The sequence below is a fragment of the Mesorhizobium sp. B2-4-3 genome (assembly GCF_006442815.1).
In the GTDB taxonomy this organism is placed as follows: domain Bacteria; phylum Pseudomonadota; class Alphaproteobacteria; order Rhizobiales; family Rhizobiaceae; genus Mesorhizobium.
This window is the reverse complement of record NZ_VFVL01000016.1, coordinates 1-56,310: the sequence shown is the minus strand read 5'-3', so window position 1 is coordinate 56,310 and position 56,310 is coordinate 1. Positions and strand designations below refer to the sequence as shown.

Annotated in this window: 51 protein-coding genes and 2 tRNA genes (1 of these 53 only partly in view); 22 read left to right on the top strand and 31 right to left on the bottom strand. The window is 64.1% G+C overall.

The genetic code is table 11. The features are described from left to right. Positions 1-553: the 5' portion of a DUF1638 domain-containing protein gene (locus tag FJ956_RS16725; protein WP_140678770.1), read on the bottom strand. The gene continues 77 nt to the left of window position 1, outside the view; only the first 553 of its 630 coding nucleotides appear in the window; it begins with the start codon at positions 551-553; its stop codon lies beyond the left edge, outside the window. A 53-nt stretch (positions 554-606) separates the two neighbouring features. On the opposite strand from FJ956_RS16725, the gene FJ956_RS16720 reads away from it, so the two are divergent. Beyond that, a complete protein-coding gene (locus FJ956_RS16720) occupies positions 607-741 on the top strand; it encodes an entericidin A/B family lipoprotein (protein WP_041003961.1) in 135 nt (44 codons plus the stop codon). Positions 742-820: 79 nt separating this feature from the next. Here FJ956_RS16720 and FJ956_RS16715 read toward each other — a convergent pair whose 3' ends face one another. Continuing rightward, positions 821-1,519: a B12-binding domain-containing protein gene (locus tag FJ956_RS16715; RefSeq protein WP_140678772.1), complete on the bottom strand. Its 699-nt coding sequence runs from the start codon at positions 1,517-1,519 to the stop codon at positions 821-823. Positions 1,520-1,790: 271 nt separating this feature from the next. Between FJ956_RS16715 and FJ956_RS16710 the strand changes: the two genes are divergently transcribed. The 6 genes from FJ956_RS16710 to FJ956_RS16685 all read left to right on the top strand — a co-directional run bounded on the left by FJ956_RS16710 (position 1,791) and on the right by FJ956_RS16685 (position 8,343). After that, a complete protein-coding gene (locus FJ956_RS16710) occupies positions 1,791-3,365 on the top strand; it encodes a trimethylamine methyltransferase family protein (RefSeq protein ID WP_140678774.1) in 1,575 nt (524 codons plus the stop codon). A gap of 89 nt (positions 3,366-3,454) precedes the next feature. Further along, positions 3,455-4,144 carry a 4Fe-4S dicluster domain-containing protein gene (locus FJ956_RS16705; protein ID WP_140678776.1) on the top strand — a complete coding sequence of 230 codons (690 nt, stop codon included), beginning with the start codon at positions 3,455-3,457 and terminating at the stop codon, positions 4,142-4,144. 103 nt (positions 4,145-4,247) lie between these two features. Further along, positions 4,248-4,979 carry a dienelactone hydrolase family protein gene (locus tag FJ956_RS16700; RefSeq protein ID WP_140678778.1) on the top strand — a complete coding sequence of 244 codons (732 nt, stop codon included), beginning with the start codon at positions 4,248-4,250 and terminating at the stop codon, positions 4,977-4,979. Positions 4,980-5,154: 175 nt separating this feature from the next. Continuing rightward, complete coding sequence (locus FJ956_RS16695) at positions 5,155-5,715, top strand: RNA polymerase sigma factor (protein WP_140678822.1); 561 nt, start codon at positions 5,155-5,157, stop codon at positions 5,713-5,715. A 2-nt stretch (positions 5,716-5,717) separates the two neighbouring features. Beyond that, entirely contained in the window at positions 5,718-7,916 is a 2,199-nt protein-coding gene (locus FJ956_RS16690) for a VWA domain-containing protein (RefSeq protein ID WP_140678780.1), read from the top strand. A 142-nt stretch (positions 7,917-8,058) separates the two neighbouring features. Continuing rightward, positions 8,059-8,343 (top strand): hypothetical protein, encoded by a 285-nt coding sequence (locus FJ956_RS16685; RefSeq protein ID WP_181170238.1) that lies wholly within the window; start codon positions 8,059-8,061, stop codon positions 8,341-8,343. Between the two features lie 8 nt (positions 8,344-8,351). Here FJ956_RS16685 and bmt read toward each other — a convergent pair whose 3' ends face one another. The 3 genes from bmt to FJ956_RS16670 all read right to left on the bottom strand — a co-directional run bounded on the left by bmt (position 8,352) and on the right by FJ956_RS16670 (position 11,087). Beyond that, positions 8,352-9,374 (bottom strand): betaine--homocysteine S-methyltransferase, encoded by a 1,023-nt coding sequence (bmt, locus tag FJ956_RS16680; RefSeq protein ID WP_140678782.1) that lies wholly within the window; start codon positions 9,372-9,374, stop codon positions 8,352-8,354. A gap of 82 nt (positions 9,375-9,456) precedes the next feature. Beyond that, a complete protein-coding gene (locus FJ956_RS16675; protein ID WP_140678784.1) occupies positions 9,457-10,059 on the bottom strand; it encodes an urea carboxylase-associated family protein in 603 nt (200 codons plus the stop codon). Between the two features lie 170 nt (positions 10,060-10,229). Then, complete coding sequence (locus FJ956_RS16670) at positions 10,230-11,087, bottom strand: helix-turn-helix transcriptional regulator (protein ID WP_140678786.1); 858 nt, start codon at positions 11,085-11,087, stop codon at positions 10,230-10,232. A gap of 237 nt (positions 11,088-11,324) precedes the next feature. Between FJ956_RS16670 and FJ956_RS16665 the strand changes: the two genes are divergently transcribed. Together FJ956_RS16665 and FJ956_RS16660 are read left to right on the top strand one after the other, a co-directional pair. Further along, complete coding sequence (locus FJ956_RS16665; RefSeq protein WP_140678788.1) at positions 11,325-12,338, top strand: fatty acid desaturase; 1,014 nt, start codon at positions 11,325-11,327, stop codon at positions 12,336-12,338. Positions 12,339-12,415: 77 nt separating this feature from the next. Then, positions 12,416-13,243 (top strand): PhnD/SsuA/transferrin family substrate-binding protein, encoded by an 828-nt coding sequence (locus tag FJ956_RS16660; protein ID WP_140678790.1) that lies wholly within the window; start codon positions 12,416-12,418, stop codon positions 13,241-13,243. Here FJ956_RS16660 and FJ956_RS16655 read toward each other — a convergent pair. The 4 genes from FJ956_RS16655 to FJ956_RS16640 all read right to left on the bottom strand — a co-directional run bounded on the left by FJ956_RS16655 (position 13,211) and on the right by FJ956_RS16640 (position 20,388). Then, on the bottom strand, positions 13,211-14,551 hold the full coding sequence (locus FJ956_RS16655; protein ID WP_140678792.1) for a Xaa-Pro peptidase family protein: 1,341 nt from the start codon (positions 14,549-14,551) through the stop codon (positions 13,211-13,213). The two genes, FJ956_RS16660 and FJ956_RS16655, sit on opposite strands and share 33 nt — an antisense overlap. A gap of 15 nt (positions 14,552-14,566) precedes the next feature. Continuing rightward, entirely contained in the window at positions 14,567-15,970 is a 1,404-nt protein-coding gene (locus FJ956_RS16650; RefSeq protein WP_181170239.1) for a glycosyltransferase family 39 protein, read from the bottom strand. A 193-nt stretch (positions 15,971-16,163) separates the two neighbouring features. After that, a complete protein-coding gene (locus tag FJ956_RS16645; protein WP_140678796.1) occupies positions 16,164-18,734 on the bottom strand; it encodes an FAD-dependent oxidoreductase in 2,571 nt (856 codons plus the stop codon). 76 nt (positions 18,735-18,810) lie between these two features. Further along, positions 18,811-20,388, bottom strand: coding sequence for a trimethylamine methyltransferase family protein (locus FJ956_RS16640; protein WP_140678798.1), 1,578 nt, complete (start codon positions 20,386-20,388; stop codon positions 18,811-18,813). Positions 20,389-20,700: 312 nt separating this feature from the next. Here FJ956_RS16640 and FJ956_RS16635 point away from each other — a divergent pair, with 312 nt between their 5' ends. The 3 genes from FJ956_RS16635 to FJ956_RS16620 all read left to right on the top strand — a co-directional run bounded on the left by FJ956_RS16635 (position 20,701) and on the right by FJ956_RS16620 (position 25,603). Beyond that, complete coding sequence (locus tag FJ956_RS16635; RefSeq protein ID WP_140678800.1) at positions 20,701-21,861, top strand: MFS transporter; 1,161 nt, start codon at positions 20,701-20,703, stop codon at positions 21,859-21,861. 72 nt (positions 21,862-21,933) lie between these two features. Next, positions 21,934-24,003, top strand: coding sequence for a prolyl oligopeptidase family protein (locus FJ956_RS16630; protein WP_140678802.1), 2,070 nt, complete (start codon positions 21,934-21,936; stop codon positions 24,001-24,003). A gap of 220 nt (positions 24,004-24,223) precedes the next feature. Next, positions 24,224-25,603 carry an aspartate aminotransferase family protein gene (locus FJ956_RS16620; protein WP_140678804.1) on the top strand — a complete coding sequence of 460 codons (1,380 nt, stop codon included), beginning with the start codon at positions 24,224-24,226 and terminating at the stop codon, positions 25,601-25,603. Positions 25,604-26,076: 473 nt separating this feature from the next. On the opposite strand, the gene mmsB is transcribed toward FJ956_RS16620, so the two are convergent. The 3 genes from mmsB to FJ956_RS16605 form a co-directional block, all read right to left on the bottom strand. After that, positions 26,077-26,961, bottom strand: a complete 885-nt coding sequence (mmsB, locus tag FJ956_RS16615) for a 3-hydroxyisobutyrate dehydrogenase (protein WP_140678806.1) — start codon at positions 26,959-26,961, stop codon at positions 26,077-26,079. Positions 26,962-27,068: 107 nt separating this feature from the next. Further along, positions 27,069-27,437: a four helix bundle protein gene (locus FJ956_RS16610; RefSeq protein WP_140678056.1), complete on the bottom strand. Its 369-nt coding sequence runs from the start codon at positions 27,435-27,437 to the stop codon at positions 27,069-27,071. Positions 27,438-27,478: 41 nt separating this feature from the next. Beyond that, positions 27,479-28,648 (bottom strand): isobutyryl-CoA dehydrogenase, encoded by a 1,170-nt coding sequence (locus tag FJ956_RS16605; protein WP_140678058.1) that lies wholly within the window; start codon positions 28,646-28,648, stop codon positions 27,479-27,481. A gap of 139 nt (positions 28,649-28,787) precedes the next feature. Here FJ956_RS16605 and FJ956_RS16600 point away from each other — a divergent pair, with 139 nt between their 5' ends. Next, a complete protein-coding gene (locus FJ956_RS16600; RefSeq protein WP_140678060.1) occupies positions 28,788-29,393 on the top strand; it encodes a dimethylsulfonioproprionate lyase family protein in 606 nt (201 codons plus the stop codon). Next, positions 29,393-30,868: a cobyric acid synthase gene (locus FJ956_RS16595; protein ID WP_140678063.1), complete on the top strand. Its 1,476-nt coding sequence runs from the start codon at positions 29,393-29,395 to the stop codon at positions 30,866-30,868. The genes FJ956_RS16600 and FJ956_RS16595 overlap by 1 nt, the downstream gene beginning before the upstream one ends. Before the next feature lie 267 nt (positions 30,869-31,135). On the opposite strand, the gene FJ956_RS16590 is transcribed toward FJ956_RS16595, so the two are convergent. The 4 genes from FJ956_RS16590 to FJ956_RS16575 form a co-directional block, all read right to left on the bottom strand. Continuing rightward, the gene (locus FJ956_RS16590; RefSeq protein ID WP_140678065.1) at positions 31,136-31,555 is read right to left on the bottom strand and encodes a VOC family protein; all 420 of its coding nucleotides are present in this window, start codon (positions 31,553-31,555) and stop codon (positions 31,136-31,138) included. An 82-nt stretch (positions 31,556-31,637) separates the two neighbouring features. Continuing rightward, positions 31,638-32,471: an AraC family transcriptional regulator gene (locus FJ956_RS16585; RefSeq protein ID WP_140678067.1), complete on the bottom strand. Its 834-nt coding sequence runs from the start codon at positions 32,469-32,471 to the stop codon at positions 31,638-31,640. 83 nt (positions 32,472-32,554) lie between these two features. Then, the gene (locus FJ956_RS16580) at positions 32,555-32,725 is read right to left on the bottom strand and encodes a hypothetical protein (RefSeq protein ID WP_140678069.1); all 171 of its coding nucleotides are present in this window, start codon (positions 32,723-32,725) and stop codon (positions 32,555-32,557) included. Between the two features lie 52 nt (positions 32,726-32,777). Then, a complete protein-coding gene (locus FJ956_RS16575; protein WP_140678071.1) occupies positions 32,778-33,563 on the bottom strand; it encodes a TSUP family transporter in 786 nt (261 codons plus the stop codon). A 108-nt stretch (positions 33,564-33,671) separates the two neighbouring features. Here FJ956_RS16575 and FJ956_RS16570 point away from each other — a divergent pair, with 108 nt between their 5' ends. Then, on the top strand, positions 33,672-34,097 hold the full coding sequence (locus FJ956_RS16570; protein ID WP_140678073.1) for a TerB family tellurite resistance protein: 426 nt from the start codon (positions 33,672-33,674) through the stop codon (positions 34,095-34,097). A 1-nt stretch (position 34,098) separates the two neighbouring features. On the opposite strand, the gene FJ956_RS16565 is transcribed toward FJ956_RS16570, so the two are convergent. The 5 genes from FJ956_RS16565 to FJ956_RS16545 form a co-directional block, all read right to left on the bottom strand. Further along, the gene (locus tag FJ956_RS16565; protein WP_140678075.1) at positions 34,099-35,721 is read right to left on the bottom strand and encodes a dipeptide ABC transporter ATP-binding protein; all 1,623 of its coding nucleotides are present in this window, start codon (positions 35,719-35,721) and stop codon (positions 34,099-34,101) included. Next, positions 35,718-36,587, bottom strand: a complete 870-nt coding sequence (locus FJ956_RS16560) for an ABC transporter permease (RefSeq protein WP_140678077.1) — start codon at positions 36,585-36,587, stop codon at positions 35,718-35,720. The genes FJ956_RS16565 and FJ956_RS16560 overlap by 4 nt, the downstream gene beginning before the upstream one ends. Next, the gene (locus tag FJ956_RS16555; RefSeq protein ID WP_246672079.1) at positions 36,584-37,633 is read right to left on the bottom strand and encodes an ABC transporter permease; all 1,050 of its coding nucleotides are present in this window, start codon (positions 37,631-37,633) and stop codon (positions 36,584-36,586) included. The genes FJ956_RS16560 and FJ956_RS16555 overlap by 4 nt, the downstream gene beginning before the upstream one ends. A 242-nt stretch (positions 37,634-37,875) precedes the next feature. Continuing rightward, the gene (locus FJ956_RS16550) at positions 37,876-39,357 is read right to left on the bottom strand and encodes an ABC transporter substrate-binding protein (protein WP_140678079.1); all 1,482 of its coding nucleotides are present in this window, start codon (positions 39,355-39,357) and stop codon (positions 37,876-37,878) included. 230 nt (positions 39,358-39,587) lie between these two features. Then, the gene (locus tag FJ956_RS16545; protein ID WP_140678081.1) at positions 39,588-40,865 is read right to left on the bottom strand and encodes an acetylornithine deacetylase/succinyl-diaminopimelate desuccinylase family protein; all 1,278 of its coding nucleotides are present in this window, start codon (positions 40,863-40,865) and stop codon (positions 39,588-39,590) included. A 262-nt stretch (positions 40,866-41,127) separates the two neighbouring features. On the opposite strand from FJ956_RS16545, the gene FJ956_RS16540 reads away from it, so the two are divergent. Next, complete coding sequence (locus FJ956_RS16540) at positions 41,128-41,559, top strand: L,D-transpeptidase (RefSeq protein WP_140678085.1); 432 nt, start codon at positions 41,128-41,130, stop codon at positions 41,557-41,559. Between the two features lie 51 nt (positions 41,560-41,610). Here FJ956_RS16540 and FJ956_RS16535 read toward each other — a convergent pair whose 3' ends face one another. From FJ956_RS16535 to FJ956_RS16495, 9 genes are all read right to left on the bottom strand, one after another. Next, positions 41,611-42,600, bottom strand: coding sequence for a lipid A biosynthesis lauroyl acyltransferase (locus FJ956_RS16535; protein ID WP_140678087.1), 990 nt, complete (start codon positions 42,598-42,600; stop codon positions 41,611-41,613). 6 nt (positions 42,601-42,606) lie between these two features. Next, a complete protein-coding gene (locus FJ956_RS16530; RefSeq protein WP_140678090.1) occupies positions 42,607-43,635 on the bottom strand; it encodes a zinc-binding dehydrogenase in 1,029 nt (342 codons plus the stop codon). Positions 43,636-43,672: 37 nt separating this feature from the next. Continuing rightward, complete coding sequence (locus tag FJ956_RS16525; protein WP_140678092.1) at positions 43,673-44,944, bottom strand: beta-ketoacyl-ACP synthase; 1,272 nt, start codon at positions 44,942-44,944, stop codon at positions 43,673-43,675. A 14-nt stretch (positions 44,945-44,958) separates the two neighbouring features. After that, positions 44,959-46,146: a beta-ketoacyl-ACP synthase gene (locus FJ956_RS16520; protein WP_140678094.1), complete on the bottom strand. Its 1,188-nt coding sequence runs from the start codon at positions 46,144-46,146 to the stop codon at positions 44,959-44,961. Between the two features lie 57 nt (positions 46,147-46,203). Next, positions 46,204-46,485, bottom strand: a complete 282-nt coding sequence (locus FJ956_RS16515) for an acyl carrier protein (protein ID WP_027167184.1) — start codon at positions 46,483-46,485, stop codon at positions 46,204-46,206. 237 nt (positions 46,486-46,722) lie between these two features. Then, the gene (locus FJ956_RS16510) at positions 46,723-47,865 is read right to left on the bottom strand and encodes a slipin family protein (RefSeq protein ID WP_140678097.1); all 1,143 of its coding nucleotides are present in this window, start codon (positions 47,863-47,865) and stop codon (positions 46,723-46,725) included. Between the two features lie 365 nt (positions 47,866-48,230). After that, positions 48,231-48,298: transfer RNA gene (locus tag FJ956_RS16505), tRNA-Ile, on the bottom strand. Continuing rightward, positions 48,299-48,373 (bottom strand) — tRNA-OTHER (locus FJ956_RS16500). It abuts the tRNA gene before it with no gap. Between the two features lie 221 nt (positions 48,374-48,594). Next, positions 48,595-49,143 (bottom strand): histidine phosphatase family protein, encoded by a 549-nt coding sequence (locus tag FJ956_RS16495; RefSeq protein WP_140678099.1) that lies wholly within the window; start codon positions 49,141-49,143, stop codon positions 48,595-48,597. A 164-nt stretch (positions 49,144-49,307) separates the two neighbouring features. On the opposite strand from FJ956_RS16495, the gene FJ956_RS16490 reads away from it, so the two are divergent. From FJ956_RS16490 to FJ956_RS16480, 3 genes are all read left to right on the top strand, one after another. Further along, positions 49,308-50,258, top strand: a complete 951-nt coding sequence (locus FJ956_RS16490) for an AEC family transporter (protein ID WP_140678101.1) — start codon at positions 49,308-49,310, stop codon at positions 50,256-50,258. 313 nt (positions 50,259-50,571) lie between these two features. Then, positions 50,572-52,029 (top strand): NAD-dependent succinate-semialdehyde dehydrogenase, encoded by a 1,458-nt coding sequence (locus tag FJ956_RS16485; protein WP_140678103.1) that lies wholly within the window; start codon positions 50,572-50,574, stop codon positions 52,027-52,029. Between the two features lie 95 nt (positions 52,030-52,124). Further along, the gene (locus FJ956_RS16480; RefSeq protein ID WP_140678106.1) at positions 52,125-53,150 is read left to right on the top strand and encodes an aldose epimerase family protein; all 1,026 of its coding nucleotides are present in this window, start codon (positions 52,125-52,127) and stop codon (positions 53,148-53,150) included. 45 nt (positions 53,151-53,195) lie between these two features. On the opposite strand, the gene FJ956_RS16475 is transcribed toward FJ956_RS16480, so the two are convergent. Further along, complete coding sequence (locus tag FJ956_RS16475) at positions 53,196-54,113, bottom strand: sugar kinase (protein ID WP_140678108.1); 918 nt, start codon at positions 54,111-54,113, stop codon at positions 53,196-53,198. Between the two features lie 157 nt (positions 54,114-54,270). Here FJ956_RS16475 and FJ956_RS16470 point away from each other — a divergent pair, with 157 nt between their 5' ends. The 3 genes from FJ956_RS16470 (at position 54,271) to FJ956_RS30515 (ending at position 56,234) form a co-directional block, all read left to right on the top strand. Next, entirely contained in the window at positions 54,271-54,714 is a 444-nt protein-coding gene (locus tag FJ956_RS16470) for a FixH family protein (protein WP_140678110.1), read from the top strand. A 160-nt stretch (positions 54,715-54,874) separates the two neighbouring features. Further along, positions 54,875-56,032, top strand: a complete 1,158-nt coding sequence (locus FJ956_RS16465) for a cytochrome c peroxidase (RefSeq protein WP_246672080.1) — start codon at positions 54,875-54,877, stop codon at positions 56,030-56,032. A 19-nt stretch (positions 56,033-56,051) separates the two neighbouring features. After that, complete coding sequence (locus FJ956_RS30515) at positions 56,052-56,234, top strand: hypothetical protein (protein WP_181170221.1); 183 nt, start codon at positions 56,052-56,054, stop codon at positions 56,232-56,234. Positions 56,235-56,310 lie beyond the last annotated feature (76 nt).

Genomic DNA, 56,310 nt, shown 5'->3' with positions numbered 1-56,310 from the left:
CAAGCATGGCGGCGGCTTTCTCAGCGACCTTGTCGAGCTCGGGATCGTCGGTCTGGGCGAGATAGATCAGCTTCTCGTAGTTGCCGAAATAATCCTTGATCAGCTCGGGATGCCGGTCGAGGCCGAGCGGCTTGATGAAGAAGGCCTCGAACTGGCGGCAGAGGAAGTCGGTCATATAAAACGACATCATGTCGTCGTCGGCGACCTTCGCGTAGGCGTCCATGCCCTGGTAGAAGGCAAAGCAATGCGGCCCGGCCATGCGCTCGACGCCATGCTTCTCGATGATGCGGTCGAGCAGGCCGCCGGTGCCGCAATCGGCATAGCCGACGAAAATGCGGCTGTAGCCTTCCGCCTTGGCTTTCTCGATCGCCTTGTCCATCGCCGGCGCGATGCGGTCCGGATAGAAATGGAACTCGGCCGGCAGGCAGGTCAGATCGAGATGGTCGAGCTTTAGCTGTTGCTTGACGGCCAAAACTTCGCGCGCAATCATCCCGCAGGCGATGACGAGCAGCCTGTCCGTTTGATTCGATTTCGTTTTTTGCGTCTTGACCAAGTCGGGCCGGCTTTCGCTGCGGGGCTTAATATCTGTCGAGGGAGACACCGTCCATGAAACTGCTACGCATCGCGCCGATCGCCATCCTGGCCTGCGCGCTTGCCCTCACGGCCTGCGCCAACACCATCCGGGGCGTCGGCAAGGACGTCAAATCGACGGCAAGGGCGGTCAAAGACACCGTCAACTGATCGGCAGCCTCTCTCATCTGGGAATAAAAAAGCCGCGCTGCAAGGCGCGGCTTTTTTCGATCCATCCTGATGCCTTGGGTCAGGCGGAGGCGCGAACGTTGTGCTTGCGCTTCATGTAATCCTTGGCGGTCTCGACCGCCACCGCGGCGTCGCGGCAATAGGCATCGGCGCCGACGGCCTTGCCGAATTCCTCGTTGAGCGGCGCGCCGCCGACCAGCACGACATAATCGTCGCGGATGCCCTTTTCCTTCATCGTGTCGATCACGACCTTCATGTAGGGCATGGTGGTGGTGAGCAGCGCCGACATGCCGATGATGTCGGGCTGGTGCTGCTCGATCGCGTCGAGATATTTCTCGACGGCGTTGTTGATGCCGAGATCGATGACATCGAAGCCGGCGCCTTCCATCATCATGCCGACGAGGTTCTTGCCGATGTCGTGGATGTCGCCCTTGACGGTGCCGATCACCATCTTGCCCTGCTTCGGCGCGCCGGTGGCGGCGAGCAGCGGACGCAGGATGAACATGCCGGCCTTCATAGCGTTGGCCGAGAGCAGCACTTCCGGCACGAACAGGATGCCGTCGCGGAAATCCTCGCCGACGATGCGCATGCCTTCGACCAGCGCCTCGGTCAGCACCTTGTAGGGCGCCCAACTGCGCTCGAGCAGGATTCGCGTGCCTTCCTCGATCTCTTCCTTCAGCCCATCATAAAGATCGTCGTGCATCTGCTGCACGAGCTCGTCGTCGGAAAGCTCGGAAAGGATGATCTCGTCGTCGGACATTTCTCTCGGGCTCCTTGCTGCTCGGAATGACTGCGGCAGCCTAAAAATCGATGCGCCAATACCTAACCCGCGAGGGCAGGGCATCCATAGCTGATTTGCGACTTCCCGCAAAAGGAAAGCGACTGAAAAATTGACGCTTTTCTTGTCGATTTTGCGACAGGCGTTGGCGCTGGCTGGCCGTTTCCAATAGGGTGCATGACTACGATCCGGCGAGAAGCGGCGGTTGCAGGCCGCGAGCCAATCCAGGCCAGGTTTTATAGGAAGCACGATCATGAGCGAGAACGCGGCAGTCGACCAGGAAGCGTCAAACGCACGGCGCGGGCGCGGTGCCAGCGGCGGCGCGGCGGCACGCCGGGCTGCCCGTTCGGGCGGCGGTCCGGGCACACAGCTCACCTACATCAAGCGCAAGATCAACGTCTACGAGGTCCTCAACGAGGAGGGCCTGGCGCTGATCGAGAAGAACACCGACACGGTGCTGGAAGAAATCGGCATCATCTTTCGCGACGACGCCGAGGCGCTGGCGCTGTGGAAAGAAGCTGGCGCCGACGTCAAGGGCGAGCGCGTGCATTTCCCGAAAGGTCTCTGCCGCTCGCTGTTGAAGACCGCGCCTTCGATCTACACCCAGCATGCGCGCAACCCGGAGCGCTCGGTGCAGATTGGCGGCAACGCGACCGTATTCGCACCGGTCTACGGCCCGCCCTTCGTGCGCGACCTCGACGGCAACCGCCGCTACGCGACGATCGAGGATTTCCAGAATTTCGTGAAGCTCGCCTATATGGCGCCGTCGATCCATCATTCGGGCGGCACGGTGTGCGAGCCGGTGGACGTGCCGGTCAACAAGCGCCACCTCGACATGATCTACTCGCACATCCGGTATTCGGACAAGCCGTTCATGGGCTCGGTGACGGCGCCGGAACGGGCCGAGGACACAGTGGCGATGGCCAAGCTCGTGTTCGGCGACGACTTCGTCGAGAACAACACGGTGCTGACCAGCCTGATCAACGCCAACTCGCCGATGGTGTTCGACGAGACCATGCTGGGCGCGCTGAAAGTCTATTCGCGCCACAACCAGGCCTGCATCGTCACGCCCTTCATCCTGGCCGGCGCGATGAGCCCGGTGACGGTTGCCGGCACACTGACGCAGGTGCTGGCCGAGGTGCTCGCCGGCGCTTCGTTCACCCAGCTGATCAGGCCCGGCGCGCCGGTGCTGTTCGGCACCTTCGCCTCGTCGATCTCGATGCAGTCCGGCGCGCCGACCTTCGGCACGCCGGAGCCGTCTCTGGTGTCCTATGGCGCCGCGCAGCTCGCGCGCCGGCTCGGGCTGCCGTTCCGCACCGGCGGCTCGCTTTGCGCTTCGAAGGTCCCGGACGCGCAGGCCGCTTATGAGAGCGCCAACACGCTCAACTCGACGATCCTTGCCGGCACCAATTTCGTGCTGCATTCGGCCGGCTGGCTCGAGGGCGGTCTCGCCTCCTGCTATGAAAAATTCATGATGGATATCGACCAGCTCGGCATGCAGCAGAAGTTTGCCGAGGGCGTCGACCTGTCGGAAAACGGCCAGGCGATGGACGCCATCCGCCAGGTCGGTCCGGGCAGCCATTATCTCGGCTGCGACCACACGCAGGCGAATTTCCAGACGGCCTTCTACCGCTCCAACATCGCCGACAACAATTCCTACGAGCAGTGGCTGGCCGAGGGCCAGAAGACCGCGCCGCAGCGCGCCAACGAGCTCGCGCGCCGCTGGCTGGAAAGCTATGAGGCGCCGCATCTCGATCCGGCCATCGACGAGGCGCTGAAGGATTTCATCGCCAAGAAGAAGGGCTCGATGGCCGACGCCTTCACGTGAAAGGAGCCCGAGTCAGGCCGGGCTAAAGTGGCCGACATCATTCACAAGGAAGTCTGGCGGAGCGCATTCTCCGACCCGGACCGGAAGGGATGACTTTTTCCCGCGGCACGGTCGAGGAGATTGCGGCCGTGCTCGCGGCCAGTGGCCTGATCCTTCGCGGCGGTTTCAGCTTTGGCGACGATGCGGTTGCACCGGCCGGACCTTCTGGCGCTCCGGCCAAATCGATGCTTTTGGTCGGGCAGGCGGGCGCGGCGCCATGGCCGCATTTCCAGCGCTGGCTGAGGCAGCGGACGAGGGGCGTCGCCAATCCACTCGACACCTGGTCGCGCGAGGTGATCGGCGCGGTCGCGCAAGGCTGCGGCGCCCGCGCGGTGTCGCCCTCCGACCGGCCCTATCTGCCGTTCCAGCAATGGGCGATGCGGGCCGAAGGGCTGAAACCGTCGCCGCTCGGCATCCTCATGCATCCGACCTACGGGCTTTGGCATGCCTATCGCGGCGCGTTGCTGTTCGAGGACGAGATTTCTCTTCCCGAAGCTCATGAGCCGATTCACCTTTGCGACATATGTGTCGAAAAACCTTGCCTGAAATCCTGTCCGGTTGACGCCTATTCCGGGCAGGGCTTTGCCCATGAAGCCTGTCTCGACCATGTTCGCGGCTCCCGCGGCGAGCCCTGCCGGGCGGGCGGCTGCCTCGACCGCAACGCCTGCCCCTATGGCACAAGCTATCGCTATCCGCCGGAGGTGCAGGCCTTTCATATGACGGCCTTCGCGCGGCTCTAGGAGGCAGGCCGGCCGCACGAAATCTTGAACGGCCTGATCCGGGAATGGCTTGCCCGAACGGCGCGTGCCGATATCTATCGCGCGGCAGGCAACGGAGAGCATCATGGCAGGAAAACAGATCGAGATCGAAACCAGGGACGGCAAGGCAAAGGCTGGCCTTTTTCGACCGTCCGCCAAGGCCGGCGCCGGCGTCATCCTCTATATGGACGCCTTCGGGCCGCGCCTGGCGCTTGACGAGATGGCCGAGCGGCTCGCCGGTCACGGCTATGCCGTGCTGGTGCCCGATCTTTTTTACCGCAACGCGCCCTATGGGCCGTTCGACGCCAAGACCGCCTTCACGGTGGAGGAAACCAAAACCAAATTGATGGCGCTGGTTACCGGCACGACGCAGGAAATGACCATCCGCGACAATGCCGCCTTCCTCGATGCGCTCGCCGCCGAAGGGATCGATGGGCCGGTCGGCGTCGTCGGCTATTGCATGGGCGGCGCGCGGGCGCTCAATGCGGCCGCGACCCACCCCGACCGCATCGCCGCGGCGGCGAGCTTCCACGGCGGCAATCTAGCCAGCGATGCGGCCGACAGCCCGCACCGCAAGGCGGCCTCGATCAAGGCGCGCGTCTATGTCGGCGTTGCCGGTGTCGACCGCAGCTTCCCGCCGGAGCAGTCGGCGCGGCTGGCCGAGGCGTTCAGGGTGGCAGAGGTCGACCATGTGATCGAGAACTATGTCGGCGTCGGCCATGGCTGGTGCATCAAGGACCACAGCGTCTACGACGAGGCCGGCGCCGAGAGGCATTGGAAGCGGCTGGGGACGTTCTTCAAAGAGACGCTGGGATAAGGTGTGCCGATATTCGGGTGAGGCCGGCCTACAAATGGTGGCTTCCTGTGCTTCCGGCCTTCGCCAGCCGAAGCCCTCATAAGTGCACCTCGTCCATCGCGCCTAATTGCCTTCTCAAAAAAATCTTTCCATCGCCCCAAGGATTGGTCATTAGCCTTCGTCCAACAGGCAAATGATGGCGATGATGCTGGACGACGGCGAAGCCTCCGATGCCGAACTGATCGGGCGGGCGAGGGGCGGAGACAGGGGGGCTTTCGGCAGATTGCTCGAAAGGCACTATGGCTTCGTCTATCGCGCCGCCTATCGCTGGTGCGGCAGGAAAGCCGATGCCGAGGACATCGCCCAGGACGTCTGCGTGCGGCTTGGCCGCGCGATCCGCGACTATCAGGGCAGCGGCGCCTTCACGACATGGCTCTATGCCATGACGCTGAACGCTGCGCGCGACATGATGCGCAAGCGCGCCCGCGACACCGCCAAGACCGATGCCTACGGCGCCTATGCGTCGATTGCCGGCGAAGCACCGGCCGAGGCCGACGATCCGGCCGAGGCGCTGTGGGCGGCGGTGCGGATGTTGCCAGACAAGCAGCGCGACGCGGTTCTGCTGGTCTATGGCGAAGGTCTCAACCACGCCGCCGCGGCGGAGGTGATGGCGATCTCGGAGGCGACGGTTTCCTGGCACATCCATGAAGCGAAGAAACGGCTGAAGCTGCTGATGCGCTCAGCCGGGGAAGTGTGACCATGGTCGACGACAACGAACTCGAAAGGCTGCGCGACATCGCGGCACCGGCGCCGGACGGCGAGGCGAAGGCGCGCGCGTTCGCTGCCGCGATGCAGGCCTTCGACCTCGACGAAAAAACTTCCGCGGTCCCCCAAGGAACGCCCGCAGGCCTTCGTCTCACGGAGCGAGCAAGAAAGCTCTGGAGAGACATCATGCAACGGAAACTCATTGCCACGCCGGCCATCACCGCGCTGGTCGCGCTGCCTATCGCCGGCTATGCCGCTTTCGAGATGCTGAAGGAACAGCCGCCCGTCATCGGCGACAACGGTACGGTCACCGAGACCCTGGCCGACAAGCCGGTGGCAGACAGGCCGGTGGCGCAGAAGCCGGAACAGCCCGCGATCAACGAGCCGCTGGCAGCGGCGCCCGCCAAGGAGAAGAAGACCGACGCGGACGCCGAGATCCGGGCCAATTCACAAATGGTGCCGGCAATGCCGCCCAAGCCGGCGGCCGAGGTCGACAGCCTGCTCAAGCAGGAGGCGGCGCCGGAGGCCAAGCGCGCCCTGCAGCCTGCGCCGGCGGAGAGTGGCCAGCTCGCGGCCGGCGGCAAAGACGGGTCGTCCAGCAGTGTATCCATGACACCGCCTAGCGTCGATGAGGCTGAGCGGGCCGACAAGGCGCCGGCGGGCGCCGCGACTACCGTGCCGCAGTCTCCCCCCGCGATGGCCGATTCCAAGCTGATGGTGCAGCCCGCGCCGATGCCCTCCGACCTGATGCAGCCGCAGGAGGAAAACCGCGACCGCGTCGAGACCTTCAAGACCAATCCGGTGCATGAGACCGCGCAGGATCCGGTCTCGACCTTCTCGATCGATGTCGACACGGCCTCCTATTCCTTCGTGCGGCGCTCGCTGAAGGAAGGCGCTCTGCCCGACCCGGACACGGTCCGCGTCGAGGAGATGATCAACTACTTCCCCTATGACTGGAAGGGTCCGGATTCGGCTTCAACGCCGTTCAACTCGACCGTCACCGTCATGCCGACGCCGTGGAACGAGCACACCAAGCTCATGCATGTCGCGATCAAGGGTTTCGACGTGAAGCCGGGCGAGCAGCCGAAGGCCAATCTGGTCTTCCTGATCGATGTCTCGGGCTCGATGGACGAGCCGGATAAGCTGCCGCTGCTCAAGTCCGCCTTCCGCTTGCTGGTGAGCAAGCTGAAGCCCGACGACACCGTTTCGATCGTCACCTATGCCGGCAATGCCGGCACTGTGCTGATGCCGACCAAGGCGGCGGAAAAGCAGAAGATCCTTGCGGCAATCGACAATCTGGCGCCCGGCGGCTCGACGGCCGGCGAGGAAGGCATCCGCGAGGCCTATAGGCTTGCGCAGCAATCCTTCGTCAAGGACGGCGTCAACCGGGTGATGCTGGCCACCGACGGCGATTTCAATGTCGGTCAGACCGATGACGACGACCTCAAGCAACTGATCGAGAAGGAGCGCAAGACCGGCGTGTTCCTGTCGGTGTTCGGCTTCGGACGCGGCAATCTCAACGACCAGATGATGCAGACCATCGCCCAGAACGGCAACGGCACGGCGGCCTATATCGACACGCTGGCCGAAGCTGAGAAGGTGCTGGTCGAGGATGCCTCCTCGACGCTGTTCACCATCGCCAAGGACGTCAAGATCCAGGTCGAGTTCAATCCCGCCAAGGTCTCGGAATACCGTCTGGTCGGCTACGAGACCCGGGCTTTGAAGCGCGAGGATTTCAACAATGACCGCGTCGATGCCGGCGATATCGGCTCGGGCCATTCCGTGACGGCGGTCTATGAGATCACGCCGAAAGGCAGCGGCGGCGAGCAGGTCGATCCGCTGCGCTACGGCCAGGCCAAGGTCGACAATGGCGGCGTCGCCAATGCGGGCGAATATGCCTTCGTCAAGATCCGCTACAAGCTGCCGGACGAGAACGTCTCGAAGCTCATCACCACGCCGGTGACCGCCGCCAACGAGGTCTCGTCCTTCGATGCGGCCGGCGCCGACCAGCGCTTTTCGGTTGCCGTCGCGGCTTTCGGGCAGAAGCTGCGCGACGAGGATCAGACCGCGAATTTCAGCTATGACCGCATCGCGGAGATCGCCAATGCCGCGCGCGGCGCCGATCCGTTCGGCTACAGGGCGGAGTTCCTGTCGCTGGTGCGGCTGGCCTCGTCGCTGGACGGCAACAAGTAGGCCATTGCGGATTGAAGGAAAGGCCGGCGGGACAGATCCTGCCGGCCTTTTTTTGCGATCGTTAAATTGTGCTGCTTTTCCGGAACTTCGCCGCAACGGAGCTTCTGTTAGTCGGTGCTGATAGGGGTTTGAGGGATCAGCAGTGCATATCACGACAATCGGGAACGCGAACTCGACTGCGGCCAATGCCACGGTGCGCGGACCGTCCGCTGCTTCAGCGGAATCCGCGCGCATCAGGAACGATGTCGACGCGGCGCGCAACACAGCGCTTTCGGCCCTCAACAACGACCGTTTCCGTTCGATGCTCGAGCAGATCAGCGACCCCGGCGCATCGGGCGCCCTGATGACGATGGGCACCGACAACCAAGGCAGTGCCGGCACCGATCTCAATACCGCGCTGTCGCGCTACGCCGAAAACAGCAAGTAGAAACCGTATCAGGCGCGGCTGCGCCGGCGCTCGCGCCGGGCTTCGCTGGTCTCGGCGGTGTTTGCCGTCGCCACCTTGTTGCGCATCGGGCCGATGCGCTCGACGATCGTCGCGACGGTCGGGCGGGTCGACTTGGTGTGCGCGTCCAGCGCCTTGCGCATGGCGGCAAGGTGGGCGAACGAGGTGCCGCAGCAGCCGCCGACAATTTTTGCGCCGGCATCGACCGCCAGCCGCACATAGTCGGACATCAGCTCCGGCGTGCCGGAATAATGGATCTCCGCGCCGCGGAATTCCGGAATGCCGCAATTGCCCTTGACGATCACGGTCGCTTCCGGCTTCGCCTCGGTCATGTCGAGCAGCGAGGCGAGGATGTCGGAAGCGCCGACGCCGCAATTGGCGCCGACACCCAGCGGGGCCTGCGACAGGCCGTCGGCGACGGCGTGGATGTCCTTCGGCAGCAGGCCCATCATGGTGCGGCCGGCCGTGTCGAAGGAGCCGGTATAGGTATAGGGCAGGCCGACGCGGATGGCGGCTTGCGCAGCGGCGCGGATCTCGTCGGGCGCCGACATGGTCTCGATCCAGGCGACTTCGGCGCCGCCGGCCTTGAGACCCTCGATCTGCTCGGCAAAGGCCTCGACGGCGTCGTCATAGGTCAGGGCGCCGAGCGGCACCAGCAGCTCGCCGGTCGGGCCGACGGAGCCGGCGACGATGACCTTGCGGCCAGCCTTGTCGGCGACGGAGCGGGCAATCTCGGCGGCGCGCCTGTTCAGCTCGTGGACGCGATCCTGCGCATGATGCAGCTTGAGCCGGTGGCGGGTGCCGCCGAAGGAATTGGTCAGGATGATGTCGGCGCCGGCATCGACGAAATTCCGATGCAGGCTGGCGATCGTCTCGGGCGAAGTCTCATTGAGCAGCTCGGGCGCCTCGCCGGCCTCGAGACCCATCGCGAACAGATTGGTGCCGGTGGCGCCGTCGGCCAGGAGCACGCCCTTTTCGGCAAGCAGGGCGTCAATCGGGTTGATCGCGGTCATGACTTTGACTTTCGTGTTCGAATTCAAATAACGATATAAAGAAGTCTTTATGTCCAGTCAACGAATTTGCGGCCGCGAGACCTTACGGAGCCGGAGTGATCTCGACCTCGATCTCGGTGCAGGCATCGCCATTGGTCGGGTGGTGATCGACCGAGCAGGCGGTGACGACAAGCAGGAGGTCCTGTTCGGCGCGCAGCGTCACGTAGCCGCCCGGCGGATTGATGGAGGCCTCGACGACCAAAGTCCCGTCAGGCTGCGGCATGGAGTTCTGGAAGAGATCGACCGGGTCGGGCGCGAATGGCAGTTCGATGCCTTCCGCGCCGAGCGCCTTCATCAGATTGTCGCGGCAGTTCGGGTGGTTGGGCAGGCCGGCCCGTTCGTAGAGCGCGCTGTCGCAGGCCGGGTAGAGCATGTCGTGCGGTCCGGGCGAGGCGTCCTCGATCAGTGTCAGCATGATCTTGCCCGCGGCGCTGTAGAAGTGGTCGCCGGGTTTCGGAAACAGCCGCTCGGTAATGTCGCGGGTCTGCGAGGTGCTCAGCCAGTCGAGCCTGCCTTCGGTCGAGAAGGCCCAGAGGTCCGAGACCTGCTGACCCTTGGGATCGACGATGCGGATCAGATCGCCGCGCCTGACGCGCATGGAACGGCCCGACTGAGGAGGAACAACGATGTGACGCGGTGCTTGCATGGATTTCCCGGAACGATAAGCGACGGCCGGCCTAGACCGTGATGGCGTTTCGTTGAATCGCCATCATAGTCTAACTCTTTGTTAGGGCATGATCTTCTCCGAAAATCGGTTCCCACTTTTCGGGATCATGCTCTAATGGCCGATCGCCAAGATGGCGCCGATGGAGCCGATTAGACAGAGCCTGACGGGAAGGACATTGCGGCCAGCTTCTGCGCAAAACTCGCGGCCTCGTGCGCGTTGATGTCAGCGGCCCGGATTAGGTTGTCGAAATGGCTGGTGAGCGTGCGGATCGGCTGGGTGGCGCTCAGCACGATATACATGTCGCCGACATAGATCGCGGCGCGATAGGGGCCGAAGATCGTATAGGGGATCGAATAGCGCATGCGGCCGTCATAGAGGAACAGGCGAAAGGTCGGATAAAGGTCATCGAGCAGCGTTGCCATGTGCAGCAGTTGCTTGCGCCGTTCGGCCTCCGGGAAACGGTCCCAGACGCCGAGGCCGCGCGCGAAGATCTCCAGCGTGTGGCGCGGCATGCAGACTTCCATGTCGGTCTCCGGCCGACGGTTGTAGTCGATGCGATATTGCGTTTCGCCGGCCTGCGCCTCACGGCTCTTGTTGGCAATGCCGGCCTCATATTCCACCAGTGCCTCGGTGCGCAGAAGGTCGGGAATGCCGGCGGGCACGTAGCGGATCTTCGTGCCGGCCGCCTCGGCATGCCATTTGGCCAAAAGCGTGCGGTCGAAGCCGTCGGGCGCCTCCTCGATCTCGAGGCTTTCTCTAATTTCGCCGGTGACGCCTTCGTCCTGGCTCAGGCCCAGCAGCCAGTCGAGCGACACCTTGAACTCGGCGGCGATGTTGAGGAGGGTCTCGGCGCGGGGCAGGCGGGTCGAGGCGCCGGAGAGCAGTTGCGACAGCGCCGAACGGTCGATGCCGACCGCCGTCGCGAAGGCCGACTGGTTCAGGTCGGACCGTGTCAAGAGCAATTTCAGGCGCTCCCGAAAGGTCGTCGACAGATCGCGCTTGTCCATCACGCTGCTCCCGCGGCGGAGAGGAAAAATTTGCGCCGGAGCCGTTCTGAACATGGCTCAGGCGGAAATGAATCCCCATGTTTGTTTACAATGTATAACATATGCAGCCAGAAATGCGCATTCGCAACAGTTTGTGCGCATTGTCGCGTTGATGTAACGGCAGGCTCCTGACACAATGTTGTCAGGAATCGAGTTGGTTCCGGCGACTGGGGGGCAGTGGTCGACAGCATGGCAAGCATGAATACCGGCACGAACAAGAGACGTAGCAGCGCACGGGCGGTCGAATGGCCGACAGTCTTCCTCACACTCTTCTGCTACGGCGCATGGCTCGCCACCGGTTTCCTTCTGTGGCGATCCCATCCGCTTTTGGCGCTTGCCGTCCTGCCCTTTATCCTGGCTCTGCAATCCTCGATCATGCACGAAGTGCTGCACGGTCACCCGACCCGTAACGCCAGGATCAACGAAGCCTTCGTCTTCCTGCCCATCGGCATGGTCTGGCCGTTCCGCCGCTTCAAGACTATCCACCTTCGCCATCATGCGGACGAGCGCCTGACCGACCCGCTCGACGATCCGGAGAGCTATTACCAGGCGCTTTGGATGCATGAGGATCTGCCGCCGACAATGAAGCTTCTGCTCAAGATCAACAACACCATGATCGGCCGCCTCGTCCTCGGTCCGTGGTTGTCCTCGGTCGGTTTCTTCATCGACGATGCCAAGCAGATCCTTGCCGGCGACAACGCGATCCGCAAGGCCTGGCTGCTGCATGCCATCGGTCTCGCGGTTGTGGCGCCGATCGTCACGTTCGGTTTCGGCATTCCGCTGTGGCTCTATGTCCTGGTGCCGGTGTGGCTTGGCCAGTCGCTGATCTCGATCCGCACCTATGCCGAGCACCAGTGGTCGGAGCATCCGGAGGGGCGAACGGTGATCGTCGAGCGTTCGCCGCTCTCTTTCCTGTTCCTGAACAACAATCTGCATTTCGTTCATCACAAGAGCCCGACCATTGCCTGGTACAGGTTGCCGAAGCTCTTTCGCGAGCGCCGCGAGGAATGGCTGCGGATGAACAACGGTTATGCCTATCCGAACTATTTTGCGATGCTGAAAGCCCACGCATTCAAGGCCAAGGAGCCGATCGTCCATCCGGTGCTGCGGCGCACGCCGGAACCGGGCCGCGCTTTCAAGCCGCGCGTCAGGGCGCGCAATGTCAGCGGACTTGGCACGGCGCCTGTTCCGGCCGAGCCGCCGAAGGAGTAATTTCGACTTTCCGCGACGCTTTTTTCAGCGGCGGAACGCAGGCGCCGAAGGTCGCTTGTCTTTGAAAGCTATTCGTCATGAGCAAGTTCGTTGCGGCCCTGCCGATGTATGACTGGCCCGAAGCGCGTGGCGAGGTCGACGCGCAGTGGGCGCGGCTCCGCGATGCTTTTCGGCAAAGGGGCATCGATGCGCCGGAGGCGGTCGTGCGCAGCAATCGCGAACTGCCGCCGGTGCCTGGCGGCATTCGCGATGACGCCGGCAAGCCGATCGCGCCCGACCCGGCGACGCTGCCGCCGGACGAGTTCGATTTTCACCAGTTCTGGCTGAGCCCGGCGCTGCTCTTCGGGCAAACATGCTGGGGGCCGATGGAGCTCGGCCTCGCCCCGCATGTGCAGGTGATCGCCCAGCCAAGCTACGATGCGTTCGAGGGCGGACAGGGCGAGCTTTATTCCAGCGCGTTGGTGATGGCTGCGGACGGCGGACCGTCAGTGGTCTCGCCGGCGGATGGCAAGGCTGTCATCCCGCTCGATCTCATTGGCGGCAAGCGCTTCACCTTCAACAATCCGGACTCGATGTCCGGGCTGATCGGCCTGACGCGCGACCTGGAAGCGATGGGTGAAAGCCTGGACATCTTCGCCTCGCGCAGCGAAAGCGGCGGCCACCGGTCGTCGATCGTGGCGGTCGCGGAAGGCAAGGCCGATATCGCGGCCATCGACTGCGAAAGCTGGGCGCTGGCGCAACGTTTCGAGCCGGCGGCGAAAGGCGTGAAGGTGGTCGGCTGGACGGCGCGACGCAAGGGCCTGCCCTATATCACCGCCAGAACGACGCCGGAAAGAATCATTGCCGCGATGCGCGAGGTCGTCGAAAGCGGATCAGAGCAGCCGCTCGTCCAGCGGGTAGGCTGAAAGCTTCTCGTTGCCGGTCTCGGTGATCAGGATCTGCTCTTCGATCTTGACGCCTTCGCGTCCGCCAAGCCTGCCGATATAGCTTTCGACGCACAGCACCATGCCGGATTCGAGCACGCCGTCCGGCGTGTCGGCGGTCCAGTCGCCGGCATGCGGCAGCGTCGGATATTCATCCGCCAGGCCGACCCCGTGATAGAGCACGCCGTAGCGCGTCGGATAGCAGTCGTCCGGCGGTACCGCCGAGCGCTCGACGAGATCGCGAAAGGAGATGCCCGGCCGCATCAGATCCGTGTTGTGGGCGATCTGATCGGCGGCGATGCGGAACAGATCGCGCTGCTCGTTCGACGGCTGCCTGTTTCCGCAAAGCCAGGTGCGCGAAAGATCGGCGCAGAAACCATAAGGGCCGATCAGGTCCGTGTCGAAGGCGACGAGGTCGCCATCTTCGATGACGCGCGAGGAGCATTCCTGGAACCAGGGATTGGTGCGCGGTCCCGAGGACAAAAGACGCGTCTCGATCCATTCGCCGCCGCGCGCGATGTTGCCGCGATGCAGTTCCGCCCACAATTCGTTCTCCGAGACGCCGGGCTTCAGCGCGGCTTCCATCTCGCCCATAGCCGCCTCGCAGGCGACTATCGAGCGGCGCATGGCGAGGATCTCGTCCGGCGATTTGATGAGGCGTGCATTCTCCATCACCGCCTCGCCGTTGCCTATCGCGATGCCGCGGCGGGCGAGTTCTTCCACGCCTTCGGGATTGATGTAGTCGACGGCGATGCGGCGGTTGCCGCCGCCATGCTCGGCAACGAGTTCGGCGATGCCCGCGCCCCAGCGCCGGACCTTCTGCTCGGTAAGCTCGCCGCTGTAGAGATACATCCACGACACGGCCGGGCGCACCTCGTCGACGACACCCGAATGGTCGGACAGGTGCTCGCAGGAGAAATAGTCGAACAGCACCACCGGCCCTTCGGTGGCGACGAAACAATGGCGTGTCGGGTTGTGCGCGACCCAGAGCTGCATGTTGGTCGAGTCCGTCGCGTAGCGGATGTTGACCGGGTCGTAGAGCAGGGCGCCGGCATAGTCGCGGCGCTTCAGCTCGGCGCGAATGCGGTCCAGCCGGTATCTGCGCATGGCGGGCAGATCGGGCGCTGCGATGCCTGCTGCGACCCATTCCGCCTCAGCTGTCGCGCCATAGCCCAGCAGATGCTGGTTGAGCGAGGCCGCCTTTTCGCGCGAGGCCTCGCGCAGCGCTTCGACCGAGCCTGGCTCGAAGCGCATGATCTTGCGGTGGCGGCCGAAGCGTTGCGTGTCCATTCGTTCCCCTGAACCTTACTGCGCGGCCTTCTTGTGCAGTTTGGTGACTATGACCTGGCGCGGCGGGAAGCCGAGTGCCTGCGGCACTTCAATAGTGCGGTGGACGGTGTCCATCGCGTAGCCGGCTCTCGCCAACTCTTCGAAGACATCCGAGGACGGTTCCCTGTCATCGGTCAGGACGAGCACCGCCGGTTCGCGGATCGATCTGGCGAAGTCCGGCGTCTCGTCATCGAGCGCGATGAGATCTGCATCGACCAGGCGCAGATTGCCGACCCAGAACCAGCTCGAGACCACGGTCTTGACCGGGCCGTCGGCATTGATCTGGTCGTAGAGCGACCGGTAATCCATGCGCACGATACCGCCGCGGCTGTCGCCGCCGTGCAGATGCATGTACCAGCTCATCGGCAGCACCAATATGGCAAGCACCGCGCCGACGAAGACGATGGTGGCCTGCGTCTTTCGGCCTTTCTGGCCCATGGCGTCGAAGCGCATGGCGAGCGCCGCGGGCAAGAGGATGAAGATCGGTAGCATCCAGCGGTCGCGAAACTGGGTGATGCCGGCCGCCAACACGACTGTGACCATGACCGCCAGGCCAAGGACGATCGCCCGCCACAATAGCTTTTCCGGCCACCTTACCGGCTGAGGCGGCTCTGTCCGTCTTCTTTTCGCCAGGACGTAGGCGCCGGCGAAAATCGCGACCGGCAATCCAGCGAAATTGACGATCGCGTTGACCAGTCTGCGGATGCCGAGAAATGCCGTGTTCGCGACGCTGCCGCCTTCGGCGACGCCCAGGCCCCCTTGATGCGAGAGCAGATCTTCCAGATGCGTCAGGCTCCAATAAAGCGTCGGCAGGCAGGCCAGGATCGCCACCGCCACGCTGATTGCGAAACGGCGATCGAAGATCGCCTCGCGCGTTTCGCGAACCGAAAGAGCCGCCAGGAACAAGGCGGCAAGGAAGATGACGATGTTGTATTTCGACAGCATCGCGGCCGCCGTCGCCAGGCCGAACAATGCATAGGCGATGGCCGATCGCCGCTTCTCGACCTCGGCCAGCGCCAGAAGCAGCAGCGAGGTGAAGCAGAATATGGCGACCGAGTGGGTGAGGGCGTGCTGCATCTCCCAGAAGATCTGGGGAAACAGAAGCAGCCCGAACATGCCGGCCGTGGCGGCGCGGTTCGAGTAGCCGAGGCGGCGTATGGCGGTGAAATAGGCGGCCAGTCCAGCGGCCAGCAGGCCGTATTTGACGATCTTGAGGGCAAGGACGCTGGTTCCGACCAGCGAGGCCGCAAGCATGGCGAGCCAAGTGTATAGCGGGGGCTGCGAGCTGCCGTAGCCGGCAGCCAGGAACCGCATTTCCATCAATTGCTCGGAATCGTCGACGCCGACGCCCGTGCCCGCGACATGGGACAACAGGGCCATCGCGACGATCTGGGTCAGGCAGTAGAGGAGGACCGAGGCGACCGCGGCGCTGAATGGACCGACCCGTTCATCGCACAGCCAATCGGTCCATTTCTCTAGCTGCCGCAATGGGATGGTCTTTTCGTGCTGATGCGCCGGTAGCGGGCTCGGACCATGCCACAGCAACCGACGCAATCCAACAATTCGTGGGGCTTCAGGTCCGCATCTTCTCGCCGCTCGGGTCGAAAGGCGGCTCGACATTGATGCGGGCCGGACGGCGGCGGCCGAGGATCTCGATCTCGAACAGGCCGGCGCTCTCGTCCTCGGCAAGGGCCGCGGGGACATAGCCCTGCGCCATCGACTTCTGGACATAATGCGCGTAGCCGCCCGAGGTCACCCAGCCGACGACGCGCCAGTCTCCATCGACGATGCCGCGCACGGCGGAAGCGCCTTCCGCGGCCTTCGAGCCACGCACTTCCTTGCCGGATGTGTCGAAGCGCGGCGCGCCATAGCCGTGCGGCTTGTCGACCGTGCCGTAGTCCTTGCCGACCTTGGCCCAGATCGGCTCGTCGCCCATCACGTCGGCATCGATGGCGTCGACGATGAAGGACACGCGGCGCAGCTTCGGACCCTCGGCATGCTCCTTGGCGGACGCCTCGCGGCCAATGAAGTCGTTCTTCTCCAGCTTGATGAAGCGGTCCATCGAGCCTTCGAACGGTCCGTAGATAGGCCGCAATTCGCGGAACCAGGTCGGGAAGTTCTTCTCCAGACGCATGGAGAGCAGCGCGCGCATGCCGAAATCGACGATGCCGAATTCCGCGCCGGCTTCCTTGATCGCCTTGTAGACGAGGCGCTGGTAGGCCGGCGCCATCCAGATCTCATAGCCGAGGTCGCCGGTATAGGTGATGCGGTTGACCATGCAGGGCGCGCCGCCGACCGCCATCTCGCGGAAGTCCATGAAGCGGAAGGCCTTGGTCGAAACGTCGACATCGACGAGCTTCTGCAAGAGGTCACGGGATTTCGGCCCGGCGATCGACAGGCCGACCAGCGTCTGGTCGAAGCGGTGGATACGCACCGAACCGTCCTTCGGCAGATGCTTCTCGAACCAGCGCATGTGGTATTTCTGCGCGGCCGACGAGCCCCAGATCATGAAGCGGTCCTCGCCCGACTTGGCGATGGTGAAGTCGCCGATCAGCTTGCCGAATTCATTGACCATCGGCGTCAGCACGATGCGGCCGACCTTCGGCATGCGGTTGGTCATCAGCCTATTGAGGAAATCCTCCGCGCCCGGACCTGAGACCTCGTATTTGGCGAAGTTGGCGATCTCGGTGACGCCGACCTTGTCGCGCGTGGCGCGCACTTCCTCTCCGATCGGGCCGAAATCGTTGGAGCGGTGGAAGGAGACGATGTCCTTGGGCTCCGTTCCCTTCGGCGCGAACCAGAGCGGGGTTTCCAGGCCCCAGGAGTCGCCCATCACGGCATTGTTGGCGAGCATCGTGTCATAGAGCGGCGTGGTCTGTGCCGGGCGGGCAGCGGGAAGCTCCTCGTTGGGGAAGCGGATCGAGAAGCGGCGCGAATAGTTCTCGCGCACCTTGGCGTTGGTGTAGCGCAGGCTCGCCCATTCGCCGAAGCGGGCGACGTCCATGCCCCAGACGTCGAAGCCAGGATCGCCATGCACCATCCAGTTGGAAAGCGCGAGGCCAACGCCGCCGCCCTGGCTGAAGCCGGCCATGACGGCGCAGGCGCACCAGAAATTGGTCAGGCCCTGCACCGGGCCGACCAACGGGTTGCCGTCCAGCGCGAAGGTGAAGGGGCCGTTGATGATCTGCTTGATGCCGGCCTTCTCGATGCCGGGGAAATGCTTGAAGCCGATTTCCAGCGACGGCGCGATGCGATCGATGTCGGGTTGCAAGAGCTCATGGCCGAAATCCCACGGGGTGTTGACCGGCGACCACGGCTTGCAGGCCTTCTCATAGGTGCCGAGCAGGACGCCGTTGCGCTCCTGGCGGGTGTAGATCTCGCCCTTGAAGTCGAGCACGCCGATCATCTCGCGGCCGGTCGACTTGTTGAACTCCTCGACCTCCGGCATCGGCTCGGTCAAGAGGTACATGTGCTCCATGGCCAAAACCGGCAGCTCGACGCCGACCATGCGGCCGATCTCGCGCGCCCACAGGCCGCCGCAATTGACGACATGCTCGGCATGGACCGTGCCTTGCTCGGTGACGACGTTCCAGGTGCCGTCCGGCTGCTGCGTCAGGTCGACGACGCGGTTGCGCAGCACGATCTCGGCGCCGAGTTTCTTCGCAGCCTTGGAATAGGCGATGGTCGTCCCTGACGGGTCGAGATGGCCTTCGACCGGGTCCCACATGGCGCCGACGAAATTGGTCTCGTCCATCAGCGGGAACATCGCCTTGGCTTCCGAAGGCGTGATCAGCTCGGTGTCCATGCCGAGATAGCGGCCCTTGGCATGGGCCAGCCGCAGGAAGTCCATGCGCTCCGGCGTATCGGCCATCATGACGCCGCCGGTCAGGTGCAGCGAGCAGGACTGGCCGGAAATCTCCTCGATCTCCTTGTAGAGCTGGACCGTGTAGGCCTGCAGCTTGGCGACGTTGGGATCGCCATTGAGCGTGTGGAAACCGCCCGCCGCATGCCAGGACGAGCCGGAGGTCAGCTCCGAGCGCTCGATCAGCATGATGTCGGTCCAGCCGGCCTTGGCGAGATGATAGAGCACCGAGCAGCCGACGACACCGCCGCCGATGACAACCGCTTTTACATGAGATTTCATACAGATAGGTCCGTCTTGTGCAATGTGGAGTCAGAAATGAAAATGGGCGGCGGGCAGTTGCCCAACCGACCGATGATCAGAAATCCGTCGGCGCGCCGCCTTCGGCGCGACGTTTTTCGACGAAGTCGTTGAGTTCCTCGCGGATGGCTGGGTCCATATAGGGCTCCTCGTAGGAAGCAAGGCGCTCCTTCCACACCTTGTTGGTGCGTTCCAGCGCCGTCGGCGAACCCGCCTCGGCCCATGTCTCGAAATTGCGCCAGTCGGACACGATCGGCGAATAGAAGGCGGTCTTGTAGCGCGCCTGCGTGTGCGGGGTGCCGAAGAAATGGCCGCCGGGACCGACCGACTGGATGGCGTCGAAGCCGAGCGCGTCCTCGGAAAGGTCGAGCGGGGTGAGGAACTCGGCCGCCATCTGCAAAAGATCGATGTCCAGGATGGTCTTTTCGTAGGAACAGCGCAGGCCGCCTTCAAGCCAGCCGGCGCCGTGCATCATCAGGTTGCCGCCGCCCTGGATGGCGCCCCACAGCGAGAACACGCTTTCATAGGCGGCCTGGGCGTCGACCGTGTTGGCGGCGCAGGTGTTGGAGGTGCGGTAGGGAATTTGATAGCGGCGAGCAAGCTGGCCGCCGACGAGCTGCGCCTTCATATACTCGGGCGTGCCGAAGGCCGGCGCGCCGGACTTCATGTCGACATTGGAGGTGAAGCCGCCATAGCCGACCGGCGCGCCCTTCTTCACCATCTGCGCGAAGGCAATGCCGGAGAGCGCCTCGGCGTTCTGCTGCACCAGCGCGCCGGCGACGGTGACGGGCGCCATGGCGCCCGACAGCGTGAACGGCGTGACGATCACGACCTGGCCCATGCTCGACATCTGGATGATGCCTTCCATCATCGGCACGTCGAGCTTGAGCGGCGAATTGGTGTTGATGATGGTGAAGACCGATGGCTCCTGCATCAGCTGCTCGCGGCTGATGCCGCGCGCGATGCGGGTGATCTCGATGCCGTCGACGTTGCGCTCCTTGCCGAGCGAATAGATGTGGAAGACCTTGTCGGTCAGCGTGGCGAGGTCGCGGATGCATTCCAGGTGCCGGACCGACGGATGGATGTCGATCGGCTCGACCGGATAGCCGCCTGTGCAGTGCAGGATGTTGTGCATCTGCGCCAGGCGCAGGAAGTTGCGGTAATCGGTCTGGTTGCCGGGCCTGCGGCCGCGGTCGAGATCGGAGCAGTTCGGCGCCGAAGCCATCATCGACAGGATGACGTTGTTGCCGCCGAAGCGCAGATTATGCGCCGGGTTGCGGGCATGCAGCGTGAATTCCGACGGGCAGTGCGAGACGAGCTCCAGGATCATGTCGCTGTCGAAGCGCACGCGCTCTGAGCCTTCGCGCACGTCCGCGCCATGCGCCTTCATGATGCGGCGGGCTTCGTCGTGCAGGACGTCGACGCCGATCTCCTTCAGCACGCGCAGCGAGGCGAGGTGGATCGATTCCAATTCGTCGTCGGACACGAGCCTGGTCGGGGTCAGCGGGTTCTTCAGCTGCCGGAAGGCGGGCTGCTCGAAGGCGGCCGAGCCGCCGGCGCGCTTTCCCGCGCGGCCGCCACGGCGGGCGCGATCTGTTGCCAATGCCGGTTCGGCGGGATGGAGGGCGGCAGTCATGAGAAGCCTCGTGAGGATGCGAAATTGGCGGCATAATGAACTGGCGGCAATGTCGCCGGTGAGGAGGCGGCGACCACTAGGGCGAGGGAAGCGACATGACGGAAGGGGAGCCGGCTGCGGGCGATCTGCCGCTCGGGCTGCCTGCCGTCATCGTCGGGCTCGATGCGTTACCGGTGTCGTTCGCCTTTGTACGTTCCCTGCAACGCAGGCGCTCCTGACAGGGACTGGCTGGACCATGCGCTTTCGCCGCCAGTTGGCTCTTACGGCAGCCGACAGTACCGGCTAAGCCTCCAGGTGATTGGAGCAAGACCGATGGCTCTGGCTGGTTCGGAGAGCGGCGAGACGGTGCAGTGGGCCGCGATCACGGGTGTGATCGCGACCGTGTCTGTCTTCGCCATCGCGCAAGGACTTTCCTATCCGCTGCTGAGCTTCATCCTGCAGCGCCAGGGCGTTTCGCCGGCGATGATCGGGCTGTCGGCGGCGATGACGCCGGTCGGCTTCATCCTGTCCTCGCCGCTGATCCCCGGATTGGCGCGCCGGTTCGGGGCAGGGCGCACCGCGCTCACTTGCGCCGCGCTCTCAGCGCTGGTGCTGGCGCTGATCGGCTGGACGCAAAATGTCTATCTGTGGTTCCCGCTGCGCTTCCTGATCGGCGTGGTGACCAATCCGCTTTATGTCTTGAGCGAAATCTGGGTCATTGCGCTGGCACCACCGGCACGACGCGGCCGTGTCATGGGCATCTATTCGACGATCATCTCGGCTGGCTTCGCTACCGGGCCGCTCTGCCTGCTCGGCGTCGGCACCGAAGGCTGGCCGCCCTTCCTTGTCGGCATTCTGGCCTTCCTCTTTTGCGGCGGCTGCCTGGCGGTGGTGGTGAAGCGGCTGCCGAAGGTCGACGAGGCCGATAACAAGGTTTCGGTGCTGGGCTTCATACCAAAGGCCTGGCTGCTTATGTCGGCGGTCGTCGTCGCGGCCGGGTTCGAGCAGGCTATACTGGCGCTGCTGCCGGTCTATGGGACGCATCACGGCATTGCCGAGGCGCGCATGTCGGCGCTGCTTTCCGTGATGATCGCCGGCAACATCGCCATGCAGGTGCCGCTCGGCCTGCTCGCCGAAAGGCTGACGGCGCGCCTGGTGCGGTTCGGCTGCGTGGCGGTGACCATCCTTGGATGCGTGGCTTTGCCGGCGCTGATCGAGACGCCGCTGATCTGGGGCTGCGTCTTTATCTGGGGCGCCGTTTCCTACGGCATCTACACGATGTCGATCATCGAGCTCGGCGAACGCTTCACCGGCTCGGCGCTGGTCGCCGGCAATGCCGCCTTCTCGCTCATGTGGGGTTTTGGCGGCATCATCGTGCCGCCGCTCACAGGCGGCGTTATGGATGTCATCGGCGCCGCCGGCCTGCCGGTCACGCTGGGTGCGATCTGCGCGGCGCTGGCGGCGGCGACGATCGCGCGCCGGCGGGTTTTGTAATCGGTCCAGAATGGCTCTTGAATATCAAGGCAGCGAACGCGATGTAGGCGGGGCCGCCAGATGGAGACCTGCATGACCAGCACGATGACCAAAACCCAGCCCGAATTGACCGCCAACGATCCCTACCTCTGGCTTGAGGATCGCAACGGCAAGGAAGCGCTGGATTGGGTTCATCGCCAGAATGCGCTGACGGTCGCCGAACTGCAGGGCAATCCTTCCTATCAGGCGACATTCGAAACCGCGCTCGACCTGATGACCGCCGAGGACAATATGCCGGTCGGGGCCGCGCTTGCCGGCTACGTCTATAATTTCTGGCAGGACAAGACCAACGCGCTTGGCCTGTGGCGGCGCACGCCCGTCGCTTCCTACAAGACCGACAAGCCGGAGTGGGAGACGATCATCGATTTCGACCAGCTCTCGGCGAAGGAAGGCGTGAAGTGGGTGTTCGGCGGGGCGAGCCGGCTCTATCCCGATTTCAACCGCTGCCTGCTCCACATGTCGCCCGACGGCGGCGATGCCAGCGAGATGCGCGAATTCGATATCGCGACGAAATCCTTCGTCGATGGCGGTTTTTCCGCGCGCGCTTCCAAGTCGGGCTTTTCCTGGCTGGACAAGGATACCGTCATCGTCTCTGCGGCTTTCGAGGAAGACGACAGGACGCAGTCCGGCTATCCGCGCGTGATCAAGCTGTGGCGGCGCGGCACCAAGCTCGAGGACGCGACGCCGATCTTCGAAGGCGAAAAGCAACATCTCGCGGTCGGCGGCGGCGTCGAATATGACGGCGACAAGCGGCATGTGCTGCTCGGCAAGACGCTCGACTTCTTCACCTCGCACAGTTTCCTGCGGCTGGCTTCGGGCGAGAACCGGCGCATCCCGCTGCCCGACGACGCCACCGACACGGCGATCTTCAAGGGCCAGCTTATCTTCGGCGTGCGCAGCCCCTGGACGGCGCCGGACGGCACGCGCTGCCTGCCAGATGGGCTCTATTCGGTCGATTTCGACCACTGGATCGAGAGCGGGGCATTCGGGCCGTTCGAAACCGTGCTTGCGCCGGCGCATCGCGTTTCGATCGCAGGCCTCGCCAGGACGCAGGACCGGCTGTTCATCAACCTGATGGACAATGTGCGCGGCAAGGTCATCGCCTGCGACCGCGACGCCAATGGCTGGTCGCTGGAACGGATCGCGCTGCCCGACAACGGCAATGTCGGCATCAGCCATGTCGAGCATTTCGGCTCGAGCGTGTCCTTCTCCTTCACCGATTTCCTGACGCCGAGCTCGATCATCTGGTCGGACGACAATGGCGAGACGCTTAAAACGGTGAAGTCGCAGCCGGCCCGCTTCGACGCCTCGCCCTATGTTTCCGAGCAGTTCGAGGCGCGCTCGAAGGACGGCACGATGATCCCGTATTTCGTGGTGCGGCGCCGCGACCTGAAAGGACCGGTGCCGGCATTGCTCTACGGCTATGGCGGGTTCGAGGTGCCGTTGCTGCCGGGCTATGCCGGCATCCGCGGCAAGCTCTGGCTGGACGAGGGCAATGCCTATGTCCAGGCCAACATCCGCGGCGGTGGCGAGTTCGGTCCGGCCTGGCACCAGGCGGCGCTGAAGGGCAAGCGCCAGAACGCCTTCGACGATTTCGCGGCGGTGGCCGAGGATGCGGTTAAGCGCGGCATCACCACGGCGGCGCAGCTCGGCATCCAGGGCGGCTCCAATGGCGGGCTGCTCACCGGCACGTCGCTGACGCAGCGGCCGGAATTGTTTGGCGCCGTCATCATCGACGTGCCGCTGCTCGACATGCTGCGCTACACCGACCTGCCGCCCGGCGCCTCCTGGATCGCCGAATATGGCGACCCGTCGAAGCCGGAAGAGGCAGCCTGGCTCGGCGCCTATTCGCCTTACCAGCATGTCAAGGCAGACGCCGCCTATCCGCCGGTGCTCTTGATGACCTCGACCGCCGATGACCGCGTCCATCCCGGACATGCGCGCAAGATGGCGGCGCGGCTGCAGGAGGCAGGTCACGGCAGGACGCTGTTCTTCGAAGAGACCGAAGGCGGCCATGGCGGACGCGGCGACCGCCGCCCGCAGGCGGCGCAGACGGCGATGCGCTATATGTTCCTCAAGAGGTCGCTCGGTAAGACTGCCTGACCGGACAGCTTGAATTCTAGGCCTCAGACGGCATAAGCTGCCGTCATGATCCGCTTCAGCACTTCAGGCGCCTTCGGGGTCGCGGTGACGCCGTCACCGCGCACCCTTCGCGCCGAGCTGTTGCGGCTGTGCGCCCGCATCGGCTATTCGCCGCCCCGCTTCCTCTGACGAATCCGTCCCCGGCTCCTGCCGGATTGGTTCAAGAGGAAAGATCAAACCCATGACCTATCAGAATTATTCGCTGAAGCAGCTTCAGCAGATCGACGCCGCGCATCACCTTCATCCCTTCACCGATCACAAGGAACTGCGTGAAACCGGCTCGCGCATCATCACCCATGCCAACGGCCCGTTCATCTACGATGCCGACGGCACCGAAATCCTCGACGGCATGGCGGGCCTGTGGTGCGTCAATGTCGGCTATGGCCGCGACGAGCTGGCCGAAGCGGCTTACACGCAGATGAAGGAGCTGCCTTACTACAACTCCTTCTTCAAATGCTCGACGCCGACGCCGGTGCTGTTGTCGAAGAAGCTGGCGGAACTCGCGCCCAAGCATGTCAGCCAGGTCTTCTACGGCTCATCCGGCTCGGAGGCCAACGATACGGCGCTCAGGCTCGTCCGCCACTATTGGGCGCTCGAAGGCAAGCCCGAGAAGAACCGCGTCATCTCGCGCAAGTCGGCCTATCACGGCTCGACGATCGCCGGCACGTCGCTGGGCGGCATGGAGCCGATGCACAAGCAGCTCGGCGGCGCAGTGCCCAACATCGTCCATGTGATGATGCCCTATGCCTATGAGCTCGCGCTGCCCGGCGAAAGCGACCATGATTTCGGCATCCGCGCGGCGAAGGCGGTCGAGGACGCGATCCTCGAGGCTGGCGCCGACAAGGTCGCCGCCTTCATCGGCGAGCCGGTGATGGGCGCGGGCGGCGTGAAGATCCCGCCGATGAGCTACTGGCCGGAAGTCGAGCGCATCTGCCGCAAATACGATGTGCTGCTGATGCTGGACGAGGTGATCACCGGCTATGGCCGTACCGGCGAATGGTTCGCGGCGCAGACGTTCGGAATCGAGCCCGACACCATCACCACCGCCAAGGCGCTGACCTCGGGCTACCAGCCGCTGTCGGCGCTGCTGGTCGGCGACCGCATCGCCAAGACGCTGGTCGAGAAAGGCGGCGAGTTCTACCACGGCTACACCTATTCCGGTCACCCGGTGGCTTGCGCGGTGGCGCTCAAGAACCTCGAGATCATCGAGAAGGAAGGGCTGGTCGAGCGGGTCAAGAACGACACCGGCCCCTATTTCGCGCAGGCGCTGCAGGAACGGATCGCCGGGCACAGGCTGGTCGGCGAGGTGCGTTCGATCGGCCTGATGGGAGCGATCGAGATCGTCAAGGACAAGGCGACCAAGGAACGCTATTTGCCGTCGGGAAGCGCGGCGGTCGTGGTGCGCGACCACGCGATCGCGAACGGCATGATGTTGCGGGCCACCGGCGACACGATGATCCTGTCGCCACCGCTGATCTGGACACGCGACACGATCGACATGGCTTGCGAGCGCATCGCGAAGGCGCTCGATCTCGCGGATGCCGATTTGCGCAAGCGCTGACGAGGCGAAACGCAGCCAGTCGTCATTTTATGGCGGAGCAAAGGAGCGAAGCGACGCGCGCAGACCATAGAATCCATTCCGTGACCTCCGCCGAGGGGTGCAGCGGAGCAGAACTCTGCGCCGTTGCAGCGCTTCGAAGTCACGGCATGGATTCCAGGGTCTCCGCGACGGAGCTTCGCTCCTGCTGCGCCCTGGAATGACGAAGTTGGCAACGTTCTAAAACGCAAAAACCGCGTCCCTTCGGGAACGCGGCTTTGCCAGATACACATGGCATTTCGCTACGAGAATACTTGCGAAATTTACGGGCTCCGGTACGCGAGACCTGATCCGGAGCGCCGGGCAGACGCGATGTCCGCCTCGCAGTCCGTTTTAAAGGCACATCGTTACCGGTGCGTTAGCGAGACCTTAAGCAAATCTAAATTTGCCGGCTTCTGACCGGCGGATATCGAAAATAGCCTTTTAAAATCAGTAGCTTACGACGGATTTCCGCGCAGGAAATTAATAATGCCGGAAAAATCGGCGCCGGCATGACCTTGGGCGTTGAACAAGGCATAGAGCTGCGTGGCTTCGGCGCCGAGCGGGGTCACGGCGCCCGCGCCCTGCGCGGCTTCCTGCGACAATTTCAGGTCCTTTAGCATCAGGGCCGCGGCAAAGCCGGGCTTGTAGTCGCGGTTGGCCGGCGAGGCCGGAACAGGGCCGGGGACCGGGCAATAGGTGGTCAGCGACCAGCATTGGCCCGACGAGGTGGAGGCGACGTCGTACAGCGCCTGGTGCGACAGGCCGAGCTTTTCGGCGAGCACGAAGGCTTCGGCGACGCCGATCATCGAGATGCCGAGGATCATGTTGTTGCAGATCTTGGCCGCCTGCCCGGCGCCGTCGCCGCCGCAATGGACGACCCGCCCGGCCATCGGCTTCAGGATCGGCTCGGCGACAGCGAAAGCCTCATCGGAGCCGCCGGCCATGAAGGTGAGGGTACCGGCCGTGGCGCCGCCTGTGCCGCCGGAGACCGGGGCATCGATCGATTGCAGGCCATGCTTCGCGGCAATCGCATGCGCCTTGCGAGCCGATTCGACGTCGATGGTCGAGGAATCGATGAACAGCGCGCCTTTCTTCGCCTTGGGCGCGATGTCGTCATAAACCGACAGCACATGCTTGCCGGCGGGCAGCATGGTGATGACGACATCGGCGTCCTTCACCGCGACGACGGCGTTCGCCATGACGGTGACGCCATGTTCCTTAGCGACGGCTAGGTTCTCGGGCATGAGGTCGAAACCCAACACCGGATGGCCGGCCTTGACCAAATTGGCAGCCATGGGATTACCCATGTTGCCGAGACCAATGAAGGCGATCGTCGTCATAGTGGTGCTCCCAGGTAGGCAGTAGGCAGTAGGCAGTAGGCAGTAGGCAGTAGGCAGTAGGCAGTAGGCAGTAGGCAGTAGGCAGTGGGCAGTAGGCAGTAGGGGGTCTACTCAGGTGCGAGCTTGATAATAAGCTGGCGAAGCATTTTTCCGATGGCTTCCGTGGCTGACAGCATATGATGAACCTCATCACGAGTGGTCAGGCCGATGCGTTCAGCGATCTGGAGGTGTGTCTCGAGCTCCTTTAGAGAGCCTTGGGCTATCCTGAGAAACTGCTGGTAAGAGCCGGTGTTATCTCGGCCGTAACCTTCCGCAATGTTTGCAGGGATAGACGTGGCGGAGCGGCGGATTTGGCTGGTCAGCCCGTACAATTCCTCTTTTGGCCATGCCTTGGTCAAAGAGTAGGTAGCCACGGCCAAATCCATGGCCTGCTGCCAGACGATCAAGTCCTTGTACGAGTTGATCTTGCCGGTCATCTTTCCCTACTGCCTACTGCCTACTGCCTACTGCCTACTGCCTACTGCCTACCAATCAGCGAGCGTGCGATGATGACGCGCATGATCTCGTTGGTGCCTTCGAGGATCTGGTGGACACGCAGGTCGCGCACCAGCTTCTCGATGCCGTAGTCGTGCAGATAGCCGTAGCCGCCGTGCAGCTGCAGCGCCTGGTTGGCGATGTCGAAGCCGATATCGGTGACGAAGCGCTTGGCCATCGCCGACCATTTGCCGGCGTCCGGCGCCTTGCTGTCGAGCTTGGAAGCGGCGGCGTAGAGGAAGATGCGGGCCGCCTGCAGCTCCGTCTCCATGTCGGCCAGCCTGAATTGCAGCGCCTGGAACTGGTTGATCTTGGAGCCGAAGGCCTTGCGCTCGGCCGTATAGGCCAGCGCCTTGTCGAGCGCCGACTGCGCGCCGCCGAGCGAACAGGCGGCGATGTTGAGTCGGCCGCCATCGAGCCCCGCCATGGCAATGCCGAAGCCGGCGCCTTCCGCGGCAAGCAGGTTCTCGGCCGGCACCTTGCAGTCCTCGAAGACGACCTGGCGGGTCGACTGCATGTGCCAGCCCATCTTGTGCTCGTTGGCGCCGAAGGAAAGGCCCGGCGCATCCTTGGGCACGACGAAGGTCGAGATGCCTTTCGGCCCGTCCGCGCCGGTGCGCGCCATCACGACATAAAGGTCGCTGTCGCCGGCACCGGAGATGAACTGCTTGGCGCCGTTCAAGACATAGTCGCCGCCGCTCTTTACCGCGCGCGTCTTCAGCGCGGCCGCATCCGAGCCTGAGCCGGGCTCGGTCAGGCAATAGCTCGCCAGCCATTCCATCGAGGTCAGTTTCGGTAGGAAGCGCCGGCGCTGCTCGTCTGAGCCGAAGCGGTCGATCATCGAGGCGGCCATGTTGTGGATGGAAATGAAGGAGGAGAAGGCCGGGTCGGCGTGGGCCAACGCCTCGAAGATCAGCACCGCGTCCAGTCGCCCGAGCGCCGAGCCGCCGACATCGTCGCGCACATAAATGCCGCCCAGGCCGAGCGGGCCAGTCTCGCGGATCACATCGGCGGGAAAGTGCTTTGCCTTGTCCCAGTCGAGCGCATTGGGCGCGACGCGGTCCGCCGCGAAGGCCTGGGTCATCTCCTGGATGGCGCGCTGTTCCTCGTTGAGCTCGAACTGGCCAGTGCCCGCATCGACTGCCGCGTCCATGGCGTGCTCCCTGTCGTTTCAGGCCTTCTGGCCTGTCGTTTTTGGCTTTGCGCACCGGTCAATCTAGACCAATGATGCCGCCGCGCAACCCGGCTTCCTGCGGACCGGCTGTGCGTGAAATGACCAACGGAGCTCGTACGTGCCGACAATTTTCGATGAGTTGCTGGAGCGGTTCCACGCCTATCTCGCCGGCGTCGACAATAATCTGGTCGCGGACGAAGTCGCGCGCATCGGCTGGGACATGCCTGTCCGTTCGCTCGAACCGCGGGTGCTTGGCTGCCTTGGCCATCTCGATCGCATCGCCGAGCTTGCGTCGGCCGACGCCAAGCCGCTGGCGCGGTTCGTTGCCGATCATCGGGCCGAGCTGCGTTGGGGGCAGACCTATACCGCCGCCGATTTCGGGCAGGGCTTTGTCGACAATTACGGCTGGCTGGAAGTGTTCGGCGCGCGTGGACATTTCGTCAATGACGCGGTTGCGGCCGGGCTGCTGATGCTCGGGCCGGACATCGTCTATCCCGACCATCACCACATCGCCGAGGAAATCTACGTCCCGCTGACCGGCGGCACGGAATGGCGGATGGGCGAGAGCGGTTTCCATACTCGCGACGCAGGCGAGATCATTCACCACGCCTCCAACGTCAGCCATGCCATGCGCACGGGCAGGGAACCGCTGATGGCGCTCTATCTGTGGCGCGGCGGGCCGCTGGCGCAGAAGTCGACGATCGGCTCGGGAGGCAGGGGCTGATGGCCAAAGCGATCATGCTGCAGGGCACCGGCTCGGATGTCGGCAAGACGGTGCTGGTCGCGGGGCTTTGCCGCGCCGCGAAGAATCGCGGGCTGAAGGTCAGGCCGTTCAAGCCGCAGAACATGTCGAACAACGCCGCCGTTGCCGACATTCCCGGCCGCGACAAGGGCGGCGAAGGCGAGATCGGCCGCGGGCAATGGCTGCAGGCGCTGGCCTGCGGAGTGAGGCCGACCGTCCATATGAACCCGGTGCTGCTCAAGCCGCAGAGCGATATAGGCTCGCAAGTGGTGGTTCAGGGCAAGGTCCATGGCGAGGCGAGGGCGCGCGACTACCAGGCGATGAAAGCCGAACTGATGGACGCGGTGCTGGAGTCCTGGGCCAAGGTGGGCGAGGGCGCCGATTTGGTGATCGTCGAAGGCGCCGGCTCGCCGGCCGAGATCAATCTCCGCAGCCGCGACATCGCCAATATGGGTTTTGCCACGCGCGCCAATGTGCCGGTGATCCTGGTCGGCGACATCGACCGCGGCGGCGTCATCGCTTCGGTGGCCGGCACGCATCTCATCCTGCCGGAAGAAGACCGGCGCATGATCGTTGGCTACCTCATCAACAAGTTCCGCGGCGATGTCTCGTTGTTCGACGACGGCATCAAGGCGATCGACAAGTTCACCGGCTGGCGCTGCTTCGGCGTCGTGCCGTGGCTGAAGGCGGCTGGGCGGCTGCCTTCGGAGGATTCCGTCGTGCTGGAGCGTCTCGCTTCCGGCGAGAAACGGGCGCTGAAGGTGGCTGTGCCGATGCTGGCGCGCATCGCCAATTTCGACGATCTCGATCCGCTGAAAGCCGAGCCGCAGGTCGAGGTGGTGTTCGTGCCGCCGGGCAAGAGGCTGCCGGAAGATGCCGGGCTGGTCGTCATCCCCGGCTCGAAGTCGACGATCGGCGATCTCATCAAATTCCGCGAGAATGGCTGGGATCGCGATCTTCTCGCGCATCGCAAGCGCGGCGGCCATGTCGTCGGCATCTGCGGCGGCTACCAGATGCTCGGCCGCATGGTGCGCGACCCCGACGGCATCGAAGGCAGCGTGACCGAAGCCGAGGGTCTTGGCCTGCTCGACATCGAAACGGTGATGGAGCCGGAAAAGACCGTGCGCAATTCAAGCGCGCATTCGGTGCAGTTCGGCCTGCCGCTGGAGGGCTATGAGATTCATCTCGGCCGCACCACCGGCCCTGACACGGCGCGGCCGTCGTCGATCCTCAACGGCGTCGAGGACGGTGCGGTCTCCGCCGACGGCAAGGTGATCGGCACCTATCTGCACGGGCTGTTTTCCGCCGACGCTTTTCGCGCCGCGTATCTGGAGAGCCTTGGCGTCAAGGGAGGCGGCATCGACTATCGCGCGGACGTCGAGAAGGCGCTGGACGAGGTCGCGGCCGAGCTGGAGCGGCATCTCGACTGCGACGCGATTTTCGGACTGGCGCGATAGGCCTGTTACCAACACGTCCGCGATTGGCGAAAACGCTCATCTGGTCGTCATTCTATGGCGGAGCAAGGAGCGAAGCGACGCGCGCAGACCATAGAATCCATTCCGTGATGTCGAGGCGTTTCCACGGTCCAGAATTCTGCTCCGCTGAGCCCTTCGATCAAGGTCACGGAATGGATCCTCGGGTCTACGCGTCCGCTGCGCTCCCGCTTCGCCCGTGGATGACGAAGTTGGGATGCTGTCGTCAATCCCCAATGTCAGTGAGACTTCCTACGCCTTCTCCCCCGCCTTCGGCCAATAGGTGCCGAAGGACCAGACATTGCCTTCCGGATCGAGGCAGATGAACTCGCGGCTGCCATAGTCGCGGTCGACCAGTTCCTGGATGATTTTCGCGCCGGCCTTCTTGGCACGCGCATACGCGGCGTCGGCGTCATCGACGGCAATGTAGATGGACTTGCCGCCGCCGCCGCCGGGCTCGCCGACCATCTTGCCGTAATCGTCGTCGCGCGCGCTGCCCAGCATGATCATCGAGGACCCGAACGCCAGTTCCGCGTGGTGGACGATGTCGCCCTCGCCATAGCGGGCGCGTATCTCGAAGCCAAAGGCCTCGCAGAGCCAGTCGATCATTCTGGCCGCGTTCCTGTAGCGCAGGGCTGGATAAATACGAGGTGCTTGCGTTGCGGTGGCCATGACGATCTCCTTGTTTCGCGTCGACAGCCAGTGTCGAGCATGGCCGCCTCGGCGTCTTGAAGAAATGTTACCTCGCCTGGGCCTAAATCGACGCCGCGAGCGCCTTCGGCGTTTCGCCGGCAAGCTGGCGGAATTCGCGCACCAGATGCGCCTGGTCGGCATAGCCGCAATCGGAGGCGATGCCGGCCCAGTCGTCGTCCTGCTGCTTCGACAGGGAAAGCGCACGGTTGAAGCGTACGATGCGCGACAAGGTCTTCGGGCCTATGCCGATCGCGTCGGTGAATTTGGCTGCCAGGTGCTTGCGGCTCCAGCCGATCTCGCTGGCGAGCACAGCAATGCGGGTACGACCGCCCGACGCGATGACCGTCCTGTAGGCCCAGGCGATTTCCGATGAGAGCGCCTTGGCCTCTGCGAGGCGGCCGGCGACAAAGCCCTCAGCAATGTCGAAGCGCGCGCCCCAGTTCGACGCCTCGCCAAGCCGCTCGCGCAATGCGATGCCGTCGAAGCCCAGCGCGTCGTCCAGCCCGACCATGCGGTCCCGCAGCTCGCTCATCGGCAGGCCGAAGAATTGCCTTGCGCCAAGCGGCGTGAAGTTGACCTGGACGCAGCAGGCACCGCCGAAGGATTCGATCATGACCGGCCCGGCATAGAGGCCGGCGGCGAAGCTGGCATAACGGTCATCGTCGCCCGGGCTGCGGCCGAGCCCGATGGCGAAGGCTTCGGCGAAGCTGATCACCAGCGGCACGGTGAGCGATGCATATTCGACAATGTGGAAATGGCCGGGCCAAATCTCGCGATAGCCGCAGATATCCGTGACGATGCCCGCCAGCGGCACGGCTGGCTTGCGCCGGACCATCTCGAAATGGAGGGCGGGAGAGCGATTATCCTGTCGATGGCGCTCTGGCTCGTCGGACATGGCGCAAGCCTAGCAGACCGCGCCCTCGAATCAAAAGCGCCCGGCATGGCCGGGCGCTCCGAGTTGCCTAAGATCTGCGAATTTCAAGCACCGCGCATCAAACAGCCGGCGGCGAGCACGATATAGGCGATGAGCATGATCCAAACGGACGCAAGCGGAATGAATGCAAGCAGGCCAAGAGCGGCGAGAAGGCCGATAATGGCGATGACCAACGAAATGATGAACACGAGCTGGGTGGGTGCACTGAGATTCATGTCTGGTCCCTCCAACATGATTCGCAACACCCGGATTCTACCAGCAAGCGCCTCACACACCAATGAGCTGGCGCAAGGGATTGGCCGGGTCGGCCAGCAGCTTCGCGGCGAGCGCCAGGCAGACGACGACCAGCAGCGGCTTGATCAGCTTTGCGCCGATGCGGATGGCAAGGCTCGCGCCGACCCGGGCGCCGATGAACTGCGCCACGCCCATCATCAGCCCGATCTTCCAGTCGATGACGCCGACGGCGGCGAAGACGACGAAGCCGCCGATGTTGGAGGCGAAATTGAGCAGCTTGGTGTGCGCCGTCGCCTTGAGCACGCCATAGCCGGCGAGCGTGACGAAGGCGAGCATGTAGAAGGAGCCGGCGCCAGGACCGAAGACGCCGTCATAGAAGCCGACCAGTGGCGGGATGATCAGCCCGAACAGGAAAGGCGACAGCCGTTCGGCGCGGTCGACGTCGTCCATGTTAGGCTTCAGCGCGAAATAGAGCGCGATGGCGATCAGGAGCAGCGGCAGCAGGGCGCGCAGGAAATCGCCGGGCACGACGGTCGCAAGCAATGCACCGATGGCGCCGCCGACAAGCGCCAGCAGCGCTGACGGCAGCTGGCGGCGCAGGTCGACCTGACCGTTGGCGGCATAATGGATAGTCGCCGAGCCGGAGCCGAACATCCCTTGCAGCTTGTTCGTGCCGAGCGCGGCCACCGGCGAGAAGCCAGCAAGCAGCAGCGCCGGGATGGTGATCAGCCCGCCGCCGCCGGCGATCGAGTCGACGAAGCCCGCGGCAAAGGCGGCAGCAATGAGGATGAGAACGGTCTGCAGGGTAAGGTCGATCATGGGGAGGGGCGCCTGGAAGGAAGGCGCAGCTTCCATCACGCTCCACCAGTTTGCGCAAGACCAATTCCACGCTAACAATCAGGCGGAATCGCAAAGGGAGCTTGGTGGATGGCGCTGCTCGACCAGATACGTTCGATCTTCGACGGTGACCCGGGTGTTCGCAAGGTGGCGGACGATCCGGTGCTGTCGGCTGAACTCTTGATGCTGTTCCGCATGATCCTGGCCGACGGCTCGGTCTCGGAGAGCGAGATGGTCGTTTTCCGGCGCATCTGCAGGGAAGCCTTCGGCATCCCCGAAGCCTCGATCGACAGCGTCATCGAATATCTCAACGACTACGGCTACGAGACCAACGGCTCGCAGGCGATCGCGCTGTTCCGCGACCTCGATGTCGAGCGCCGAAAGCTGCTTGCGCGCCACATGGCCGAGATCGCCAAGGCCGATTCCAAGCTGGCGGAGAGCGAGGTGAAGCTTCTGCGCCGCACGCTCGACCTGCTCGACATCAGCCCCGTCGATTTGGTCAAGCCGGAAGGCTGAACTACCCCTGTTCTTGCATTTTGCGGGCGATGGCGCGGTGAAGGTCGGGCGCCGCCGCGACCAGCGCCTGCGCCGCTTCCGAGCGCGGATGGTCGAGCACGTCGGCGGCCCGGCCGCGCTCAACGATCTTGCCTTCATGCATGACCAGCACCTCGTCCGCCATGGCGCGGGCGACCGTCAGGTCATGGGTGATGAAGAGATAGGCGATGCCGAGCTTCTGGTTGAGCTCGGCGAAAAGATCGAGGATCTGGGCGCGGATCGAGACATCCAGCGCCGAGACCGGCTCGTCGGCGACCACCAGCTTCGGGCGCGTGATGATGGCGCGGGCGATCGACAGGCGCTGGCGCTGGCCGCCTGAGAATTCATGCGGATATTTGTCCATGTCGCGCGGACCGAGCCCGACCTCATCGAGCGCATGCGCGACCATCTCGCGGCGCTCGGCCTGCGTCGGCTGCTTTTCCAGAAGATGCAACGGCTCGGCCACCAGCTTCTCCACCTTCTGGCGCGGGTCGAAGGAGCCGTAAGGATCCTGGAACACAACCTGCATGTCGCGCCGGGCTGGCTTCAGCGCCTGTTCCGGCTTGCCCGTGATGGCCTCGCCGCGAAAGCGGATCGTGCCCGCCGTCGGCTTGTCCAAGGCAAGGATCATGCGGGCAAGGGTGGATTTGCCGCAGCCCGAGCGGCCGACGAGCGCCACCGATTGCGCAGGCTCGATGGTGAGCGAGACATCGTCGACGGCGCGGATCGGCTGCGCCGGCCGGAACAGGGACAGGCGTCGTCCTGGATAGTCCCGGCCGATGTTTTCGACTTCGAGCAGGGGCTTTGCCGAGCCGGCAAGGTGCGGTTTCGGGCGCGCCGGCACATGCATCGAGGCGAGCGCCAGCTCGCGCGTGTAGGGATGCTGTTGCTCCGACAGCGTGCGGGCGGTGTCGCCGGCCTCCGTCACCTCGCCACGGCGCAGGATGGTCAGGCGATCGGCCATTTCGGTCACGACCGCGAGGTCGTGCGAGATGAGCAGGAGCCCCATGCGGTTCTCGCGGACCAGGTCGCGCAAAAGGTCGAGGATCTGCGCCTGCAGCACCACGTCGAGCGCCGTCGTCGGCTCGTCGGCGATCAGGAGCTTCGGCTTCAGCGCGCAGGCGATGGCAATGACGACGCGCTGGCGCTGGCCGCCCGACAGTTCGTGCGGGTAGCGCGACAGCGGGAATTTGGCTTCAGGCAGCCCGACCCGGTCGAGGATTTTTCGCGCGCGCGCCTCGGCCTCGGCCCGGCCCGCCTTGGTGTGCCAGCGGATGCCTTCAGCGACCTGCTCGCCGATGGTCTTGACCGGGTTGAGCGCCGTCATCGGCTCCTGGAAAACCATGCCGATGTCGTCGCCGCGCAGGGCGCACATCTGGTCTTCCGTCGCGCCCAGGATGTCGATGCCGTCGAAGGCGACGCGGCCATCGGCGCGTGCCAGATGCGGCAAAAGCCGCATGATCGTCAGCGCCGTCATCGACTTGCCGGAGCCGGATTCGCCGACCAGGCCGACGACCTCGCCGGGTGCGATTGTCAGCTCGACGCCTTTCAGGATTGGGGTGGCGCCGATCGCCAGCGACAGGTTCTCGACTTCGAGCAGGCTCATCGGCGCCGCCGCGATTTCGGATCGAGGATGTCGGCGATGCCGTCGCCGAGTAGGTTCAGCCCAAGCACGGTGACGACGATGGCCATGCCGGGAAAGATCGCCATCCAGGGCGCGGTCACCATGCGCGTCTGGGCATCGAACAGCATGCGGCCCCAGCTCGGCATCGGCGGTTGGGCGCCGAGGCCGACATAGGAGAGCCCGGTTTCGGCGAGGATGCCCAGCGCGAACTGGATCGTGCCCTGGACCAAGAGCAGCGTCGCGATGTTGGGCAGGATGTGCTCGACGGTGATCTGTGTCATGCCCTTGCCGGCGGCGCGCGCGGCAAGGATGAACTCGCGCGGCCAGATGGCTAAAGCGCCAGCCCGCGCCACGCGGGCGAAGACCGGGATGTTGAAGATGCCGATGGCGATGATGGCGTTGACGGCACCCGGGCCGAAGATCGCGGTGATCATGATTGCCGAGAGCAAGGCCGGAAAGGCGAAGACGAGATCGTTGAGGCGCATCAACGCCTCGTCGACGATCCCGCCGCGCGCCGCCGCGAAGGCGCCAAGCGGCACGCCGATGCCCATGCCGATGCCGACCGCGACCAGCGCGACGGCGATCGAATTGCGGGCGCCGACCATGATCATCGACAGGATGTCGCGGCCGAAATGGTCGGTGCCGAACCAGTGCGCCCAGGAGGGCGCCTGCGTCTTGTCGGCGATCACCAGCCTGGTGACGTCGTAAGGCGTCCAGACAAAGGAGACGAGCGCGATGGCCACAACCAGAAGCGTGATGATCAGGCCGATCAGGAAGGAGCGGTTGCCGAACGCCTTGGCCAGCACGCCGGCAAGCGCTTCCTCGGGCAGGTCGACGCGCATGGTCATTGCCGGCCTCTCGAGCGGTTCCGCGTTTCGCGGAATCGCTGAACCGCTCTCAGTATTTGTTTTGGCGCAATTCCGGACGGAAAACCGCTACGCACTTTTCCTGGAATTGCTCTGAGGCGCGGGTCGACGATGGCGTAGGAGAAATCGACAACGAGGTTGATCAGGATCACGGCGGCGACCAGCAGCATGACGATGCTCTCGACGACGATCAGGTCGCGCTGGGTGATGGCCTGGAAGATCAGCCGGCCCAGCCCAGGCAGGTAAAAGACGTTCTCGATGATGATGGTGCCGGCCAACAGGAAGGCGAATTGCAGGCCGAGGATGGTCAGCACCGGGATCATGGCGTTGCGCAGTGCATGGCGCCACAGCACGGCGCGATAGGGCAGGCCCTTGGCGCGCGCGGTGCGGATGTAATCCTCGTTGAGCACCTCGATCAGCGCCGAGCGGGCGACGCGTCCGAGGATAGCCGCCTGCGGCAACGCCAGAGCGACGGCCGGCAACAGCAGGGACTTCAGCGCAGTCCAGATGCCGGCGCTCCAGCCCGGGAAGCCGCCGGCGGGAACCAGATGCAGCCAGACGGCGAACAGATAGATCAGCATCAGCGCGAACCAGAAATTCGGCACGGCGACGCCGAGTTGGGCGGCACCCATGGCGAGCGTGTCGCCGGCGCGGCCCTGGCGGCTGGCGGAGAACACGCCGACCGGAATGGCGATGACGGTCGAGAGCGCCAGCGCTATCAGCGCCAGCGGCAGGGAGACGACAATGCGCTCACGCACGAGGTCGATGACAGGCACCGAATAGGTGTAGGAGCGGCCGAAATCGAGGCTGAGCAAGCCCGCCGCCCAGTGGAGATAGCGCACTGCCAGCGGCGCGTTCAGCCCCATTTGGTCGCGCAGCAGTTCGACCTGCTCGGCGCTGGCATTCAGGCCCAGCATCAGGCGCGCCGGGTCTCCGGGCAGGATCTCCATGACCGCGAACACCACCATCGAGGCCAGCACCAGGGTGAGGGCGGCGATGATGAGGCGTTTGAGCAGGTATGCGGTCATGGGAGGTGAAAGACCGCAGGTTCGTGCGGGAAGGTAACTGGACAAAGGTCGAGTTCCCGCCAACCCCCCTTTGTCCTGCCGGACATCTCCCCCGCAAGGGGGGAGATTGAGCTCTCATTTGCGCTTTCGCCAATCGCCGACGTGGAAGGCATGCCGGCGGCGCGCAAACTGCTGATCTCCCCCCTTGCGGGGGAGATGTCCGGCAGGACAGAGGGGGGGGCGACGGAGCGCAACTTTCGCCCTTAGTCGGTCCACTTCACCTTGGTCAGATCATCCGCCTCGATCGGCCAGTTCGTCCACATGCCCTGCAGCTTGGCGTCCCAGACGCCGATCTTCGGCAGCTCGAACAGGTACACGGCGGGCACGTCGTGCGCGAGAATCTTCTGCGCCGCGCCCAGCAGCTCCAGCCTCTTGTCCTTGTCGACCGTGGCGCCGAGCTCCTTGATGACATCGTTGAACTTCGGATTGTCGTACTGGAAATAGTAGCCGGGCCGCGAATAGATATCGATGTCGTTTGGCTCGACATGGGAAACAATCGTGAGATCGTAGTCCTTGTTGGTGAAGACCTGGCTCAGCCACTCTGCCCACTCGACCGGAATGATCTGCAGATTGACCCCGATTTCCTTCAGCTGGGACTGAATCACCTGGCCGCCGTCGCGTGCGTAGGGCACGGGCGGCAGCTTGATCGTGGCCGAGAAGCCGTTCTCCAGCCCCGCTTCCTTCAGATATTGCTTGGCCTTGGCGATGTCGTGCGGATAGACGCCGGTGAGATCGACATAGCCCGCATCGCCTGGCGAGAAATGAGAACCGATGGGCTTTCCAAGACCGTTCGAGGCCGCGTCGATGATGGCACTGCGATCGATCGCCGAGGCGAGCGCCTGCCGCACCGCAAGCTTGTCGAAGGGCGGCTTCTTGTTGTTGATCGACAGGATTGTCTCGCCCTCGGTCGAGCCGATCACGACGCTGAAGCGCGGATCGGACTGGACCTGACTGAGCGCGTCCTGTGCGGGCATATTGGCGAAAGCCTGGATGTCGCCCGAGAGCAAGGCGGGGACGGCCGCAGCCGCGTCGGGAACGATGCGGAATGTCGCCTTGTCGAGCGCGGCGGGTGTACCCCAGTAGTCCGGGTTCTTGACGAGCGTGATCTCGGAACCCTTGGCCCAGTGATCGAGCTTAAACGGACCGGTGCCGATCGGCTTGTCCTTATTGCCGTCGGCCGATCCCTTCCCCACGATCACCGCCGCAACCTGGCCCATGTCGTAGAGGAAATTGCCCTGCGGACCGTCGAGGGTGACCTTGACCGTCGCTGGATCGACCGCCGTGACATCGGTGATGTGCGCAAAGAGCGGCTTTTGCGGATTGAGCGAATCCTTGGCACGCGCTCGGTCCAGCGAGAATTTCACGTCGTCGGCGCTGAAGGCCGAGCCATCGTGGAACTTCACGCCGGAATGCAGCTTGAACGTAAAGACCTTGCCGTCGTCGGAGACGGCCCAGCTCTCGGCTAGACCGGGCTGAACCTGGCCGCTGTCGTCGATGCGCGTCAGCCCTTCAAAGACATTGGCATAGGTGATTTCGCCGATGGCCGCGGCCGCGCCGGCGGTCGGATCAAGATGCGGCGGCTCGAGCACGATGCCGAGCGTAAGATCGGTGCGGGCGGCAAAGGCCGACGTGGCGGCGGCAAGCGACAGCACGGCCGCGGCCAGGATGGTCTTCCACAGTTTCATCGCTGAACTCCCATTTGCTCGAACGTGCTCAAGCTGGCGGATAGAAGCGTGATTTCGCGCGCGAGTAAATTGCGTTTCGTGCTGCCGAGCGGCGCCGAGGGAAATGTTTTTCCCACCGTCGTCCCGATTAGAGCGCTTCAGCGTTTCACGAAAACGCCGAACCCCTCTATCTCGTTGTCTTTACGCAATTCCGGACGGAAAACCGTGACACACTTTTCCTGGAATTGCTCTTAGCCCGTCGTCCCTCTCAAAAGCACGTTGAGACCGATCGCCATCACCTTGGCCGATTCTACCATGTCGGCGGTGCCTACCCATTCATCGGGCCGGTGGGCGAGGTCGAGAATGCCCGGGCCGTAAGCGATGCAGTCATAGAGGTGGCCGATGCGCGCGACATGCTTCTGGTCGTAGGTGCCGGGCGAGATCACATAGTCGGGCTCGCGGTCGAACACCGCCATGATGCCTTTCGCGACAGCCTGCACCACCGGCGCGTCGCGCTCGGTCATCAGCGGCAGCACCTCCATCAGGTCGCGGATCTCGTAGTCGAATTTCTTGCGCTCGCGTTTCAGCCGTTCGAGAATACCGGTGACTTCGCCCTTGACGGCGACGATGTCCTCTTCGAGCAGGAAACGCCGGTCGATGGTGAGCCGGCACCAATCGGGCACGTTGGGCGAGGGAAGCCCCGGCCGGAAATCCTCGGTCTGGCCGCCGTGGATGGAATTGATGTTCATGGTCGAGCGCCTGGCGCCTTCCGGCACCACCGGCATGCGCGTCATCTTGCTGTCGAGGGCCGGGAACAACTCGTCCTCGAAGGCCTGCAGGACGGCGCCCATGTGGCGTACCGCATTGTCGCCGAGGAACGGCATCGAGCCATGCGCGATCTCGCCCTTGGTCTCGATCTCGGCCCACCAGACGCCGCGATGGCCAAGGCAGATGCGATCCTTGTTCAGCGGTTCGGGGATGATGACGTGGTCGACTTTCGGCTTCGAGAAATAGCCGAGCCTTGCCAGATGGGCGACACCGCCGAAGCCGCCCGATTCCTCGTCCGCCGTGCCTGATATCTCGATGGCGCCGGGGAAATCGGGATAGATTTCCATGAAGGCTTCGACCGCGATGACGGAGGCCGCCAGACCGCCTTTCATATCGCAGGCGCCGCGGCCATAGACCTTGCCGTCCTTCACCACGCCGGCAAAGGGATCAACGGTCCAGCCCTCGCCGGCCTCGACCACGTCGATATGCGAGTTGAAATGCACGCAGGGACCGGGCGAGCGGCCGTCGAAGCGGGCGACGACGTTGACGCGCGGGTAGCGGTCGCTGTCGCCTGGCGCGCCTTCGGCACGAATAAACTCGGTCTCGAAGCCGAGCTTCCTGAGATGCGCGCCAAGAAACTCGGCGCATGGCCGGTAGGCTTCGCCCGGCGGGTTTACGGTCGGAAAGCGGATCAAATCCGCGGTCAGCGCAACGAGGTCGTCGGTCCGGTCCTCGACCGCCTTGAGAAGTCGTTCATTCATCCGGCGGATTGAAGAAGGAACGCAGCACTTTTGCAAGCGACCAGTCGCTCATTGCCGCACAACGAGCCAAGCATGGACCAAACGCCTCGCCTAAACTTCAGAGGGTGCGTGGCGCGGCGGCAACTATACCGCGAAAATCGTTCAAATTCACCACATTGGATTGGCGGATTCGTCAAGGAGTGTGTGGTACTTAACGCATCTGCCGGCAAAAAGATGGAAGAACCGCGCGAATGGCAGGGGGCAATCAAAGGGGTTTGATCGCATGAAAAAGTTCGTTCTCATGGCAACCGTACTGGCAACCGCGTTGTTCGGCATGTCCGTCGCAAGCCGGGCGGCCACGCTGGTCGCCAATATCGACGTCTCGTCACAGACCATGACCGTCAGCAAATACGGCCAGGTGGTCTATCGCTGGAACGTGTCGACCGCGCGCAAGGGCTATTTCACGCCGCGCGGCAGCTACCGGCCGCAATGGACCGCTCGGATGTGGTATTCGCGCAAGTATGACAACTCGCCGATGCCTTATTCGGTGTTCTTCCACGGCGGCTACGCCATTCATGGCACCGGGGCGGTGAGAAATCTCGGGCGCCCGGCGTCGCATGGCTGCGTGCGCCTGCATCCGGCCAATGCCGCGACCTTCTATACGATGGTCAAGGAAGTCGGCTTCGGCAACACGCGGATCGTCGTGACCAACTGATCCGGTCGGCGGAGCGGTTACTAGCCGGTGATCCGGTCGGCGGAGCGGTTACTAGCCGGCTGTCGCCTTCGACTGTCCGCGCTTGCGGCGGCGACCGCTGATTTCCCAGCGCTTGTGGAACCACATCCACTGTCCAGGGTCCTCACGCACCCAGCGCTCGACCACATCGGTGAGCAGCTGGGTGGTCGCAGCAACATCGACGCTGCCGCCTTCGGTGCGCGGCAAGGTCAGCCTGTCCTCGATTTCCAGACGGAAGCGGTTGCCCGGCAGCCTGACGCAGCGGGCGGGATAGACATCGCAGTCATAGTGGCGGGCCAGCATGCCGAGCATCGGGTTGCTCTGGCATGGGCGGCCGAAGAAAGTCGTGTCAACGCCGCCCGAGAATTTCTGATCGACCAGCACGCCGATATTGCCGCCCTTTTCCAGGATGGCGGCAAGGGCGAACGACGCGCCGGCGGCGGAGGGCAGCAGGGCGCCCATCGAGGAGCGGCGCGTCGAGTGGATGTAATCGGCGAGGTAGGGGTTGTTCGGCGGGCGAAACAGCGCCGTGATGTTCATGCCGAAGGTGGCGGCGGCCACCGGCAGCAGCTCGAAATTGCCGAGATGGCCGGTGAACAGGATATGCGGCTTCTTCTCGCCGGCGATCTCGTGGAAATGCTCGACGCCGCCCACCTCGACCCGGCCCGGCTTCGAAGCGTTCGGATCGAAATCGAACAGCGCGTCGAGGAAGATGTACTCGGCCGCGAGGCGGGCCATGTTGCCCCACATGTCGCGCGCGATCAATTCGATCTCGGCGTCGCTCTTTTGCGGATAGGCAAGGCGCAGATTGTTGACCGCAACGCGATGGCGCCCGACCAGAGGGCCGATGCGGCGGGCGACGCGGTCGGCGAAGTTGAGCGCGCTGTCCGGCGGCAGAAGGCGCAGCAGCGAGAGCAGAACGATAGCGAGCTTGGCGACCAGCCAATGCTCCAGCTGGCGCAGTCGCCGGCCGTTGCGGAACATGAAGTCCCGGCGGGCTTTCCTGAACACCTTGCCGACCATCTTGTCCTAGGAAACGCGCAGGATGATCTTGCCGAAGACGTCGCGGCCTTCCATGCGCTTCAGCGCGGCGTCGATGTCGTCGAAGCCGACTTCGGTATCGATGACCGGAGCAACGAGCCCCGCCGCCATCTTCTGCATGGCGTTGGCCATGTTCTCCATGCGGCAGCCGAAGGAGCCGAGCAGCTTCAGCTGCTGCTGGAAGAGCTGCATCAGGTTGACCTGCGTCGACACGCCCGAGGTCGAGCCGCAGGTGACGAGACGGCCGCCGCGCTTCAAGCAAAGCATCGAGCCTGCGAAGGTGTCGGCGCCGACATGCTCGAAGACGACGTCGACGCCCTTCTTCTTCGTCAGCTTGCGCACCACGCCTTCGAAACGATCCTCGCGGTAGTTGATGACATGGTCGGCGCCAAGCGCCTTGGCCTTGTCGATCTTGTCGTTCGAGCCGACCGTGGTGATCACCGTGCAGCCCATCTTCTTGGCGAGTTGGATGGCAGCCGAGCCGATGCCGGAGCCGCCGGCATGGACGAGGATGGTTTCGCCGGGTTCCAGCCTGGCATTGTCGAACAGCATGTGCTCGACCGTGCCGAAGGTGACCGGAGCGACCGCCGCGCCGATTTCGGTGACGCCGGGAGGCGCGGGCACCAGAAGGCGCGCCGGCAGGTTGATCCTTTCCTGGGCGAAGCCGTCGAGATGGAAGCCATGGACGCCGGAAACATGCTCGCAGAGATTGTCGCGGCCTTCGCGGCAGGCACGGCAGAGGCCGCAGGTGCGCGCGCCGTAGATCGACACCAATTGTCCGGGCTGCAGGTTGGAGACGCCCGGTCCGACCGCCTCGACCTCGCCGGCGGCCTCGGCGCCGACGACCAGCGGCAGCTTGCGCTTGGCAAACGCCATGCCGCGCCAGCCCCAGACGTCGATGTGGTTCAGCGCCACCGCCTTGATGCGGAGTGTCACTTCTCCCAGCGAAGGCGGCGGGGGAGGCGGCAGGTCCACCGTTTCAAGGCGGCGGTCCTCGATAAGTTGCAATGCGCGCATGTGGCCTGTCAGGTTCAGTCTGGCTGAAAAAGTCCGCTTAGACCGGTTCCCGCGCCATGACAAGGCAGGTGTTCTGGCCGCCGAAGCCGAAGGAATTCGACAGAACCGTGCCGACCTCGGCGTTGCGCTTCTTGTTCGGCACGACATCGAGCACGATAGCCGGATCGGGATTGTCGTAATTGATGGTCGGCGGGATCACGCTTTCGCGCATGGTCATCAGCGAGAAGGCGGCTTCGACCGCGCCGGCGGCCGACAGCGTGTGGCCGATCATGGACTTGTTCGACGAAACTGGCATCGAGCCGATGCGCTCGCCGAAGACGGTGGACAGCGACAGATGCTCCATCTTGTCGTTTTCCGGCGTCGAGGTGCCGTGCGCGTTGACATATTCGATCTCGTCCTCGCTCATGCCCGCATCGGCAAGGGCGGCGCGCACCGCCGCGATCGCCGGCGAGGCATCTGGCTTGGAACGGGTGCGGTGAAAATCGTCGGCTTTTTCACCGCAGCCGCGTATGACGCCGAGGATCGTCGCGCCGCGGGCCAAGGCGGCTTCCAGCGATTCCAGCACCAGGGCGCCGGACCCCTCGGCGAGCACGAAGCCATCGCGATCCCTGGAGAAGGGCTTTGAGGCCTTCTCGGGAATATCGTTGTGGGTGGAAAGCGCCGAGAGCAGCGAGAAGCGGATCAGCGCTTCGGCGGTGGCCGAGCCGTCGGCGCCGATCGACAGCGCCTTGTCGCACTCGCCGCGCCGGATCGCCTCGACCCCGAGCTGGATGGCGGTGGCGCCCGAGGCGCAAGCGGTCGACAGCGTGATCGGCAGGCCGCGCGTGCCGAAGCGGTCGGCCAGGCGGTCGGCGATCGAGCCGAATTGGGTGGTTTCGAAGACATCCAGCTCCTTCAACCCGCGCGCCACGCGCAGCAACCTTTCGGCACCGGTGTCCTGCTTGTCGGAATTATAGAGCGAGAAACGGTCGGCCCAGTCGAGCTCGACCGGCGGCGAGGCTAGGAACAGCGGGCCACCGAAATCGCCGGAATCGAGGCCTGCTTCCGAGACGGCCTCCTGGGCCGCGGTCTCGGCCAGCTCGTAGGTGAGGTGGCTGGCGCCCTTAGAGCTCGACGGCAGGAAGTCCACCATGCCGGAGATGCGGGTGTTGAGCTGATCGACCGGAAAGCGGGTGATCGGATGGATGCCGGATTTGCCCGAGGTCAGCGCCGCCCAGTTGTCTTTCTTGCCGACGCCGAGCGAGGTCACCACGCCGATGCCGGTCACGGCGACGATAGGCCTGCCCATATGGTCTCGGAGATTGGCCATGTTTGCGTCTCTTTCTAGGCGGCCCTGATCAGCCCCAGGCCCTCGAATTGGTGATAGCCGATGGCCGTTGCAAGGACGCTATTGGGCGCGCCCTCGAATTGCCGTTCCACTGTGGCATCGAAGACGGGATAACCGGCCCGGCGGTCGACGGCCATTGCCGCGAGCGCAACCGCAAAGGGGAATTGAGCCTCCTTCATGTGGCCGGTCAGCGTCGAGAAGGCGCGCACGGCCAAGGCCGGGTTTTCATCGAGAACCACCTTTTCGGCCGCCGTGGCGGCGTGGGCGCCGGAGGCGGCGGAAATCGTCAGCAGATCGCCGTCGGGAAGGGCGGCCTGCTTCAGCAATGTGGCGATTTCGGCATCCAGCTCGCCGCGCCGGCGCCTGGCGCGGCCGGAGACGACGGGGCCAAGCTCGGCGTAGATCTTGCGGCCGCGGTTTTGCGCGTGCTCGCGCTGTTCCAGCACCAGGAAGGCGCCGCCGGAGCCCGTCACCACCCCGCCGCCTTCGGCGCCCTGGCGTTGCCAGACCGGCTTCCATGGGCCGCGATGCAGGTAACCGGCGAGCTCATAGCCGAGCAGCATGTCGGAATGCTCGGTCTGAAAGGCGCCGCCGACCAGAACATGGGTCGACTGTCCCGAGCGGATGCGCGCGGCCGCCGTCTCGACGGCCGAGACGCCGGCGCCTTCCTCGCCCATGAAGGTGCGCGACGAACCGGTGACCTTGTGGACGATCGAGATGTTGCCGGCGAGCAGGTTGGAGAGCTGGGCCAGGAACAAAGTCGGCCGCAGTTCCGTGGTCAGCTTCTCGTTGAGCAGCACGTCGCGGTCGTTGCGGCTCTCGGAAGCCGCCAGGATCGCGGCATCGACGGCTTCGTCGCGCTCACCGCCACCGGCCGCCACCACCATGTCCATGGTCGTGCAAAGCTCGTCGTCGCCCTTGATGCCGGCATCGTCGAGCGCCAAGCCGGCGGTGTAGGTGCCGAGACGCTGCCAGGTTTCCATCTGGCGCTGGTCGCCGCGCTTGGCGATCTGCAGGTTCCAGTCGATCTCGGGCAGGGGATGGATGGTGTAGGGCGCAAAGCGCTCTGCCTCGAGCACCGGCTCAAGGCCCGGTCGGGTGAGCTTCTGCCAATGCGCATCCGGACCCTCTCCAAGCGAAGAGACAAGGCCGATGCCAGTGATGACGACGTCGTGAGAACTCATGGGCGGCTGTTGTGGGTCAGGCGGGAGAGCGCGTCAAGTTCACGCGCTCTGTGGAACTCAGGCGGCCTTAGCCGCGACCAGCGCGTCGATCTTGGCGCACAGGTTCTTCATGACGAAGTAGTCGTCGGTCGAGGCCTTGCCGTCATTGACCTCCTGCGTCCACTTCTCGAGCGGCACCTTGATGCCGAATTCCTTGTCGATGGCAAAGACGATGTCGAGGAAATCGAGGCTGTCGATGCCGAGATCGTCGATGGTGTGGCTCTCGGGCGTGATGGTGTCGATATCGATCTCGCTGGTGTCGGCAATGATCTTGGCGACTTTCTCGAACGTGGTGGACAAGGGCTCTTCCTTCGGGTTGCGGGCGGAATCTGTCCGCATCTTGTTTGGGCGCTGTCTAATCGGTTTTTCCCGGCAGGAAAAGGCCTGATGCGCCGGGGGCAGATGGGTAGAGAGTCGGGGAAACGCAAGAAGGGCCGCCGGTCGATCCGGCGGCCCTTCCCATTTTACGCAGAGTCAGCTTTTCATTTCGATGCATGTCGTTGTCCCAAAACCGGAACCGCTTTTGGGCGACATGCATCAGTCGCGGAGCTTGACGAGGTCGTTGAGCAGTCCGCCCGTCCCGTTGTGGACGGTGAGCCGCTCGACCTTGCCGGCGATGGCTTCGAGAGCCTCGAGCTCCTTCAGCCGCAGCATCACCGGGTTCTCGGCCATCACCTTGGCCGTGTTGAGCAGCGAACGCGTGGCGTTCGTCTCCTCGCGGCGGCGGATGACGTTGGCCTCGGCCTGCTTCTCGGCCGCGACCACCTGGTTGAGGATCTCGCGCATATCGCCCGGCAGGATCACATCCTTGAGGGCGATATCGCTGACCTCGACGCCGATCGCGGCCATGTCGTCGCGCACCTTGGCCGCCGCCTCCTCGTCGACCGTCACCTTCTTGTCGAGGATCTGGTCGAGCGTGAGCGTGCCAAGCGTCTTGCGGAAGGCATACTGCAGGGCGCGGTAGAGGGCTTCCGAGAAGTCCTTCACCGTGCTTACCGCCTTGACCGGATCGACGACCCGGTATTCGGCGGCGATGTTGACGCGGATCGTCACGCGATCCTTCGTCAGCATTTCCTGCCCGGCGACATCGAGCGACTGACGCTTGATGTCGACGACCTTCACCTGGACCATGCGCCCGACATTCCAGAAGGCGTGCACGCCCGCTTCAAGCGTGCGGGCAAGGACGCCGTCCACGAAGAGCAGCCCGACCTGACCGTCCACGACCGGGTTGAGGAACATGTGCTCCGTCTTGCGGGCCTGGCCGATCCGACGCATCAGGGCTGGATCGACGGCGAGATCGGCCGCCGTGTCGACGGCCGTCACCTTCCACGGACCGGCATCCGTCCAAAGCACGAGCTTGCGGTCCGGCGACAGCACGGCATGGAGCGCGCCGTCGCGTTCGACCACGGCAATGTCGGTGCGCCCGGTGCGAACGACGGTGAAATGACGCGCGGCCACGTCCGGGAGCTTGTCGAACAACGCCTTCTCGTAAGCCGAAACGAATTCCGGGTTCTTCAGGTCGTGCCTGGAGATTTCCAGGTTTCCGCGCCGGTTGGCGAGCCAATGTTCGCCCGGCATCAGGATCGCCTGGATCTCGCCCTTGTAGAGGGCAACGGCACGCTCATTTTCCTTTACGAGGACGCGCTGGCGTCCAAGAGCCTTTTCGAGAATGGTCTTCATTGTCTTACTCCTGTCGGGCATGGCCCCATGCGAGGCGTCACGTCATGCGTCGATCATCCTTTCGTTTCTCGTTTCACGTCGTCGTACTTCATGTCCCGGGCACGAATGATCCGGGGACCGGTGGCATCGATCCGCGGCGGGCCTTCGGGAGCGGATCGCGGGGCGGCGAAGCGGGCGCCGGAAGCCGAAGCTTCCCTTGCCGGCCGCGCCGCGCCTTGATCGTCACCGCGGGCCTGGCCGCGAGCCGATGGCGCAGAACATCGCCGCCCGGCAAGGCCGAAGCCCTGCCGTCCGTGAAGTCCTCGCATTCCGGTCCCCGGACCGTTTTGGATAACACCACCTGAAGGTGTCGGCTTATCAGGCCGTTGGAGAAGGAATCGAACCTTCGACAGTCAGATTATGAGTCTGATGCTCTAACCAATTGAGCTATCCGTGGTGCTGATGAAGGGACTCGAACCCCTGACCTCCGGACCCAAATCCGGCGCTCTAACCTCTGAGCTACATCGGCGATCCCAACCCCCGAAACGGCGCCGTATACAGGGCGGCAAAGCCGCCTGCACGGGCGGAGACGAAAGCTCCAACCGTTGTGCTCGCTTCGGTTTTCGTGACCGGGAGCGCGCCTATAGACCCTGCGACGGGTTGTCGCAAGCGGCATTGTCGCGGCGGATTTGCGGCTTCTTCCGGATGTGGTATTTCGGCCACAGTAGCGAGCCGCGCAGGCCGGCGCCCTCAGAAGGTGACCCGGCCGAGCACCTTGAGGCCGTCGCCTTCCGGCGCCACCACCACGGCTTCGCCCTCGCGCGGCGCAACACCGGTAAGCGCCTCGATGTTTTCCACATGCGTGACCAGCACCAGATTGTCGGAGCCGGAATAGCCGCGGATCTCCTTCATGACCGCTTCCATTTGCGCGGCCTTTTCGGCCGGGTCGGCCTTCAGCAGGTCGAGCGGCGCGAAGGGCTGCGGCTCGGATTCGAAAGCAATGCGGGCAGTGTCGAGGCAGCGGCAGTAGCGGCTCGAGAGCACGTGATCGATCGGCGCCGCGCGGGCCGCGAACAGCGCGCCGATGCGGCTTGCCTGCTGCTTGCCGCGCTCCGATAGGTTGAGCTGCGTGGCGCAATTGCCGATGTCGAAATTGGCCGGGTCGGCAGCTCCGGTGACGAAGGCATGGCGGAGCAGCACGACATGGCCGCCGTCGCGCAGCAACGCCCAGCCGGCGTCCGTCGCGTGGGCAAGGCTCGGAGAGGCTAGGAGAAAAAACGCCAGAACAATTCGCAGCATCGGAAGTCCTTTGGCGGCCCGACGGGGGGCCAAGACCGTGATTGGCATATAGGGACCGCAAAGCCGGCCGGAAAACAAGCAGCGGCGCCGGGGAATGGCGCACGGCGCCAATTGCATGGCGATCAGTGCTCGCCTATCACGGGAAAAATGTCTCCGCCCGGAAAATGACTCCGCTCACCGAAACCGTCCTCTTCGTCTTCAGCCTTGTGGCGCTCGGCTATCTGGCCGGGCTCACTGGCTATCTGAAGCCGGCGAGCGGGGAGGGCATTTCCGAATTCGCCGTCAACGTGGCGATGCCGTTGCTGCTCTTCCAGACCATGGTCAAATCGGACTTCCATGGCGTCACGCCCTGGTCGCTGTGGGGCGCCTATTTCGCGGCCGTGGCCATCATCTGGGCCGCGGGCCATCTGGTGATGACGCGGCTGTTCAGGCGAGATGCGCGCGCGGGCATAGTCGGCGGCGTGTCGTCGGCCTATTCCAACGTCGTGCTGCTCGGCGCGCCCTTCATCCTCGGCATCTTCGGCGCCAGCGGCTTCGAGGTGCTGTCGCTGCTGGTCTCGGTCCACCTGCCGATCATGATGATGGCCTCGATCGTGCTGTTCGAGATGTTCGGGCGCGGCAGCGGCAAGACGGTCCATCCGCTGCGCGTCGTCAAAAGCTTCCTCAGGCGGCTGTTCATCAATCCGCTGATCATCGGCATCCTGGCGGGGCTCGCCTGGCGCCTCACAGGTGCTGCGCTGCCGGACCTCATCGAACGGCTGGTCGACACGCTCGCCGACACGGCCGGTCCGGTGGCGCTGTTCGCCATGGGGCTCAGCCTGCGCCGCTTCGGCATTTCCGGCAATATCCGGCCGGCGCTGGCATTGTCCGGACTGAAACTGTTCCTGATGCCGGCGCTGGTGCTGGCGTTCGTGTGGCTGCTCGGCCTGCCGCCACTGACCGCCAAGGTCGCCGTGGTGGTTGCAGCACTCCCTTCGGGCATCAATTCCTACCTGATCGCCGTCCAGTTCAACAGCGGCCAGGCGCTGGCCTCGAACCAGATGACGCTTGCCACCGCAAGCGCGGTGGTGACCACGTCGTTCTGGCTGACGGTGGTGATCCACGTCTTCGGATAAGGAATGTTGTTATTCAGGTGAGGCCGGCCTGCAAACACCGATTTCCTGCGCTTCCGGTGCTCACGTACTTTAAGTACGCTCCGCTCCGGTTCTCGGAAATCGCTATTTTCGGCTCGGTCTGACCTGAATCTCAACATCCCTACCAGCGATTGAGGCGGCTCGCCTTTGCTGGCCCAACCCCTATATGCCATCTTGTGATTGCTTGCCCGCCTTTCCCTAGGTAAGAGCAATGCGCCGGCGTGCGGCTCTTGAAGCACGCTTCAACGGATATCCAGAAAAACGGCCGATCAGCGCGCCGAACGGAGGCCAGACCATGCTTCAGAAAACCAGCCATTTCATGCGCCAGGCCAATCTCATCAATGGTGAATGGGTGCAGGCCGACAGCGGCCAGACCATCGACGTCAACAATCCGGCGACGGGCCTCAAGATCGGCACCGTGCCGAAGGCCGGCAAGGCCGAGACCCGCCGCGCCATCGAGGCCGCCGAGGAAGCCTTCAAGAGCTGGCGCAAGACCACCGCGCTCGAGCGCTCGAAGCTCCTGCGCAAGCTGCATGACGCGATGATGGACAATCAGGACGTGCTGGCCGAGCTGCTGACCATCGAGCAGGGCAAGTCGCTCGCCGAATCCAAGGGCGAGATCGGCTCGGCCGCGGCCTACATCTTGTGGTTCGCCGAGGAAGGCCGCCGCGTCTATGGCGACATCGTGCCGTCGCCATGGGGCGACCGCCGCATCCTGGTGACCAAGGAGCCGGTCGGCGTCATCGCCGCCATCACGCCGTGGAACTTCCCGTCCTCGATGCTCGCCCGCAAGATCGGACCGGCTTTGGCGGCCGGCTGCACGGCGGTGGTCAAGCCCGCCTCGCAGACGCCTTACTCGGGCCTCGCCTGGGGCGCGCTCGTCGAGGAAGTCGGGTTCCCGAAGGGCGTCGTCAATGTCGTCACCGGTTCGGCCGGCGAGATCGGCGACGAGATCTGCGCCAACCCGCTGGTCAAGAAGATCACCTTCACCGGCTCGACCGAGGTCGGCAAGATCCTTATCCAGAAGTCCGCCGCGACGGTCAAGAAAGTGTCGATGGAGCTCGGCGGCAACGCGCCGTTCCTGGTCTTCGACGACGCCGATGTCGACCGCGCGGTGGCCGGCGCCATCACTGCCAAGTACCGCAATTCCGGCCAGACCTGCGTGTGCACCAACCGCTTCCTCGTGCAGGCCGGCATCTACGACAAGTTCGTCGAGAAGCTGGCCGCGGCCAGCAACGATCTGAAGGTCGGCTCGGGCCTGGAGGAAGGCGTGCAGCAGGGGCCGCTGATCGACGAGAAGGCGGTCGAGAAGGTCGAGGAATTCATCGCCGACGCAACCTCGAAGGGCGGCAAGGTCGTCGCCGGCGGCAAGCGCCATGCGCTGGGCGGCTCGTTCTTCCAGCCGACGGTCATTGCCGACGCCACGCCGAAGATGCGCTTCATGAAGGAAGAGATCTTTGGGCCGATCGCGCCCGTGTTCAAGTTCGAGACCGAGGAAGAGGCGGTCGCCTTGGCCAACGACACCGAGTTCGGCCTCGCCGCCTATTTCTACACCGGCGATCTCGGCCGCGCCTTCCGGGTGATGGAAGGCCTGAAATACGGCATGGTCGGCGTCAATGAAGGCCTGATCACCACGCCCGAGGCGCCGTTCGGCGGCGTCAAGGAATCCGGTCTCGGTCGCGAAGGCGGGCATCAGGGCATCGAGGACTATCTCGACACCAAATATGCCTGCTTCGGCGGCCTCGGACTCTGATATCGATCCCTGGGACAGGGCAGGCGTTTGGCCTGCCCTTGCCGGATGACACGCGGCCGGACTAAATCCACGGATCAGGAAATGACATTTCGGGCATGGCGATGAAAGACGGCGAGGTCTTCGGCACGACGCAGGCGGGCGAGGCCGTGCGCCGCTTCACCATTCGCGGCGGCGGCATCACGGCCAACATCATCGGGCTCGGCGCCATCATCCAAGACCTCAGGCTGAGCGGCCATGACGCGCCGCTGGTGCTGGGCTACGACCGCTTCGAACCCTACGAGACCGACCGCGCCTTCTTCGGAGCGGTGGTCGGCCGTTTCGCCAACCGCATCGGCGGCGGCCGCTTCACCATCGCCGGCAACCGCTACCAGACCGAGCGGAATTTTCTCGGCAAGCACACGCTGCATGGGGGCTCGGAAGGCTTTTTCCACCGGCCATGGACCGTCTCGCTGCACGGCCGCGATTTCGTGACGCTGACATTGCACGATCCGGACGGCGCCATGGGATTCCCGGGCGCGCTCGACGTCACCTGCACCTACCGGCTGAAGATCCCCGGCACGCTCAGCATGGAGCTGACCGCGACTTGCGAGGAGCCGACGCTCTGCAACCTCGCGCAGCATTCCTATTTCAATCTCGACGATGGCGGGGCGGGCGACATCCTCGACCATCGGTTGATGCTCAACGCCGGCGCCTACACGCCCGTCGATGACGAGATGATCCCGACCGGCGTGGTGAAGCCGGTCGACGGCACGCCTTTCGATTTCCGGCAGGCGCGGGCGCTGCGCATGGAAATGGAAGGCGAGCAGCTTCGCTATGACCTGAATTACTGCCTAGCCTCCAGCCGCGGGCCGCTACACCAGGCTGCCTGGGTGCAAGGCGCCAATTCCGGCGTCGAGATGGAAGTGTGGACCACCGAACCGGGACTGCAGCTCTATAGCGGTCAGTTCGTCGCGCCGACGTCGCCGGGTCTCGACGGCCGCCGCTACAGGGCGTTTTCGGGCCTCTGCCTCGAAGCGCAGACATGGCCGGACGCGCCGAACCGGCCCTATTTCCCGCAGGCGACGCTGTGGCCGGGGCAGATCTACCATCAGGTGACGGAATACCGGTTCCGCTTACCCTAAAGTTTGCCGATATTGAAGTGATGTCTGTCTAAGCTTCGATAGCGCTTAACTGTCGAAGGCCATCCTCAACGTCTCGAACGGAGCCAGCGCGCCGCGAACCTGCACGACCGCGGCGGCGACTTTATGCGCGCGGCGAGCAGCGTCGGCGGGCGCATGGCCGGCAAGCCGCGCGGCGAGATAGCCGCCATTGAAGGAATCGCCGGCGCCCGTGGTGTCGACGGGGGCGGCCACATGCACCGCGTCGACAGTTTGCGAAGCGCCGTTCAGCGCAATCAGGGCTGGCTGCTCGCCATTCTTGACCACGACCTCGCCGGTCAGCTTGCCAAGGCGCTCAGCCGTCGCCCGCGGCGTCGCGTCCCCGAACAGCAACTGCTCGTCCGGAAAGGTCGGCAGCGCGATGTCGGCGACGCCAAGCGCCTCCAGGATCGCCGCCTGCGCCGCCTCGCGGCTTGGCCACAGACGCGGCCGGTAGTTCGGGTCGAAAGCGACGAGCGAACCGGCCTTGCGGGCCGTCGCCACGGCTGAAAGCAGGGTTTTGCGCGCCACCTCGTCCAGAATTGCCAGGGTGATTCCGGAAAAATAGACAAGCGCCTGGTTTTCAAGGCTTTTTGCGAGTGCTGCCGGATCCGAGGCGAGCTGGCGCGCGGCCGCGTCGCTTCGCCAGTAGGTGAAGGCGCGCTCGGCTCCGGTGAGTGTTATGGCGTAAAGGCCGGGGCGCGCGCCGGCAATGACCGGACTGTTGCCCACGCCTATGCCGTTCTCGGCAAGGAAGGCGATCTGATCGCGCGAGAAGGGGTCGTCGCCGAAGGCCGACACGTAGGTCGCGGGCCGATCCGGGCTCAAGGCGTGCAACGCCCAGAGCGTGTTGAAGGTATCGCCGGCAAAACCCATGCGCCAGTTCGGGCCGGTCTGGCCCGACAGTTCCAGCATGCATTCGCCGATCGACGCGATACCCTTGGCCATGCGGCTTGTCCCTTCCTAAGATCTTGTTGCTGTAGCTTTTTGCGGCCGGCAGCGCCATGCTTGGCTAGCGGCGAATTTTGCGCCAGAAGCGATTTCCCACAGGCAGGGCGGGACGCCACAAGCGGCCCGCGACGTTAGCAGCCGAAGAGGAACGGGTTTGGCATCGATATGGCGTTACATTCTTGCGGGTCTCGGCCTGGCCGCTCTGCTGGTCGGCATCGTGGCCGCGGTCTATCTGACGCTGCCGCAAGCGGCCTCCGGTCCGGACATTTCACGCTCCAAGAAGACGGCGAACGGGCTGTTCGTCGCGAGCTTCGAGCCGGAGCGCGGCGTCGTCCGGCAGGGCGAGCTGCAGTCCTGGCTGCTGACTTTGAAGACCGCCGCCGGCGCGCCGGTGGAGGGGGCGGCCATCACCGTTTCCGGCGGGATGCCGCAGCACGATCACGGCCTGCCGACCAGTCCGCAGGCGACCGACTACCTGGGTCAGGGGCGCTATCGCATCGACGGCGTGAAGTTCACGATGAGCGGCTGGTGGCAGCTGCACTTCGGTATTTCGGCGGCGGCGGGTTCCGATTCCGTCGTCTTCAACATCGTGTTGTGAGCGGGCGATGAGGCGGCTGACCAGCGTTGTTAGAGCGGTTCAGCGTTTCACAGAATCGCGGAACCGCTCTAAATCTTTGTTTTTGCGCAATTCCGGACGGAAAACCGCTGCGCACTTTTCCTGGAATTGCTCTAGCCTGCTGGCTTTAGCCGCTCTCGTCTTGCTGGGCGGCTGCGGCGAGCCGCAGTTCAGCGACGCCGAGAAGAAGACCATCGCGTCGCTGGCGCTGAACACGCTGCCGTCATTGAAACCCGACACCACGAACCAGTATGCGGATGTGCCGGCGGCCGCCGCGCTTGGCTCGACGCTGTTCTTCGATACCGGCATGAGCCGCGACGGAACGGTGTCCTGCTCGACCTGCCACAAGATCGACCGCCAGTTCCAGGACGACCTGCCGCAGGCGGTCGGCGTCAGCCGCACCAACCGCCGCACCATGCCGCTGGCAGGCGTGGCCCGCAATCCGTGGTTCTTCTGGGACGGCAGGCGCGACAGCGTGTGGGCGCAGGCGCTGACGCCGCTCGAAAATCCGCTGGAGCAGGCAGGCAACCGGGCCGCTTTCGCGCATTACATCAAGAAGCGGTTCGGCGAGCGCTATGAACGCATCTTCGGGCCGCTGCCGGACCTTTCGACCGTGCCGGCCAGTGCCAGCCCGCTTGGCACGGATGCCGAGAAGGCGGCGTGGAACGCCATGCCCACCGGCCAACAAGACGACGTCAACCGCGTCTTCGCCAATATCGGCAAGGCGATCGCCGCCTTCGAGCGCTCGATCGAGCCCGAGCAGACGCGCTTCGACCGCTTCGCCATCGATCTCGCGACCGGCGCCAAGCCGGTAGGGGATGCGGTGTTTTCGCCGGAGGAGGTTCTTGGGCTGAAGCTGTTCATCGGCAAGGCCAATTGCGTGACCTGCCACAACGGGCCGCGCTTCACCGACAACTCCTTCCACAACACCGGCGTGCCGCCCGTCGACGGCTTGCCGCCGGACCGCGGGCGCGTCGATGCCGTGGCGCAAGTCGAGGCCGATCCGTTCAACTGCCTGGGCAAGTTCCGTGACGGCGACGAAAGCGCCTGCCGCGAGCTGCGCTTCATGGTCAAGGATGGGCCGCAGATCGTGCGCGCCTATAAGACGCCGTCACTCAGGGGCGCAGCGGACCGGCCGCCCTACATGCATGCCGGGCAGTTCGCGACGCTCGGTGAGGTCGTGGCGCATTACTCGAAGGTGCCGCTCGCGGTCGAGGGCGTTTCCGAAGTGCACCCGCTCGACCTTTCCGAGCGCGAGCGGGCGGCGCTGGTGGCTTTCCTGAAGACGCTGTCAGAATAAAGGGATAAGAGGTGATCCCATGAACCGAAAAACAATTCCCGTCGAAGATGCTGCCAAGGACTGGTTTAACGATCCGGAATTTGTTGCTGAATTCGAAGCCTTGGAGGCGGAATTTGCGGTTGCCGAGGCGTTGATCGGGACCAGCGAGGAGATCGATCAGATGAGGAAGCCTCGCGCTAGTGGCACCGCACAGGGATTTTGACCGGTCGGCTCTGTTTGCGTTGGCAGGTGGCATGCGTTGGAGATTGGCCGAAACGCGCAATCGCGATCGTCATTCT

Excerpts from the sequence above, each read along its gene's own strand:
- FJ956_RS16560 (WP_140678077.1), bottom strand. The coding sequence starts at position 36,587 with ATGACCATGCGCGTCGACCTGCCCGAGGAAGCGCTTGCCGGCGTGCTG.
- FJ956_RS16610 (WP_140678056.1), bottom strand. The coding sequence starts at position 27,437 with ATGACCGGCAAGATCAACTCGTACAAGGACTTGATCGTCTGGCAGCAG.
- FJ956_RS16650 (WP_181170239.1), bottom strand. The coding sequence starts at position 15,970 with ATGGCCCTGTTGTCCCATGTCGCGGGCACGGGCGTCGGCGTCGACGAT.
- FJ956_RS16510 (WP_140678097.1), bottom strand. The coding sequence starts at position 47,865 with ATGAAGACCATTCTCGAAAAGGCTCTTGGACGCCAGCGCGTCCTCGTA.
- FJ956_RS16700 (WP_140678778.1), top strand. The coding sequence starts at position 4,248 with ATGGCAGGAAAACAGATCGAGATCGAAACCAGGGACGGCAAGGCAAAG.
- FJ956_RS16580 (WP_140678069.1), bottom strand. The coding sequence starts at position 32,725 with ATGAATCTCAGTGCACCCACCCAGCTCGTGTTCATCATTTCGTTGGTC.
- FJ956_RS16695 (WP_140678822.1), top strand. The coding sequence starts at position 5,155 with ATGGCGATGATGCTGGACGACGGCGAAGCCTCCGATGCCGAACTGATC.
- FJ956_RS16495 (WP_140678099.1), bottom strand. The coding sequence starts at position 49,143 with ATGCTGCGAATTGTTCTGGCGTTTTTTCTCCTAGCCTCTCCGAGCCTT.
- mmsB (WP_140678806.1), bottom strand. The coding sequence starts at position 26,961 with ATGACGACGATCGCCTTCATTGGTCTCGGCAACATGGGTAATCCCATG.
- FJ956_RS16670 (WP_140678786.1), bottom strand. The coding sequence starts at position 11,087 with ATGGACAAGCGCGATCTGTCGACGACCTTTCGGGAGCGCCTGAAATTG.
- FJ956_RS16525 (WP_140678092.1), bottom strand. The coding sequence starts at position 44,944 with ATGGCCAATCTCCGAGACCATATGGGCAGGCCTATCGTCGCCGTGACC.
- FJ956_RS16720 (WP_041003961.1), top strand. The coding sequence starts at position 607 with ATGAAACTGCTACGCATCGCGCCGATCGCCATCCTGGCCTGCGCGCTT.
- FJ956_RS16675 (WP_140678784.1), bottom strand. The coding sequence starts at position 10,059 with ATGCAAGCACCGCGTCACATCGTTGTTCCTCCTCAGTCGGGCCGTTCC.
- FJ956_RS30515 (WP_181170221.1), top strand. The coding sequence starts at position 56,052 with ATGAACCGAAAAACAATTCCCGTCGAAGATGCTGCCAAGGACTGGTTT.
- FJ956_RS16480 (WP_140678106.1), top strand. The coding sequence starts at position 52,125 with ATGGCGATGAAAGACGGCGAGGTCTTCGGCACGACGCAGGCGGGCGAG.
- FJ956_RS16655 (WP_140678792.1), bottom strand. The coding sequence starts at position 14,551 with ATGGACACGCAACGCTTCGGCCGCCACCGCAAGATCATGCGCTTCGAG.
- FJ956_RS16585 (WP_140678067.1), bottom strand. The coding sequence starts at position 32,471 with ATGTCCGACGAGCCAGAGCGCCATCGACAGGATAATCGCTCTCCCGCC.
- FJ956_RS16535 (WP_140678087.1), bottom strand. The coding sequence starts at position 42,600 with ATGGTCGGCAAGGTGTTCAGGAAAGCCCGCCGGGACTTCATGTTCCGC.
- FJ956_RS16490 (WP_140678101.1), top strand. The coding sequence starts at position 49,308 with ATGACTCCGCTCACCGAAACCGTCCTCTTCGTCTTCAGCCTTGTGGCG.
- FJ956_RS16565 (WP_140678075.1), bottom strand. The coding sequence starts at position 35,721 with ATGAGCCTGCTCGAAGTCGAGAACCTGTCGCTGGCGATCGGCGCCACC.
- FJ956_RS16690 (WP_140678780.1), top strand. The coding sequence starts at position 5,718 with ATGGTCGACGACAACGAACTCGAAAGGCTGCGCGACATCGCGGCACCG.
- FJ956_RS16530 (WP_140678090.1), bottom strand. The coding sequence starts at position 43,635 with ATGCGCGCATTGCAACTTATCGAGGACCGCCGCCTTGAAACGGTGGAC.
- FJ956_RS16645 (WP_140678796.1), bottom strand. The coding sequence starts at position 18,734 with ATGAAATCTCATGTAAAAGCGGTTGTCATCGGCGGCGGTGTCGTCGGC.
- FJ956_RS16715 (WP_140678772.1), bottom strand. The coding sequence starts at position 1,519 with ATGTCCGACGACGAGATCATCCTTTCCGAGCTTTCCGACGACGAGCTC.
- FJ956_RS16635 (WP_140678800.1), top strand. The coding sequence starts at position 20,701 with ATGGCTCTGGCTGGTTCGGAGAGCGGCGAGACGGTGCAGTGGGCCGCG.
- FJ956_RS16595 (WP_140678063.1), top strand. The coding sequence starts at position 29,393 with ATGGCCAAAGCGATCATGCTGCAGGGCACCGGCTCGGATGTCGGCAAG.
- FJ956_RS16475 (WP_140678108.1), bottom strand. The coding sequence starts at position 54,113 with ATGGCCAAGGGTATCGCGTCGATCGGCGAATGCATGCTGGAACTGTCG.
- FJ956_RS16660 (WP_140678790.1), top strand. The coding sequence starts at position 12,416 with ATGAGCAAGTTCGTTGCGGCCCTGCCGATGTATGACTGGCCCGAAGCG.
- FJ956_RS16590 (WP_140678065.1), bottom strand. The coding sequence starts at position 31,555 with ATGGCCACCGCAACGCAAGCACCTCGTATTTATCCAGCCCTGCGCTAC.
- FJ956_RS16605 (WP_140678058.1), bottom strand. The coding sequence starts at position 28,648 with ATGGACGCGGCAGTCGATGCGGGCACTGGCCAGTTCGAGCTCAACGAG.
- FJ956_RS16540 (WP_140678085.1), top strand. The coding sequence starts at position 41,128 with ATGAAAAAGTTCGTTCTCATGGCAACCGTACTGGCAACCGCGTTGTTC.
- FJ956_RS16640 (WP_140678798.1), bottom strand. The coding sequence starts at position 20,388 with ATGACTGCCGCCCTCCATCCCGCCGAACCGGCATTGGCAACAGATCGC.
- FJ956_RS16520 (WP_140678094.1), bottom strand. The coding sequence starts at position 46,146 with ATGAGTTCTCACGACGTCGTCATCACTGGCATCGGCCTTGTCTCTTCG.
- FJ956_RS16575 (WP_140678071.1), bottom strand. The coding sequence starts at position 33,563 with ATGATCGACCTTACCCTGCAGACCGTTCTCATCCTCATTGCTGCCGCC.
- FJ956_RS16555 (WP_246672079.1), bottom strand. The coding sequence starts at position 37,633 with ATGACCGCATACCTGCTCAAACGCCTCATCATCGCCGCCCTCACCCTG.
- FJ956_RS16550 (WP_140678079.1), bottom strand. The coding sequence starts at position 39,357 with ATGAAACTGTGGAAGACCATCCTGGCCGCGGCCGTGCTGTCGCTTGCC.
- FJ956_RS16710 (WP_140678774.1), top strand. The coding sequence starts at position 1,791 with ATGAGCGAGAACGCGGCAGTCGACCAGGAAGCGTCAAACGCACGGCGC.
- FJ956_RS16545 (WP_140678081.1), bottom strand. The coding sequence starts at position 40,865 with ATGAATGAACGACTTCTCAAGGCGGTCGAGGACCGGACCGACGACCTC.
- FJ956_RS16630 (WP_140678802.1), top strand. The coding sequence starts at position 21,934 with ATGACCAGCACGATGACCAAAACCCAGCCCGAATTGACCGCCAACGAT.
- FJ956_RS16705 (WP_140678776.1), top strand. The coding sequence starts at position 3,455 with ATGACTTTTTCCCGCGGCACGGTCGAGGAGATTGCGGCCGTGCTCGCG.
- FJ956_RS16665 (WP_140678788.1), top strand. The coding sequence starts at position 11,325 with ATGAATACCGGCACGAACAAGAGACGTAGCAGCGCACGGGCGGTCGAA.
- FJ956_RS16620 (WP_140678804.1), top strand. The coding sequence starts at position 24,224 with ATGACCTATCAGAATTATTCGCTGAAGCAGCTTCAGCAGATCGACGCC.
- bmt (WP_140678782.1), bottom strand. The coding sequence starts at position 9,374 with ATGACCGCGATCAACCCGATTGACGCCCTGCTTGCCGAAAAGGGCGTG.
- FJ956_RS16485 (WP_140678103.1), top strand. The coding sequence starts at position 50,572 with ATGCTTCAGAAAACCAGCCATTTCATGCGCCAGGCCAATCTCATCAAT.
- FJ956_RS16570 (WP_140678073.1), top strand. The coding sequence starts at position 33,672 with ATGGCGCTGCTCGACCAGATACGTTCGATCTTCGACGGTGACCCGGGT.